Origin of the sequence: Rhizobium sp. AN68 (assembly GCF_030758035.1) — a bacterium.
Classification (GTDB): Bacteria; Pseudomonadota; Alphaproteobacteria; order Rhizobiales; family Rhizobiaceae; genus Agrobacterium; species Agrobacterium tumefaciens.
This window is the reverse complement of the sequence record NZ_JARWMI010000003.1, coordinates 404,085-461,236: the sequence shown is the minus strand read 5'-3', so window position 1 is coordinate 461,236 and position 57,152 is coordinate 404,085. Positions and strand designations below refer to the sequence as shown.

The window sequence follows — 57,152 nt, the reverse complement described above, 5'->3', positions numbered from 1 at the left end:
CGCTGATGCCGGATATCTGCTTCTCGATCTCTTCGCGCAGCTCTTTAGCCTCTTCCTTCTGCGCAGCAGTACCTTGCTGCTGCTGCTCCGGCTGAGGCTGCGTAAGTGCTGCCTGCTCGGCGGCACCCGGCCGCTGCTGCGGCACCACGGCGGCGATTTCCATGGCCTTGCCGTGATCTGCACCATCGACTGGCTGCTGAGACGATTTAGCCGCAACCGCTTCATTATCCTTGGCAGCGTCCTGCTGCTTGTTCTCGGCAGATTGTTGCTGTTCGACCGGATTTTGCTGCTGGTCCGCACGTGTGATCTTCACCTGCTGGGTCCAGAAATCGGGATCGAAGGGATCGCGGTAAGCCTCACCGCCGCTCGCACCCGTCGCCGGGCCGGAATCGGCAGCACCACCTTCGCCCTTGGCGCTGACATTGGCCTGCTGCCCGACCTGCTGGGCAATTTCCGCCAGAACGGAATAGGGATTCTCGAAAAAGTCCGCTTCGGAGAAGTTCGACTGCTCCCCGGTCTGCGAGGTCAGGTCTTCACCTGTCGCAGCGGCCGAGCCCTGGGTGACCTTTTCCGCCTTTATGTTGGACTGGTCTTTCTTCTCGACGCCCTCTTCCTTGTCCACGGGTTTTTCCAGCCCCTTGGACGAAGGTTTTTCATCGGACAGCTTTATCGGATTGAAATAGCTGGCGACCGAGGCCTTGGTTTCCTCGTTTGCGGCATTGACCAGCCACATGACGAGGAAGAACGCCATCATGGCCGTCATGAAGTCGGCATAAGCGATCTTCCACGCGCCGCCATGGGCGCCATCGTGCCCGCCCTTGTGGCGTTTGACGATGATGATCTCGTTCTTGCCGTGGTGGTGATTTTCGCCTTCACTCATTTCATCACCTTGCGAAGACTGGACGCCCAGGCGGACATGCGCGTGACGAACACGCTTTCACCCAACTCAACGGAGAGGTCGATATCTGCCGTCTCGATAAATTTCATCGTCTCTTCTTCAAAGCCCGGCTGCGTCTTCAGCTGCTCAAACAAATCTTTCGGGCCTTTCACGACAAGGGTCACGGCCTCGCCATCCGGCATGGAAGCGCGAACGACATCCGCAAGCGCCGAAACCGCCTTCAGCGACAGCTCTTCGGTCAGAACCGGGGCAAGGATATTGGCGGTCTGTTCGCTGAGATTGGTCGCGATCGCATCGATGCCTTCACGCAGCCTTAGCGACAGGAAAACGGCAATTTCTTCCAGATAGACGGAACGTAAGCCTTCGAGTTCTGCGGCATGAGCAGCAAGAAGCTCCTCGCGCTCGGCCTGCATTTTCTCCGTGATCTCGCGGGTCGCATCCTCGTGACCACGGGCATAGGCGGCCTGTTTTTCGCTTTCGACGTCGAGCGGCTCGAATTCATCGAAACCGGACGCAATATCGCCAAAACCGGAAATGCCGTCGACATCCGCCAACGGTTCGCCGAACGTCAGTCCCGCGGGCTGCACGTCACCGAAATCCTTGAGATATCTTGCAATGGACGCGCTCATGCCCGCCCCCGGCAAAACAGGCCAAAGGGGCGAGACATGTTTCGTTGCCTGCGATCAAAGCCGTTTGGCGGCACCACCGTCATCCTTGCTACCCTGCCCGTCTCTTCAATTGTTTCCGGCCGGATCACGCCATGCGATCCACCCGATATTGCCCCGACGTTAGGTGTTCAAACTTGTGCGAGGATGAAGGCGGGCCCCGTTTTCAGAAACCTTGCAACCAACTCCCCCGAACCCGCCGGACCGACGCCGGTTTACTTGAAGAGCTGAAGGATGTTTTGCGCGTTGGCATTGGCGATCGACAGCGCCTGGATGCCGAGCTGCTGCTGTGTCTGCAGAGCCTTCAGCCTGGTCGATTCCTCGTTCATATCCGCATCCACGAGACGGCCGATACCCTTGTCGATCACGTCCATCAGGGTCGAGACGAAGTTTTCCTGCATGTTGATGCGGCTCTGTAGTGAGCCGAGGCTGGAGGCCGTACTGGTCATGGCTTCGAGCTGCTTGTCGACAAAACTCATCATCACATCGATGGCGTCGGAAGCGGTGTAGTTCGTGGTGCCACCGGAAAAACCGCTCATCGCTGCCGCCACGACATCGAGATTGTCGAGATCGAGCGTGGAGACGGAAAGACCGAGGGATCTGGCAACGGAGGTCGGCGCACCGGTCGTGTCATAGAACCAATCGTTGCTGCCTGTGTCCCGATAGGCCGCCGCGACAGTGGTGGTGCCGCTCGAAGGGTTGGTCGCCGTCACCTTGACCCAGGTATTCTCGGACAAACGAAGATAATTCACCGTTCCGTTGCTGTAGACGCTCGGGTCGGCATTCGTATCCGGCGTCGCCGCATTCAGCGTGCCGATTTCCGCGTCCGTCAATTTCTTGACGACGTAACCCGCATTGGTGGTCACGCCGGCTGTCGTCGATGTTTGGGTGATCTGTTGTTCCGTCTTCGCGACAAAAACGGCGCTCTTGTCGAGAATACCGAGTTTTCCGCCGCTGAGGTCGAAAAGCACGGCACTGCCGTCCAGCACATAGTCAACCGTGGTGACGCCGACATTGCCCGAACCGGTGCGCGTGAAGGACGCGACGACCTTTTTGGTGATGGGTTCTACAACCGGCGGCGTGCCACCATTGCTGATGCTGGCCTGCAGCCAGTTCTCGCCGGAGAAGGAGGCAGATTCCGACGTGCTCTTCAGCTGTTCCTGAAGCTGCTTGATTTCGTCCTGGATCTTGCCGCGGTCAGCCCCGACGCCATAGGCGGCGACAAGCTTTTCCTTGATTTTCTTGACGACCTCGATCGAGTTCGCAAGAGCGTCATAGGCCGTATCAACCTTGGCGGCGCCCAGTCCCAATGCATCCTGCACGGCCGAGAGCGCTGCATTGTCGGAGCGCATGGTTGTGGAGATAGACCAGTAGGCGGCATTGTCCGCCGCCGTTTCGACACGGTAGCCGGACGACACACGCGCCTGCGTCGTCTCGAGATTCTTGTCGATCATGCGCAAGGTTTGCAGCGCGGCCATCGCCGCCGCATTGGTCAAAATGCTGGTCATTGGGTCCACCCAATTGGTACTGTCGGGAAAAATCCGGCGCTGCGCCGAAAACGAGCAGAGGCATCATGCGCATCAGCGATGGTAAAAAGAGCCACCGCGACCTGCCGTTCGTTAACAAATCGTTAATTCGATAGGTACCAAACAACAACGCTGATTTGCAAGGCGTTCCTTGCCTTCACACGCCGGTTTTGCATAAACCGACACGCTTCAGGCAAGGTCGGGTGAAAAAACGCCCGAATGAAGCCAGCGCGCCCGCGAATTCGGAAGGCGCAATGGATAATATACGAAAATGTCCGCTGGACTGGCTCAGGCCGCTTCGCCCTGGCGGGCCGACACGAATCGGGCAGCCGTCAGGCTCTGACGGAGAAATTCGGTGTTCTCGTCCGGATTTTCCGAAGGGTTCTGAAACGAAACATGATTGATCTCGACCGCAGCGTGCTCGTTGGCCAGAATCAATTGCGCATAAACCGTCGCGCCGTGCGGTTTCAGTTCGAGATCGAGGACGATCTCCGGCGCCCCTTCCCATTCGAGCCTGTATTCGCCACCGGCACCGAAATTGATCGTGCCCGGATGATAATAAAGCTCCGCGGCCGACGAGACGAGGTCGGCAATGCTGCCGTAGCACTCGAATCTGAGCAATGAAATCAGGTCGGCCGGATCGAGCAGGCGCAGTTCGGTGGCGATCGGGTTGATCGCCTCTGCGACGATCATTTCCCGCTTTTCAGAATAGGCGGATTTTTTCATTGGTTTTATTGAACCCGTATTTTCGATGACTTCATGGCGTAAACCCGATGAACGAGCTCAGCTACAGCCTTGTAAAAAGCTGGTGGAATCACACTATCGATCGAGACTTGCGCAAACATGGAGCGTGCGAGCGGCGGATCTTCAAAAACGGGGATATTATTTTTCTCCGCAATCTCGCGGATTTTCAATGCGATAAGGTCCTGACCCTTGGCAACGACGACAGGCGCGTCGCCTTCTTCGCGAACGTAACGCAACGCCACTGCAAAGTGTGTCGGGTTGGCAATCACCAGTGTCGCGCGCGGCACATTGTCGATCATGCGGCGGCGGGCGCGGTCACGGGCGACCGAACGCTGACGGGCTTTGACCACTGGGTCGCCCTGCGATTGCTTGTACTCTTCCTTCACCTCATGCTTCGTCATTTTTAGCTGGCTGAACCAGTGGTGGCGCGTCCACAAAAGGTCGACGGCGGCAAGCAGCGCGGTCGAAAAGAGAATCACGACCATCATCTTTTTGGTGAGCTCGACAACCCTGACGAAAATGACCTGCGGGTCGGAGAACATCAGGTCGATGAGACTGTAGAAATCGCCGCGCAGAGACAGGAACATGATGATCGAAACGATCAAGATCTTGAACAGCGATTTGCCGAATTCCACAAATCCCTGCTTGCTGTAGATGCGGCCGAACCCCTTTGCGGGCGAGATGCGCGACCATTGCGGACGCACCCTCTCAAGCACGGGCGACGGCAGGTTCTGGAAAAACGAGGAGGCAAGGCCGAAGACGATGAACATGATCATGGCCGGCATGAGCAGATAGGCCATGGACGTGCCGAGGAAATAAAGCAGCGACAGGGCATCCGGCCTGGTGCTGAGGTTCCATTGTTCGGGCTGGCCGAACAGGTCCTTCAGCGTTACGCCGAGGCGACCGGCGCCGTCGGGCAAAAAGAAAACCAGATAGCAGTAAAAGGCGAGTGACGAAGCAAAGATCGGCACCTCGCGGGAAAAGGGAAGATTGCCCTTTTCCGCCGCATCACGGAGTTTTTTCTCCGTTGGGTCTTCTGTTTTACTGTCCTTGTCCTGATCGTCTGCCAAGGCACGTTCCCGGGATAAAAAAAGGCCCGCCGATCGCGGCAGGCAGTCATTCCGAAACTAGCGCCCGAGACCGGCCATCGCAATGGCCGGCATTGCCTGTAAGGCGGGTTATCAACCGGCTTCCGCTCAGGCTGCTGCGGATTGTTCCTCTGTGGAGGCTTCCTTCAGCTGAATCTGACCGGAATTGGCCAGCCGAATCGCTTCCTGCGCCACGGCGCGGCGTGCAATCGCCACTTCGCGGGTGTTGATGGAAGCCTGCGGCACGGCGAGGTCCGATTCGATCATACGGCGCTGGCGCGGGCTGATGCTGGACAGCACACATTCCTTGATTTCCATGGTTGCGCCACGCAGCGCCATGGTGAGAACGTCCGCCGAGACATCGTTGAGCAGCAGGACGCGGCTGCGCTGCGGCATGAACATGAGATCGTCGAAGAGGAAGATCTTCGGCTTGACCTTGTTGGCAGCTTCCTTGCTGAGCGTTTCGAGCGAGCTGAGCAGCGTATCGACCTGCGGCTTTTCCATTTCGTTCATCAGGTCGGCAACCTTCGTGGAGCCGCCCGCATTGCGCTCTGCTTCGATCTCGTTGATGAGGTTGACCACGCGCTTCTCGATGATCTGGGCAGCCGTGGGGCTGACTTCCTTCATGTTCACCGTGCGGTTCATGATATCGGCGCGCTGCTCTTCGGGAATGGTCAGAAGGACCTTGGCACCGAAGGACGAGGGCAGCATGGAGAGGATATAGGCGATGGTCTGGGGATGCTCGCGCAGCAGGAATTTGCCGACGAATTCCGGCTCCGCTTCCTGCAGGCGATCCCAGATCGACGCTTCATAGGCCTGGAAGGCTGCACGACGGCCGAGAAGGCTGTCCACCTCCTCCGGTGTCAGGCCCTCTTCGAGAATGCTTTCGATCGCCTTGGCATTGTCCATCAGACCCGTTCCTTCCGTGAACAGGTCTTCGAACTCCGCCACGATCTGGGCGAGTTCGTCAGGGGGAATGACACGCAGCGTCTGGGCCGAGGAAATGATCATCTGCAATTCGTGCTGCGTGAAAAATTTCAGCAGCTTGCCGGCGACGCCCTTGCCCATGGCAAGAAGCACCGCGGCCGCCTTGTCGGCCTGAGACAACGGTTTCCCTGCCAGCGGGTTACCGAAATCCTCGAAGTCCATCATGGTCTTTCCTCTCCGTCCCCACAGGGATCAGGCTTTTCTCGTACTCATTACTTCAATCAATTTTACGCCGAAGCGCGTATCGTCGTCTTCAAGTACCGTTATTTCACCGCGCGCAATACGGCGGCCATTCACCATGATCTCGACCGGTTCACCGATCTTGCGGTCAAGCGCGATCGTTGCACCCTCTTCAAGGCTCATCAGACCCGAGACGAGCATGCGGCTGGTGCCGAGAACGATCTGGACATCGATCGGGATATCCATGATCAGGTCCATATTGTCGGACAGGCCACTGCCGAGCGGCGCCTTGATGCCCGCGACCTGTGGGGTGGCCGCGAAATCGTTCATTGCAAAATCGCCCGCTCCACCACCGAAGGCGGAAAGGTCGCTGTCGGCGGAAGCGTCGTCAACGCTCCCGAAATCCCCGAAGTCGCCAAAGTCGGACAGCGAACCTTCCGCATCCGTCTTGAGGACGCCACGCAGATCGCCGATAGCCTGGTCGAGCTCACCGCCGTCTTCAAGCGACGGCAGCGCCATATCATCGGTCACAGGTGTTTTCTTCGTAGCCATGCGCTGATTATTCCCTTTGAAACTTGCGTCAGCCTGCCCAGAACCCAAAAAAGGTGGACAGGTTTTAACCCATCAGATGTCGCAAGATCTCGTCGTCCGTGCTGACATTGTTCTTTACCCGAACCATGTAGCGGTCGCCGGACTTGCCGAATTCACAATTATAGAGCTTGGAGCCGTTGGCGCTGACCTCAACGCCGATGTCGTCCTGCTTCAGATCCTGAAACGGAATGACGTCGCCGGCCACCAGCCTGGAGATCGTCCGCAGGGTCAAGGTTTCGAGCTTGATGCGCGCCTCGAGCGTTACCTGCGATCTCTTCACCTGCTCAGAGATCAAATCCACCCATTCCGCCTGCTTCTTCAGCGCCTGGGCTGAAGCCTTGGGAGCGGCGATGGAGGTCTTGAGAAGGGGCCGCTGCGGCACGATCAGCGCGAATTCCGAAGAAACCTTGCCGATGGCGATCTTCATGCGGACTGTCACGCCGTAGAGGCCGGCGATCATCTCCTCGAAGGCGCTTTTTCCATTGGCCGTAAAGGGCGGGTCGATCGTCGCCTCGAAACCGCCCGGCGCGTTGACGCCCGACCGCAGGACACCCCCGATGCGCCCGAGAACCATGGCCGCCAGGTCGAGTTCGATGTGGGACAGGCTGCGCTCGTCCGGCTCGCCGATGGTGTCGGCGGCGGCGCCCAGCATGCGCTCCATGAGCGCGATGACGAAGCCGTTGCCGACCGCCATCATGAAATTGGGGCACCAGTTGCGCAGAGAACAATCCGCAACCGAGAAATTGCCGCCGATATTGGCGATGAGATCGGTCATCAGCCCCGATCGGAGCCGATATATTCGACGTCTATCGCAATGCCGGTCTCGCTGTGAAAGATATCAGGCAGGAATTCGCTGTAGAGATGGCCGATATCGGAACCGACCTTCGCGATTGTCTTGCGGTCGGAAAGCCCGCCGGTAAGTTTCGCGAGCAGCGACGTGTCGATGACGGGTGCTCTTTGCTGTGCAGCTTTAGCCATGGTCATGCCGCCTTGTTTTCGCCGCCGGGGTTCATCATCTCCTGTTCGACGGCGTCGATGGACGGCCGCTCGTAGTTGGAGATGGTCTTGCGCCCGTATTCAAGCGCGACCTGCGGCACCGAGCCGTTCATGTAGGCGATCAGCGTCTGCTTGACGATGATGTAGAGGCGGTGCTGCTTGGTGCGGACGATCTTGACCTGCGAAGCGAGCGGGTTGCAGATCGAATAGGACAGGATGATGCCGAGCATGGTGCCCACCAGTGCGGCGCCGATGAGGCCGCCCAGCACTTCCGGTGATTCGTTGATCTTGCCCATGGCCTTGATGACGCCGAGAACCGCCGCGACGATACCGATGGCGGGGAAGGAATCGCCCATGGTGGTGATCGCGTGGTAAGGTTTCAGCTTGTCGTGCAGGATGGTCTCGATTTCCTCGTCCATCAGTGCTTCGATTTCGTGGCTGCGCGCGTTGCCGATGATGATGAGGCGGACGTAGTCGCAGATGAACGACGTCAGCTCCTTGTTCTTCAGCACCGAGGGTGCACTCTGGAAGATCGAGGATTCTTCCGGATTGTCGATATGCGCCTCGATCTCGTTGCGCGATTTCGTGCGCAGGTCGCGCATCAGCGAATAAAGTACGCCGAGTACGTCGAGATAGTTGCGCTCCTTCGGGACCGAGTGCTTGAAGGCCTCGCCGAGCGCCTTGCCCGAATCCTTCACGACCTTCATCGGGTTCGCCATGATGAAGCCGCCGAGGCCGGCACCGCCGATAATCAACAATTCGAACGGCTGAACCAGCACGTCCAGATGGCCGCCCATCGCCATGTAGCCGCCGATGATGCAGCCGAAGGTGATTATAAGTCCAATTACAATATTCATTGATCGACCACGCCCGAACAGTGTTCCATGCCGCCATCTCTAGAAAATGTGGCTTGCGTGAACCTGTCCGCGGAGCCTCTGTCCCTCGTCACTGCAGCCAGTTTCGCACAAGCAACATCCGGCATTATCCCGACAAAGGCGGACGTGCGCCTTGGTATCGGGATCAAACGAGAGCGGCGGTTCAGTGACTTCCACCTACACCAGCTACAGACTGATCAGTCAGGACATCGGCAAATCGCTTGAGCGTGTGTCGAAGCAACCCGACGTGGCGCGCGAAACCGAATATTACCGGTCGAAGATCGGCAGCGTGAAATCCGTCGACGACTTCATGGCCGATACCCGTCTTTACAATTATGCGCTGAAAGCTAACGGCCTCGAGGACATGGCCTATGCGAAAGCCTTCATCCGCAAGGTGCTGACCGAAGGCACGGCCGACAAGAACGCCTTCGCCAACAAGCTTTCCGACAGCCGCTATTCGGACCTTGCGAAATCGCTCGACTTTGCAAGTCTCGGTGCAGCTGCAACTGCGACCGAAGCGGCCCAGTCCGGCATCATCAGCAAATACACCCGCCAGACGCTGGAGCAGGAGGCGGGCGGCGACAATAACGGTGTCCGGCTTGCTCTTTACTTCGAGCGCAAGGCACCAACGATCAAATCGGGTCTCGATTTTCTAGCCGACGACGCGCTCGCGCAGGTGTTCCGCACCGCCTACAACCTGCCTGACGAAATTGCGGCAGGAAGCGTCGAAAAACAGGCCGCGCTCATCGAAAAATCCATCAATATCAAGGATCTGCAAAATCCTGAAAAGGTCGGCAAGCTGCTCGAGCGTTTCACCATCATGTGGGAGATGCAAAATCCCTCCACGACCTATGATCCTCTGGCCGTTTTCGGCTCCTCCAGCGGCTACGGCATTTCCCCGGACCTGCTGATCTCCATCAACTCCCTGAAACTCGGAGGCAAATGATATGCAATCCGGACTATACGTCGCCCTTTCCTCGCAGATTGCGCTGGAGCGTCGTCTCACCACCATTTCCGACAATATGGCGAATGCGAACACGGTGGGTTTCCGCGGTTCCGAAGTGAAATTCGACGAAATGGTCGCCAAGAACCACAATGACATGAATGCCAAGGTGGCGTTCGTATCGCAGGGTAACGACTATCTCTCCACCCGTCAGGGCGCCTTCGAACAGACTGGCAATAGTTTCGATTTCGCCATCAAGGGCGATGCCTGGTTCGCGATGGACACACCCGACGGCCAGATCCTGAGCCGCGACGGGCGTTTCACCATGCGCCCGGACGGCGCGCTCATCTCCTCAAGCGGTTATCCGGTTCTCGACGCCGGCGGCGGTCCCATCCAGCTCAATGCGAATGGTGGCCCGATCACCGTCAGTCTCGATGGCGCTATCAGGCAGAACGACAACATCGTCGCCACGCTCGGTATCTTCCAGGCGGATTTCTCGAAAGGCTTCCTGCGCCATCCCAATAGCGGCGTGAAGCCCGTGGCCCCGCCGACGCCGGTCGTCAACAATCACGAGGTCGGCGTCGTTCAGGGTTATCTCGAGCAGTCGAACGTCAACGGCATTTCCCAGATGACGCAGCTCATCCAGGTCAACCGGGCCTTCGAGAGCATTTCGTCGCTGATGCGCGATACCGAATCCACTTTCGGCGATGCCATCAAGACGCTTGGCGGCGCACGTTAAGGAACTGAGCGATGACAATGCCGGAATCCACGCTCACGGTCGAGGCGATTTCACCGAAGCTCGCCCAGCTGGCCAGCCTTGCCGGACACTATGCCGATCCGGAGTTTTCGGTGGCGCCGGGCGGCCATGTCCGCACCATCGCCGCCGGACACTACACGGTTTCCGGCCTGTCGCGGCATGTGAGGCTGGGCGAGTTCGTCGCCCATCGCAGCGCGACCGGTATCCATCTCGGCGAAGTCGTGCGCGTGGAACCCGATATCTGCTACGTCTGCCCCATCGAACCGGGCGAGCCGATTGGCATTCACGACACCGTCATCCGCAAGGGTGCCTTCCGCGTTGCGCCTGACGACAGCTGGTGCGGCCGCACCATCAATGCGCTTGGCGAACCCATCGATGGCAAGGGTCCGCTTGCATCAGGCACGGAGCGCCGTCCGATTTCCAGCAATGCACCGCCGTCGATGACGCGCAAGCGGGTGGAGACGCCTTTCAAGACGGGTGTCCGGGCAATCGATATTTTCTCGCCTCTCTGCCTTGGCCAGCGTCTCGGCATTTTTGCGGGGTCAGGCGTGGGCAAATCCACGCTCCTATCGATGCTTGCCAAGGCCGATGCCTTCGACAAGGTCGTCATCGGGCTTGTCGGCGAGCGCGGTCGCGAAGTGCGCGAGTTCATCGAGGATACGATGGGCGAGAATATGGGCAAGTCCGTCGCCGTTGTCGCGACCAGCGACGAAAGCCCGATGCTGCGCAAGATGGCGCCGCTTTCGGCCGTCACCATTGCCGAATATTTCCGTGACAGAGGCGACAACGTCCTTCTTATCATCGACAGCGTGACCCGTTTTGCCCATGCGATCCGCGAAGTGGCGGTCGCTTCGGGTGAACCGCCGGTGGCACGCGGCTATCCGGCCTCGGTCTTCACCGAATTGCCGCGCCTTCTGGAGCGGGCGGGACCCGGCGCCGAAGGCAGCGGTACCATCACCGCCATCGTCTCCATTCTGGTGGACGGCGACAACCACAACGATCCGATTGCCGATCTCGACCCGCGGTATTCTCGACGGCCACATCGTGCTGGATCGCAGCCTTGCAGAAGAAGGCCGCTATCCTCCGATCAATCCTCTGGCCTCGATCTCGCGTCTCGCCAAGAAGGCATGGACACCGGATCAGGAAAAGCTGGTGTCGCGTCTGAAAGCGCTGGTGCACCGCTTTGAGGAAACGCGGGATCTGCGCCTCATCGGCGGTTATCGACCCGGCACCGATCCCGATCTCGACATGGCGGTGAAACAGGTTCCAATCATCTATGAAACGCTGAAACAGCTTCCGAATGAACCGGCGGCGCAGGACGCCTACGCCGATCTGGCGACCGCGTTGCGCGGTGGAGTGCAAAATAATCAGCCACAGGTAAACCCGAGAATGAGAGGCTGACCCGTGAAAAAGAAACAGATCGACAAGATCGACGATAACGACCTCGAGAACGTACAGCCGCAGCCTCCCTTCTTCACGCCCGACCGTATTCTCGCGTGGACGGGAATAGGACTTGCCGCCGCCGCCGCATTTTTCCCCTGGTACGTGTTCTTCAACGAGGACAAGTTTGGAATGAGAGTGGCAGACGGCGACCGCACGCGCGACCTGCCCCATACCGGTCCGCGTGAAGTCTTCAGCGTTTCGCCCCTGGCCATGACCAATCGCAACAAGGAAGACGCGCCAGCGCCCGGCGAATTGCCGGACATGCTGACGACGGCGACGGTCAGCGAAAAGGGTAAGGAAAAGCAGAACAATCTCGCCGCAGGGCTTGAAGACCAGCCCTTCCCCGGCCAGACCTCCTTCCGCCTGCTTCATGTCTCCAACGGCCGCGCCCTCATCGAGGACGGATCGGGCATGTATATGGTGCGGGTGGGCTCCACATTACCCGACAATGCGCGCCTGACCAAAATCGAGCAGCGCGACGGCGAGTGGATGATAGAGACCTCTTCCGGTAAAACCTATCATCCCGAGAAGTAGTCAGACCGGCACTCTGCTGAAGTTTACGGCCGTCCCCGAATCCAGTCCGGCGGGACGGAGACGTCTTCGTAATTCACTAGTCGATCCTAGGGCGTGCCGCATTTGCCGGCGCGCCATTTTTGTTTTCGCAATCGCCTTCGGGATCAGATTCTCCAGTGCTTCCGCACCTCCGCCCCTCCCCGCAAGTCTGACGCAAGATTAGCACCTTAGGTTCGGGCCATACGAGATGGAGAAGTCTATGCAACCGATTCAACTGTTCGATCTGGCCTCCCGCCAAGCGGAATGGCTGAGCGTGCGGCAGGAAGTCGTGGCGACCAACATCGCCAACGCCAACACACCCAAGTTTCACGCCAAGGATGTCAGTCCTTTCGAAGCGGTCATGCAGGCCACCAGCCAGCAGGTCGGCATGGCGAAGACCCATCCCGCCCATTTCGGTGCAAGCGAGCTCAGCGAAAATATCGCGGTGCGCGACAACCCGATCAATAACGAGATCGGCATGCAGGAGTCCGGCAATTCGGTCGCGCTTGCCGAGGAAATGACCAAGACCGGCGAGATCAAGCGGCAATACGACCTGAACGCCAGTCTCGTCAAATCCTTCCATCGCATGATGCTGATGACGGTAAAGAGGTAAACCATGGATCCCTTGAGTGCGGCGAGCAAGATCGCGGGCAGCGGCCTGGAAGTGCAGTCCACCCGACTGCGTATCGTTTCGGAAAACATTGCCAACGCAAGATCGACCGGCGACACGCCTGGCGCCGACCCCTATCGCCGCAAGACCGTGACATTCGGCTCCGAGCTTGACCGCGTAAGCGGCGTGCAGCGCGTGACGGTAAAGAAGCTTGGCGTCGACCGCGGCGATTTCGTCCATGAATACGACCCCGGCAATCCGGCCGCCGACACCAGCGGCATGGTCAAGATGCCGAACGTCAACGTTCTGATCGAAATGGCGGATATGCGCGAAGCCAACCGCAGCTACGACGCCAACCTCCAGGTCATCCGCCAGACACGCGACCTCGTCGCCTCCACCATCGACCTTCTGAAAGCATCGCAATGATCGACGGCATCAAACAACTCGGTTCCCTCTCGCTCACGCGTGGCACGAGCAACGTCTCTTCGCTGACCGACAGCATTTTCGGCAGCCAGCAGACGACGCCCGCCCAGCAGACAGGCGCAAGCTTCGCAAGCGTTCTCGGCAATATGTCGACGGATGCGATGAACAACCTGAAGAAGGCGGAAGTGGCCTCCTTCGAAGGTATTCAGGGCAAGGCAAACACACGCGAAGTGGTCGATGCCGTGCTTTCGGCCGAGCAGTCGCTGCAAACGGCCATCGCGTTCCGCGACAAGATCGTGTCGGCCTATCTCGACATTACCAAGATGCAGATCTAGAGCGCGTCCGGTTTGACGCCAATCGTTGGCCGCGCTCTAGGCCTTTGTTTTTAAGCACTTTCCGGACGCAGAACCGCTCCGCGCCTTTACTGGAAATGCTCTAGCCCCGCAGGAAAAATGACATGAGAGCTCTTGCCATCGCTGCCACCGGTATGGACGCCCAGCAGACCAATCTGGAAGTCATTGCCAACAACATCGCCAACATCAACACCACCGGCTATAAGCGCGCGCGTGCAGAGTTTACCGATCTTCTGTACCAGACCGAACGCATGCAGGGTGTGCCGAACCGTGCCAACCAGGCGATCGTGCCTGAGGGAGCGAATATCGGCCTCGGCGTGCAGACTTCCGCGGTGCGCAACATCCACACCCAGGGCAACCTGATCGAAACCGGCAACAAGCTCGACGTGGCAATCATCGGCCAGGGCTGGTTTCAGATCGAGGCGGCCGACGGTTCGACGCTCTACAGCCGCGCCGGCGCCTTCAACAAGAATGCTGACGGCAACCTCGTGACGGTTGATGGCTACAATGTCATCCCGAACATCAATATCCCGACCGACGCGCAGGACATCACCATCACCCGCACGGGTCAGGTGACCGCCCGCATCGGCAACGCTGCGGATTTCACTGAACTCGGCCAGTTGACCATCGCCAACTTTGCCAACGAGGCGGGTCTGAAGCCGCTCGGCGACAACCTGTTTTCCCAGACGCCGGCCTCCGGCGCCGCCGTTATCGGCGTGCCTGACGATCCGAGCTACGGCTACATCAAGCAATCCTACCTCGAAGGCTCGAACGTCGATGCCGTCAAGGAAATCACCGACCTCATCACGGCGCAGCGCGCCTACGAGATGAATTCCAAGGTCATCACCACCGCTGACGAAATGGCTTCGATTGTCAGCAAGAACCTGAAGTAAGAACGGAAAGGCAGGCGGACATGAGGTTTGGCCGGAAACATAGCAGCTGCAGAACGGCACTCGTCCGTATGTGCCTTGCGTCTGCCTTTTCACTGGGTGCCATGGCTCCCGCTTTTGCACAGGCACCGACGGCGCTGGTTCCTACTCGCACGATCTATCCGGGCGAGACGATCACGCCCGAACAGGTGAAGCCGGTGGAAGTGACCAACCCCAACATTTCCGCTGGTTACGCGAGCGATATCAGCGAAGTGGAAGGCATGATCTCCAAGCAGACATTGCTTCCCGGCCGCACAATCCCCATTGCAGCGCTTCGTGAACCGTCACTTGTGGTACGCGGCACGAGCGTCAAACTCGTTTTCCACATCGGCAACATGACGCTGATGGCGTCCGGAACACCCATGAGCGACGGCTCGCTCGGCGAGGTCGTAAGGGTACGCAACATCGATTCCGGCGTGATGGTCAGCGGTACCGTCATGAAGGACGGAACCATTCAGGTTATGGCGAAATGAAAGTGCTTCGTATCCTCTGTGCGGCTCTGGTCATTTCGGCCCTGCCCTTCATCTCGACGCCGCCAGCCCAGGCAGACACGTCCCGTATCAAGGATATCGCATCCCTGCAGGCCGGACGCGACAACCAGCTGATCGGATATGGTCTCGTCGTGGGCCTACAGGGCACCGGCGACAGCCTGCGCTCTTCACCCTTCACCGAACAGTCCATGCGCGCCATGCTGCAGAACCTCGGCATCACCACGCAGGGCGGCCAGTCCAATGCCAAGAACATCGCCGCCGTGATGGTGACGGCCAACCTGCCGCCATTCGCCAGCCCCGGCAGCCGTGTAGACGTGACCGTCAGCTCGCTCGGCGACGCCTCCTCGCTTCGCGGCGGCAACCTCATCATGACATCGCTTTCCGGTGCAGACGGGCAGATATATGCGGTCGCTCAGGGAGCACTGATCGTCAACGGCTTTTCGGCCCAGGGCGACGCAGCGACATTGACGCAGGGCGTCACGACCTCGGCGCGCGTGCCGAACGGCGCGATCATCGAGCGGGAACTGCCGTCGAAATTCAAGGATTCGGTCAATCTGGTCCTTCAGCTGCGCAATCCCGATTTTTCGACCGCGGTGCGCGTCGCAGATGTCGTTAACGCCTTTGCCCGCGCCCGTTACGGCGATGGCATCGCCGAACCGCGCGATTCGCAGGAAATCTCGGTGCAGAAGCCCCGCACCGCCGACCTGACGCGGTTGATGGCGGAAATCGAAAACCTGACGGTCCAGACGGATACGCCGGCGAAAGTCGTGATCAACGAGCGCACGGGCACGATCGTCATCGGCGCGGATGTGCGTATTTCCCGCGTGGCGGTGAGCTATGGAACGCTGACCGTGCAGGTGACGGAATCGCCGCAGGTCATCCAGCCGGCGCCCTTCTCGCGCGGCGAGACGGCGGTGCAACCGCAGACGGATATCATGGCACTGCAGGAAGGCAGCAAGGTCGCCATCGTCGAAGGCCCTGACCTTCGCACGCTGGTTGCCGGTCTCAACAGCATCGGGCTCAAGGCGGACGGCATCATCGCCATTCTGCAAGGCATCAAATCCGCCGGCGCCCTTCAGGCGGAGCTCGTGCTGCAATGATGGAACTTCAGAAGAAAACTGCTTTCAGGAACGGCTTTACCCGGTTCGCGGCCATTGCCTCGCTGCTTTTCCTGCTGCCCGCCGCCGGCGCCGAAAGCCAGCAAAACGTGGTGTCCGAACTCAGCACGCAGGATGAAATCCAGAAATTCTGCACCAATATTGCCGATGCGGCCCGCGACCAGCGCTATCTCATGCAGAAGCAGGAGCTGGAAAAGCTTCAGGCTGACGTCAACGAGCGCATTTCCGCGTTGCAGGACCGCAAGGCGGAATATGAGGACTGGCTGGCACGCCGCAATCATTTCCTCGAGCAGGCGAAAAGCAATCTGGTCGATATCTACAAGACGATGAAGGCGGATGCCGCAGCACCGCAGCTCGAGAAGATGCATGTGGAAATCGCGGCTGCCATCATCATGCAGCTTCCGCCGCGCCAATCGGGCCTCATCCTCAGTGAAATGGATGCTCAGAAAGCCGCAATAGTCGCCGGCATCATGTCGCAGGCAATCGACAAAAACACTTCGAAGGATCCTTCATGACCCCGCGTCTTCCGGCCCTCCTCCTGCCGCTTGCCCTGCTTGCCGGCTGCCAGAACAACCAGACCCTGAAGGAAATCGGCAACGCTCCCGCGATGAGCCCGATCGGCAGCGGCCTGCAATTCAGCCAGACGCCGCAGATGGGCATGTATCCGAAGCAGCCAAAGCACATGGCGAGCGGCTATTCGTTGTGGAGCGACAGCCAGGGTGCGCTGTTCAAGGATCTACGTGCGCTTAACATCGGCGACATCCTGACCGTCAACATCCAGATCAACGACAAGGCCGATTTCGACAACGAAACCGAGCGCAACCGTACCAATTCCAGCGGCCTGAACTGGAAGGCAAAGGCGGAAATCTTAGGTTGGACGCCGGAGGCAGATTCCAACATCAAATACGGCTCCGACACAGACACCCAGGCCAAGGGCAAGACCAAGCGTTCCGAAAAGCTGACGCTGATGGTGGCGGCCGTGGTGACCGGCATTCTCGAAAACGGCAACCTCATCATAAGCGGTTCGCAGGAAGTGCGCGTGAATCACGAAATCCGCATCCTCAACGTCGGCGGTATCGTCAGGCCGCAGGATGTCGATGCGCAGAACATGATCTCCTACGAGCGCATCGCCGAGGCGCGCATCTCCTACGGTGGCCGCGGCCGCCTGACGGAAGTGCAGCAACCCCCGGTCGGTCAGCAGGTCGTCGACCTGTTCTCGCCGCTCTGACGCCGACATGCGAAAGCGGGACTGACCCATGGAAAACGAACAGACTGAGAGCAAGAAAAAATCCTCGCCGATGGTCATGACCATCGCTGGCGTTGCAATCCTCACCCTGCTGGGTGCGGGCGGCGGCTGGTTCGTGGGCGGCATGGTCGCCCCGAAGATCGCCGGCGCCGAGGCGCATGCCCCGGCTGCCGCCGGCGAACATGGCGAGAAGAAGGGCGAGGGCATCGATAAAATCCCGGCAGAGGCGAACGGTATCGTCCAGCTCGATCCCATCACCACCAACCTTGCATACCCCTCCACGAACTGGGTGCGGCTTGAAGTGGCGCTGATGTTCAAGGGTCCGGTCGAGGTCAATCTCGCGGAGGATATCCATCAGGATATCATGGCCTACGTCCGCACCGTTTCCCTTCAGCAGCTGGAAGGCCCGCGCGGCTTTCAATATCTTAAGGATGACATTCAGGAACGAGTTGACCTGCGCTCTCAAGGGCGCGTATCCAAGGTCATGTTCCGGACCTTTGTCATCGAATGATTCGATTTCTTGTTACCATCGCTGTTCTTCTGGCTTTGCCGGGCCTTGCCAACGCCCAGCAATTTCCGACCGATCTGTTCAATACACAGATAGACGGATCCGTCGCCGCATGGATCATTCGCACCTTCGGCCTTTTGACGGTCTTGTCAGTCGCGCCGGGCATCCTGATCATGGTCACGAGCTTTCCGCGCTTCGTGATCGCCTTTTCGATCCTGCGCTCCGGCATGGGGCTTGCCTCGACCCCGTCGAACATGATCCTCTTGTCCATGGCGATGTTCATGACCTTCTACGTCATGTCGCCGACCTTCGATAAAGCCTGGACAGACGGCGTGCAGCCGTTGTTGCAGAACCAGATCAACGAACAGCAGGCCATTGGGCGCATCGCCGAACCCTTCCGCACCTTCATGAACGCCAATACGCGCGACAAGGATCTGAAGCTGTTCGTCGATATCGCCCGCGAGCGCGGACAGGTCGTGATGACCGACAATGTTGTCGACTACCGCGTGCTCGTTCCGGCCTTCATGCTTTCGGAAATCCGGCGCGGTTTCGAGATCGGTTTCCTAATCATCCTGCCGTTTCTGGTCATCGATCTCATCGTCGCTACCATCACCATGGCCATGGGCATGATGATGCTGCCACCCACCTCGATTTCCCTGCCGTTCAAGATCCTTTTTTTCGTGCTGATCGACGGCTGGAACCTGCTGGTCGGCAGCCTTGTGAGATCGTTCAACTGACGGCAATTGTGCCGAAATAATCTTCGTTAATCCTGTTTGTTAACCCCGCAGCCCCACGGCTGCGGGGTTTTCGCGTTTTAACCCTTTGGTTACCGTTTTTGCTAGGGGTCGGATAACTATAATTTTAAATTAAAAACTTACCAATTAAATATACTTCGCAGTAACCATAAGTATTTTCTAGTATTTCTTAATGCTCAAATTAACAATTGGGCAATTCTTTGCTGCCAAATTCTCCCTACACACAGCGGGTTTGGTTTCCAAAGGCAAGTAATTCGGAACCGAGTGGCATGAAGCCGAAACGTTGTGACCGGTAATACAAAGTCCGGAATGTCCCCAACTCCAGTATCTCGTAAAAACAAGGGACAAAATACTATGGCAAGCATTCTCACCAACGCCTCCTCTATGGCTGCTCTCCAGACGCTGCGTTCGATCGGCAACAACATGGAGACCACGCAGGGTCGTATCTCGACCGGCCTGAAGGTAGGCTCCGCCTCCGACAACGCCGCTTACTGGTCCATCGCGACCACGATGCGTTCGGACGCTTCGGCGCTCTCCACCGTTTCTGACGCACTCGGCATCGGCGCAGCCAAGGTCGACACCGCGTACTCCGGCATGGAAGCGACGATCAAGGTCGTTCAGGAAATCAAGGACAAGCTGATCCTTGCCCAGGACCCGACTGCCGACAAGAAGAAGATCCAGAAGGAAATCGGCCAGCTCCAGAAGCAGCTGACGTCGATCGCCGACTCCGCGACCTTCAACGGTGAAAACTGGCTGAAGACGAAAGCATCCAACGACGGCGCAGCATTTGCTGCCGGTACTGACGATGCGGCTATTGCCAACCTGAAGAAGCAGGTTGTTGCTTCCTTCACCCGTGACTCCGCTGGCGCCGTCAAGGTTCAGCGCGTCGATCTGCAGCTCAGCGGCTCGAACGTTCTGTTCGATACCGGCGCTGTAACAGACGGCAAGGGTACGGGCATCCTCGACAAGGCAGCTGTCGCAGATGGCGTTAAGCAGTCGGTTTCGAACCTCGATATTTCCGACCTGAGCATCTACAAGGGCGCTGGTGCCACCATGCTCGGCACTGCCGCTGCAACGGACAACGACATCCTCGACAAGCTCATCACCCACGTTGACAAGCAGCTTGAAACCCTCAACAGCGCTGCTGCCGATCTGGGCGCGGTCTCCAACCGCATCTCGATGCAGGGCGACTTCGTTTCCAAGCTGACGGCAACGATGGAAAAGGGTATCGGCCGTCTGGTTGACGCTGACATGAACGAAGAGTCGACCCGCCTCAAGGCTCTGCAGACGCAGCAGCAGCTGGCAATCCAGGCTCTGTCGATCGCCAACAGCGACTCGCAGAACATCCTGTCGCTCTTCCGTTAATCGGACCGAAAATTACAAAAGTCGAGCCGCGCCCGAAAGGGCGCGGTTTTGCATTTGTGGAGTGCTCCGCAAACGGGAAGATTTCGTTTACCATCCTTGCTTTGAAAGCATTTACCACGATTTGAGCGAAGCGCCGGGAGCGCCCTGAAATTAGGGAATTGGAAAGCACCGGCTGTCAGATTTTGGGCATGGACAGGCGGATAGCCGCTGGCCTGAATGACACAACACGCAGGATCGCAAGCGGAGGCTGACTGTCTTGCAATTGCGTGAAACAGGCAAACGTGACGGAGGCTGACCCAAGCGTATTGCCCTTTTACCAAAGCCGCATCCGGAAACGGGTGCGGCTTTATTATTTTTTAAACATTTCAGGCTACGCGCGCATGCGCGCGAAGATTGCATAATAAAATCTCAGCGTGTGCATTTTTTTGCGACCCTTAGCTCTTCATTAACCATATGGAGGTTAGCTAGAGCCATCGAAACGGCGAGCTAACCATTAAAAATCAGCAGGTTAGCAGGCATGATGCTGTGCGCTGTTCCCGGTGAGACCGGAATGTCCCTTCTTTAATCAGCCATTCAAGGGGCAAATTTACTATGACGAGCATTCTCACTAACGTAGCAGCTATGTCTGCACTCCAGACCCTGCGCTCCATCGGCCAGAACATGGAAACGACGCAGGACCGCGTGTCTTCCGGCCAGCGCGTCGGCGAAGCTTCCGATAACGCCGCTTACTGGTCGATCGCGACCACGATGCGTTCCGACAACGGCGCTCTTTCCGCTGTTCAGGACGCCCTCGGCCTCGGCGCCGCAAAGGTCGACACTGCCTATTCGGGTATGGAATCCTCCATCGACGTCGTCAAGGAAATCAAGAACAAGCTGGTTGCCGCCCGCGAACCCGGTGTCGACAAGTCCAAGATCCAGGAAGAAATCACCCAGCTGCAGGATCAGCTGAAGTCGATCTCCAGCTCCTCGTCTTTCTCCGGTGAAAACTGGCTGCAGGCAACCGTCAGCAACGGTGCTGGCGAACTGAAGAACGTCACCAAGCAGATCGTTGGCTCCTTCATCCGCGACGCTGCCGGCAACGTGTCCGTAAAGACCGTCAACGTTGACCTGAGCCGTAACACGGTGCTTTTCGACACGTCTTCGGGCGCTGCAAAGGACAAGCAGGGCGTCCTCGACTCCTACGCCTATTTTTCTTCCACGGGCAGCTACAAGCTGTTCGAAATCACCAATGACTCGGACGGCGTAGGCGCCGCCCAGCCGGTGACCAAGGTTGCAGCAGCCAAGGTTTACACTGAAGCCCAGCTCAAGGGTCTGAAGGAAGCAACTGCCGGCACCGCCGTCACCTTCACCACCGCTGCTGCAACGGGTATCGTCACGATCGCTAACGCCGATGCGACAGCCCCCGACGTCAACGGCACCTACTTCAATCTTGGCAACGACCAGTATGTGAAAATCAACACGACTGCGCCGACCTCGCCGGCAACCAAGACCAACATTGCCGTTGGCCTCGACGGCACCACCAAGATCTACCTGGAAGAAGGCGCAACCGCCCAGCTCGCAACGCAGCTCACCTACTCCCTGACGTCTCTGGACATCACCAAGGACCTGACCGGCACGTTCAAGAACAGCGACGGCTCGGCAGTCTCGGAAAACCAGTACCTCGACGCCATGGTTTCCTTCGTTGACAAGCAGCTCCAGAGCATGACGTCCGCCGCTGCCGACCTCGGCTCGGTCAAGATGCGCATCGAACTGCAGGAAAACTTCGTCAACAAGCTGACCGACTCGCTCGACAAGGGCATCGGCCGTCTCGTCGACGCTGAAATGAACGAAGAATCCACGAAGCTGAAGGCTCTTCAGACCCAGCAGCAGCTGGCTGTTCAGGCCCTGTCGATCGCCAACAACGACTCGCAGAGCATCCTGTCGCTCTTCCGTTAATCGGAAAAGACATCGCCAAAAAATCGAGCCGCATCCGAAAGGGTGCGGCTTTTTCCGTCATGGTTAAGAGAAATTATTATTTCCTAATTTTTATTAACAACAGTTTAGGCTTTGTTAACCATTCGGGCCCTAAAACCTAGCCATCGAAACGATTGGTTAACCAAGACGAAAAAGAGGTTAACAGGCATCAAGCCGCGCGATCGTTACCGGCGGCAATCCGGAATGTCCCTTTTCATTTAAGCCAATCAAGGGGCAAATAATTATGACCAGCATTTTGACGAACGTCGCGGCAATGGCCGCCCTTCAGACCCTCCGCGCAATCGGCAGCGACATGGAAGAAACGCAGTCGCGTGTCTCCTCCGGCCTGCGCGTCAAAACCGCCTCCGACAACGCCGCCTACTGGTCTATCGCGACCACCATGCGTTCGGATAACGGTGCTCTTTCCGCTGTTCAGGACGCCCTCGGCCTCGGCGCCGCAAAGGTCGATACAGCCTATTCCGCCATGGAAACCACTGTCGATGTCGTCAAGGAAATCAGCAAGAAGCTGGTTGCCGCCCGCGAGGCCGGCGTCGACAAGGCAAAGATCCAGGAAGAAATCCGTCAGCTCCAGGACCAGCTGAAAAGCATCGGCGAATCCGCCTCCTTCTCCGGCGAAAACTGGCTTAAGGGCAAGATTAGCGACGCATCCGGCAACCTCACCCCGATAACGAAGCAGATCGTCGGCTCCTTCATCCGTGACGGCGCGGGCAATGTTGCAGTCAAGACGATCAACGTTCAGGTCGACAACAAGACTGCCCTTTTCGATACCTCGACCGGTGCGGCGAAAAACGGTATCCTCGATAGCGCCGCCTATTATTCCGATACAGGCTCCCTGCGCAATTTCGAGATTACCACGACCACACCCGCAGGTGCTGCCACAAACACGCCCTCTACCGCAAAGGTGTTCACGCAATCCCAGCTTCTGGGTTTCCCCTCGGGGACGACGACCACAGTTTCTGCTCCAGACGCAGTAACCGGCCTCGTAACCGTTGCTGCGGCGACAACCGCACGAAACAACGGCACCTACTTCAAGATCGGCGAAAACGCAGCGGGTGAAGCCCTCTACGTAAAAGCCAACAATACCGCGCCGACGCCTGCAGGCACCACTGTAACGGCAATCGGAACCGGCGGTTCGTCCAATAACAATATTTACCTCGAAACCGCCGCCGCAGATTCCCAGATGGCACAGAAGCTCGGCTACTCGCTGATCGATCTCGACATCACCAAGGATCTCAGCGGTTTGCTGGACGCCAAGGGCCAGCCGCTGACGGACAATGACGGCCTCGACAACATGATCCAGTTCGTCAACACCAAGCTGGAATCGCTGATCAGCGCGAGCGCCGATCTCGGCTCCATCAAGATGCGCCTCGATCTTCAGGAAGATTTCGTCAACAAGCTCACAGACTCCATCGACAAGGGCGTCGGACGTCTCGTTGATGCCGACATGAACGAAGAGTCCACCAAGCTGAAGGCTCTGCAGACCCAGCAGCAGCTGGCAATCCAGTCGCTCTCCATCGCCAATACCAGCTCCGAGAATATCCTGTCGCTATTCCGCCAGTAAGCGGCGCCCGTTGGCTACGGGCGGTTTCGTCCCGCTCTGGCAGCAACAGAATATTCGGAAATGGAAACCGCGCTTCGCAAGAGGCGCGGTTTTCACATTTACCGAGACCAGTGCAGAATGCGCGAAAAAGCAAGCCGACATCGTGGACAAGACCCACCGGCACGTTGCGTAAATTTCTGATTTTATTGGGGAAAATGGTGCTGCTAGAGAGATTTGAACTCTCGGCCTCTCCCTTACCAAGGGAGTGCTCTACCCCTGAGCTATAGCAGCATCCGGTGCCGAAGCGTTTGCTTCAGCATCAAGCGTGGCGGCCTATTGCCATAGGTTTTTGACGAGCGCAAGTCGCAAAACGATATTCTTCAACAAGCGGGGCAAAAAAGCGTTCCCCCTGTTGAAAAACGTATTTTTCGGATATTGCTGAATTTATGAACGAACATCATGACAAACAGGCAAAGGCGGCGTTTTCCGTGAACGCTTCAGAAGACCCCGTTGCCGTTGCGGCAAGCGGCAACGCGCAGGCAGGTCCCGGCGAGAAGGCGCGGCAACGCGAGGCGGAGCGCAAGGCGCGGGCAGCGAAGAAGCTGCGTGAAAACCTGCAGAAGCGCAAACAGCAGGTTCGCGCGCGCCGGGCCGGCGATGCGGATGAGACGATTGGCCTGCCTGCCGCAAAAACGGACGAATCATCCTCATAGAGAATTCACCAGCATCATTTGAAACGCCGCGGAAACTCGTCTAAGGACGCGCATTTCCGCAAGGCATGATTAAGAAAGGCGGGCAAAGGCCCGTAGGGACGCATGGATCGCATCAGAATTACGGGTGGTAACAAGCTCAACGGCGTCATTCCCATCTCCGGCGCGAAAAACGCCGCCTTGCCGTTGATGATCGCTTCGCTTCTGACCAGCGATACGCTGACGCTCGAAAACGTGCCGCATCTGGCGGACGTCGAGCAGCTCATCCGTATTCTCGGCAATCATGGCGTCGATATTTCGGTCAATGGCCGTCGTGAAAGCCAGGGCGAAGCCTATTCCCGCACGGTCCACTTCACCTGCCGTACCATTGTCGATACCACCGCACCTTACGAGCTGGTTTCCAAGATGCGCGCCAGCTTCTGGGTCATCGGCCCGCTTCTGGCCCGTGAAGGCCGTGCGCGCGTTTCACTGCCCGGCGGCTGTGCCATTGGCACACGTCCGGTGGACCTGTTCATCGAGGGCCTGCAGGCGCTTGGCGCAACGATGGAGATCGATGGCGGCTATATCAACGCCAGCGCTCCAAAGGGCGGCCTGATCGGCGCTGTTTATACCTTCCCGAAAGTCTCCGTCGGCGCGACGCATGTGATGCTGATGGCCGCGAGCCTTGCGAGAGGCACCACCGTCATTCACAACGCCGCCCGCGAACCGGAAGTCGTCGATCTAGCGCACTGCCTGATTGCGATGGGCGCGAAGATCGAGGGCGCTGGCACCTCCACCATCACCATCGAGGGCGTTACCTCGCTCTCCGGCGCACGCCACCGGGTGCTGCCTGACCGTATCGAGACCGGCACCTATGCCATGGCCGTGGCCATGGCTGGCGGTGATGTGGTGCTGGAAGGCACGCGTGCATCGCTGCTCGACAATGCGCTGGACACGCTGCGGCTTGCCGGAGTGTCGATCAGCGACACGGAGACCGGTCTGCGCGTCGTGCGCAACGGCAACGGCATTCAGCCGGTCGATATCGTCACCGAACCCTTCCCCGGCTTCCCGACCGACCTCCAGGCGCAGTTCATGGCGCTGATGACCCGGTCGCAGGGTGTATCCCACATTACCGAAACCATCTTCGAAAACCGCTTCATGCATGTGCAGGAACTGGCCCGTCTCGGCGCGAAGATTTCGCTCTCCGGGCAGATGGCCCGTATCGAAGGCGTTACCCGCCTGAAGGGTGCGCCTGTCATGGCAACCGATCTGCGCGCCTCGGTGTCGTTGGTCATTGCGGGACTGGTGGCGGAAGGCGAGACCATGGTTTCGCGCGTCTACCACCTCGATCGCGGTTTCGAACGGCTTGAAGAAAAGCTCACCCGCTGCGGTGCGCTGGTCGAACGCGTCAGCGATTGATCCTTTCATCGCCGCTCATTCGTTTTCTCCCCGTTGCAGAGCGGGCCGCGACTGCCTATTTCCTGTACAAGGAATAGACATTGCGGGCGCGGCCCCGCGGAAAAGGAAGAAAACGATGAGCGGCCTGAAATTGCTCGCGCTGGATACTGAAGATCTCTCCGTCATTTCGACGCACATGCAGGACAGCGTCTTCAAACTGAAGGACGTTGCATTCGAGGCAAAGCAGGGCCAATTTACACTTTCCGCCAATCGTTTCGTCTGGGAAAGCGCGAATAAGAAGAACCTGCCGCCGGAGCGATGCCGCAGCGTGGTTTTCCTGAAGCGGGTCTCCGCCGTCCGCTCGCACGGCATCAATCGCAGTGATAAGGAACAGGTGCTTTCGCTCCTTGCAATCCGCTTCGTGCAGAACGGCGAAGGTCCTGATGGCGCCGTCGAACTGACGCTTTCGGGCGGCGGGGCTATCGCACTCGATGTCGAATGCATCGAGGCGCAGCTGACGGATGTGAGCGGCGCCTGGGAAACTGCCGCCAAACCGCATCATCCCGATAGCGAATAAGCTCTCCACGCCATTGCAACGGTTGCCTTTCGTCACTGTTTCGATTTATGCCACATACCAGAGCCGCATTTTTCTGCGGTGAGTTCGTGCACCTCGCGGGATCGCCGCGAGGAAAATGAGAGGGTAATGGCGTGGCAATCTGGCTGGAGCGGGCATCGGCTGATTTCGAACAGAAATTTGCTGCCTTCCTGACAACCAAGAGGGAAGTTTCGGAAGACGTCAACGCGACCGTTCGCGACATCATCGATGACGTCCGCAATCGCGGCGATGCGGCCCTTGCCCACTACTCCATTAAATTCGACGGCATCGATTTCTCGAAGGTCTCGATGCGGGTGACAGCGGAAGAGATCGATGCGGCCGTCGCAGCCGTTGACAGAAGTGTCATCGAAGCTCTCGAACTCGCAGCCCGGCGCATTGAAAAACACCATGCGCGGCAGATGCCGAAGGACGATATCTACGAAGACGAGATCGGTGTGGGCCTCGGTTCACGCTGGACGGCGATCGAGGCTGTCGGCCTTTATGTGCCCGGCGGCACCGCGAGCTATCCAAGCTCCGTCCTTATGAATGCTGTCCCCGCCAAGGTTGCCGGTGTCGAGCGTATCGTCATGGTCGTGCCGGCGAATGGCGGCGTGATAAACCCCGCCGTTCTTGCCGCCGCGCGCATCGCAGGTGTTGAGGAAATCTACCGCATTGGCGGCGCACAGGCCGTGGCTGCACTCGCCTACGGCACGGAAACAATCACGCCTGTCGCCAAGATTGTCGGCCCCGGCAACGCCTATGTGGCGGCCGCGAAACGGCATGTCTTCGGAACTGTCGGCATCGACATGATCGCCGGGCCTTCCGAAGTGCTTGTCATTGCCGACAAGGACAACGATCCGGACTGGCTGGCCGCCGATCTTCTGGCGCAGGCGGAGCATGACCGTGGCGCGCAGTCCATTCTCATCACCGACAATGCCGAACTCGGCAAGGCGGTGGAGGCGGCGGTGGAACGGCAGCTGAAACGGCTGTCGCGCGCCGAGACGGCAGCGGCGAGCTGGGCAGATTTCGGTGCGATCATTCTCGTCGAAAAGCTCACCGATGCCATTCCCTTGGCCAACCGCATTGCGGCCGAGCATCTGGAGCTTGCCGTTGACGATCCGGATGCGCTGATGGCGCACATCCGCAATGCCGGCGCGATCTTCGTCGGGCGCCATACGCCTGAGGTGATCGGCGATTATGTCGGCGGCTCCAACCACGTTCTGCCGACTGCGCGCTCAGCGCGCTTCTCTTCCGGCCTTTCAGTGCTGGATTTCGTCAAGCGTACCTCGATCCTGCGTCTCGGGCCTGAGCAGCTGCGGCAGCTTGCGCCGGCGGCGATCACCCTTGCCCGTTCGGAGGGGCTGGACGCGCATGCGCGCTCCGTCTCCATTCGCCTCAACCCGGAAAGTTAAGAGATGGCTTCAGGCGATTTCCGGCTCTGCGATGTGGTTCTGGACGATAGCATCGGCCGGTCCACGCCGGACGTGGAGCATGAACGTGCCGTCGCCATTTTTGATCTGATAGAGGAAAACACGTTCGAACCATTCGGCCATGAGGGCGGTCCATACCGGCTGCACATATCGCTGGTCGATGCCAAGCTGGTTTTCTCGATCAAGACCGAAGACGAGAAGGATGTCTCGACCCATATCCTGTCGCTGACGCCGTTCCGCCGCATCATCAAGGATTATTTCCTGATCTGCGAAAGCTATTACGAGGCGATACGCTCCTCCACTCCAAGCCAGATCGAGGCGATCGACATGGGCAGGCGGGGCATTCACAATGACGGCTCGCAGACTTTGATGGACCGGCTTTCCGGCAAGATCAAAATCGATTTCGATACTGCGCGCCGTCTTTTCACCCTTGTCTGTGTGCTTTATTGGCGGGGTTAGAGATGAGAGATCCCGCCACGGCTCCAAATGGGGGACAGGCTCCCAAATCGGTCCTCTTCATGTGCGGCATGAACTCCATCCGTTCTCCCATGGCCGAGGTCATCGCCAAACGACTGGTGGCGCCCGGCATCTACATCCAGTCGGCCGGCGTGCGGGCGGGCGAGCGTGACCCCTTTGTGGATGCAGTGCTGGAAGAACAGGGATTTTCGCTCGGCAAACACAAACCGCGCACATTGGACGAGATCGAGGATGATTTTTTCGATCTGATCATTACATTGACACCCGAAGCTCATCACGCAGCACTTGAACTGACACGCTCGAACTCGCTCGACGTTGTCTATTGGCCAACCATGGACCCAACCGTCATCACCGGCACGCGGGACCAGATTCTGGATGCCTATCGCGAGGTGCGGGACCATCTTGCCAGGCTGATTGCCGAACGCCTGCCAGGTAGGCCGCAGCCGGCGGCGGATACGCTTTCAAAAGACTGAGGTTGAGTGTCCGTTTCGATCGTACCAGACACTTCAAACGCCGCACAGGACAGGCATTTATTCGATCCGCACCTCTGACCTGGCGAAAATCGGTTCCGATTTTCGCCGTGATGCTTTAGAGGTTCACAAATGTGCCGGGATTGTGTAGTTTCCGCGCAATTTTCCCGGACACGACAGGTCCGGCACTATCAACAGGAAGAAAACCCTTACATGACAAAAGAAGAAGTCCTCGAATTCCCGGGCATCGTAACCGAATTGCTGCCGAACGCAACATTTCGCGTGAAGCTTGAGAACGAACACGAAATCATCGCCCACACGGCGGGCCGCATGCGCAAGAACCGTATCCGCGTTCTGGCGGGCGACAAGGTGCTGGTCGAAATGACGCCTTACGACCTGAGCAAGGGCCGCATCACCTATCGCTTCAAGTAATCCGTTTTCGGCATTCGGAAGCCCGGGCAGCGCAATGACCAACTCAAAACAAAAGCTCGTTCTGGCATCCGGTTCGCCGCGGCGTCTGGAACTGTTGCACCAGATCGGCATCGAGCCGGCACGTCTGATGCCGATGGATATCGACGAAACGCCCGTAAAGCTTGAGCATCCGCGCACGCTGTGCCGTCGCCTGTCGCTACAGAAGGCCGAGGCTGCGCATGCGGCGCTGAAGAGCGAGCAGACGTGGAAAGACGCCTATGTTCTCGGCTCCGACACCGTGGTGGCCGTGGGTCGCCGCATTGTCGGCAAGGCGGAATATACCGAGGAGGCTTCCGCAGCGCTGCATCTTCTCTCGGGGCGCAGCCATTGGGTCTATACCGGCATCTGCCTTGTGACGCCCGGCGGCAAGATCCGTCAGAAGGTTGTGGAAACCAAGGTGCGTTTCAAACGCCTTACCACGCGCGAGATCGACGCCTATATCGCCTCCGGGCAATGGCGCGGCAAAGCCGGGGCCTATGGTATCCAGGGCATTGCCGGCTCATTCGTGCAGAAACTGACCGGCTCCTACACCAATGTCGTCGGCCTGCCGCTGTATGAGACCATGTCGCTTCTTTCCGGTGAAGGATTCGAGGTGACGTCGGGCTGGCTCGAAGGATAGACCATGACAAAATCATCTCCTGAAGGTTCGGGAAATGTCACGCCGCTTCGGAAAACGAAGCCATGTCCGGAGTGCGGGCGGCCCTCGACACGGGAAGACTATCCGTTCTGTTCGGATCGCTGCCGCTCGCTCGATCTCGCCCGCTGGCTGAACGGTTCCTACGCCATTCCTGTCGCCGACGACGAAAGCAGCGCGGACGAGCAGGACTCGTTCAAAAATTCCTCCGAATAACGTTGCGCCGCCGGAAAATCCGGCGGTGGAATACAGAATATTTTTAATGACCTTCAGCTCGCAGTATATTCACCGGGTTACCGACAGCCCGAAAGCCATATCAAAAACCGGTTGACGCCCCTCCCCCGGCAGCCATTAGGGTTCCCCGATGGACGCAAGCCTGCAAAAAAGAGTAAGGCCTGGCGCGCTGCTGTTTGCGGTGCTGGCAGTTTGTCTTGCCATATTGTCAACGGTGCTGCTTGCCAATGACAAGAAACATCTCAAAAGCCTGCTGAGCTATCTCAACCTTGCGCCTGCCACACGCTCCGCCGAGCAGCCAGCCCGGATGAAGCCCGTCAAGCGGCAAAAGGTTACCGCCCAAAAGCTCAATCTACCGCCGCATCTGCTGAAATTCGAGCAAGGCGGCGACAGGGCATCCTTTGCCCGCGACTTCGTTCTGTCCGGCAAGGACCTCTGCGACCGCTTTACCGCGGCGGGCTTTTCCAACCCGCAAGGCTGGCACGCAAGCCCGGTGAAGATCCGCAATTTCGAATGCATGGCCGATCTTGTGGTCGGGGACACGGCGAACGCGTCGGAACGTGCATCGCTTTTTCTCGACATCAGAGGCGAGGCGTCCGACGAGGTTCGCTCTATCAGGATGAAAGTGGTTGCGCCGCAAACACCTGATGGTGCCGTTATTCTGACGAAGCTTGAGGACGCGTTGGCGATGATCATCGAGCAGACCCGCTGGGCCGACCTTGCCAGCATGCTTGAGCCGGCACGCAGGCTGCAACCCTATCAGGCAGAGCATTTCGGTATTTCGGTCTCCCTAAAGCCGGAGCCGTCTGCGCCGCATCGGCTGAACCTGATTTTGCTGGCAACGGAACAATTGCCGGGACTGAAGCTCACGCGCAGCTTTTTCGACAGCGAGAAATGGCTTCCCGCTGCCACTCTTTCGGATCGTCCGGTCCTCTATTTTTCCGTCAGGTAGAACCGCATCCCGAAAACCAACGGCTGCTCAGCCTATCGCTGCCAGTTTATGCCGCCCAGGCAGAATCCTGTCGCTTCGCTGGGCTTGACGTTTGGCCTCCCACTGAAGGGCCGTGCGAACGATGGTTGTGAGATCATTGAAACGCGGCGACCATCCGAGTTCCGACTGGATGCGGCTCGAATCCGCAACCATCGTGGCAATGTCGCCGGCGCGGCGGGGACAGTGGATAACCGGGAAATCGTTTCCAGATTCCCGCTGCACGGCATGCAGCACGTCCAGTACCGAATAGCCGACACCATAACCGCAATTGAGCGTTCGTGTGCCGCCACCAGCACGCAGATGCGCCATGGCGAGCATATGCGCGTCGATCAGATCGCTGACATGGATATAGTCGCGAACGCCGGTGCCGTCAGCGGTCGGATAATCTGTTCCGTAAACCTCAACCTTGTCGCGCCGGCCGGTTGCCGCTTCGCACGCTACCTTGATGAGGTTCGCCACACCCGTGGGGGACGGCCCGGCACGGCCCTTCGGGTCGGCGCCGGCAACATTGAAATAACGCAGCGCCACATAGTTGAAATCATGCGCCTGCACGACATCGCGCAACATGATTTCTGAGGCGAGTTTCGACAGGCCGTAGGGATTTTCCGGGCTGAGAACTGCCGTTTCCGGCACCGGGCCATCAAAGGGTTGGTTCCCATAGACCGCGGCAGTTGAAGAGAAGATGAAATTGCGGATACCATGACCGACTGCCGCCGCAACAAGGGCGCGGGTTGTGCCGGTATTGTTTTCGTAATATTCCAGCGGCTGGCTGATCGATTCAGGGACGCTGACGGATCCAGCGAAGTGGAAAATGGTCTCGATCTGGTTGTGTTCGAAAATCTGGCCGAGCAAGTCGCGATCGGCGACGTCGCCGAGATAGAAACGCGCCGCTGGCGCGACCGCCCAACGTGATCCCGTCGAAAGACGGTCGACAACAACGACGTCTTCACCGGCGTCGAGCAAAGCCCACACCATGTGGCTTCCTATATAACCGGCCCCACCGGTGACCAGAACAGCCATGACATTACTTCCCTGTTTGCTTTTGTTGCGTCCATCAAAGCCAATAATTCTTCATCATTGATTACTTGCACAGCAAATACCCCACCTATCCCTCGCCCCTATGAAAAGGTGGCTTACGATTGGTTAGCGCAATGAAGTGTGTTTTATTTATTAGATGAAAATGTTCTCATAAATGGAACACAAGGCGCATAGCACAGAAAAGCCCGCACGTCGATTGGTACGCCGTTAGGTTGTAGTTTTAGCGGCTCGCCATGATTCTTTTGGTAGAAAATCTGCCTGCCGCGGCCAAATTCGGCGCGGCAGGGCGGGCTATCGCAGGATTGCGGTTATGTGCCGAGAATATAGGACGCAAGCCGATCGGCTGCGTCTTCGATCTGCTTTGGGTTGCGCAGGAAGCAGGCACGGAGAAACAGCTCTCCGCCTTGGCCGAAGGCGGTGCCCGGCGCGAGGCCGACGCCGGTCTTGTCAACGATATCCAGAGCCGTGGCGCGGCTGTCAGTGACGCCGTCTACCTTGAGGAAGGCATAAAGAGCGCCATCCGGCTTCAATGTTTCCACGCGGTTCGTCGCGATCAGCGCATCGCAGAGAATGTCGCGGGATGTCAGAGCGCGTTCGTAGTTCTCGCGGACGAAACCGTCGCCATGGTCGAGAGCCGCGACTGCGCCGCGCTGCATGAACTGCGCCACGCCGGAGGTGGAATATTGAATAAGGTTCTCGATCACCTGCCCGATGACGGGTGGCGCCACAAGCCAGCCAACACGCCAGCCCGTCATGGACCAGTTCTTCGAAAAAGAATTGGCGAAGACGATTTTGTCATCCGGTTCCATCACGTCGAGGAACGACGGCGCACGGGTGCCGGTATAGTGATAAAGTGCGTAAATCTCATCCGCCACGATCCAGAGGTCGTGCTTGCGGGCGAGTGCCAGAACATCGCGAAGATTGTCTCGCGTTGCGGTCCAGCCGGTCGGGTTGGACGGCGTGTTGATAAAGAGCGCCTTCGTCTTACCGGTGATCGCACTTTCCAGCTTGCCGATATCGAGATCCCAGCGACCATCGTGGAAATCGATGCCGGCTGCGACCGCCTTTGCGCCCGCCACGCCGATGGCGGCAACAATATTGGGCCAGGTGGGCGTGAGATAGATCATCTCGTCGCCCGGCGAGGTCAGCGCCTGCACCGCAAGCGCAATCGCCTGCATGCCGGAACCCGTTACGTAAAAATGATCTGCGGATAGAGAGGCTGAAAAGTGACGCTCGTAGTAGCTGCTGAGCGCCTGGCGCAATTCGGGAATGCCGCGTTGCCAGGTATAGAAGGTCTCGCCATTGTTGAGTCCGTCGATGGCCGCCTTGTTGATGAAGTCCGGGCTTGGCAGATCGCCTTCGCCGACCCAAAGCGGCAGAAGATTGTCCCGTCCCCGGGCATAATTCACGACCTCGACAATGCCGCTCTCGGGAGCCGCCAGAGAGCGCGCACTCAGACTGTTCAAAATGGACATTAAAGACACTCCGTTTGGTGTCTTCTTATCGCATCGAACGGGCGATATGCATGATATTCCGTGCAACAGTCATGGATTTTCTTTATGGATGGATGCCCGGCGAGAGGAAGCTGACCCATGGTCAGCAATATCGCGCCGGGACAATCTAAGCTTCAGCGCGTCTTAAGCAGATCGCGGATTTCGGTGAGAAGCTTGACGTCTTCCGGCGGCGGAGCCGGTTCCGACTTTTCCTCGATCTTTTTCCGGTCGACAGAAGCGCGAAGCTTGTTGACCCCTTTGACCATCAGGAAAATGATCCAGGCGAGAATGAGGAAGTTTATGAGGACCGTGAGAAAGTTACCATAAGCGAAGACAGCGCCCTGATCGCGCGCGGCGGCAAGCGAGCTGGCGGTGACGCTGGAACTGAGTGGCAGGAAGTAGTTCGAAAAATCGAACCCGCCGAAAATCGCACCGACGATCGGCATGATAAGGTCGTTGACGACGGAATCGACGATCTTGCTGAACGCCGCCCCGATAATAACACCCACGGCCAGATCCATGACATTGCCACGGGCAATGAAGGTTTTAAATTCGTTAAGCATCAGATGGTCCCTCTCCTGCTTCGCGAGCTGAAGCTATGTGACTGTCCCTACGGGTTCAACCATATAGATTTCCTGTCCCATTTGGAATTCGTCAAGATTGCATTTATTAGGCTTTTTGCACGGTAGTCTTGAACTTTATGATCAGACCGCGCTCATTCTCAACGGCCCGGAATTCGCCTATGCTCGTTTTCAGGGATTGTTGCATGGGGAGGATGCGTGCTTCCTGGGTGGATCATATTCGGTTCGGCCTTCGCTTATGTCCTGCTGCTGTTTGCGGTTGCAAGTTATGGGGACAGGAACAGCCGGAAAAGAAACGCTCCCAAAAAGGGGCGGCCGTTCGTCTATGCGCTTAGTCTGGCGATCTATTGCACCTCCTGGACCTATTTCGGCGGCGTCGGGCTTGCGGCGGACAAGGGGCTGGAATTCCTCGGCATCTATACCGGGCCGATCCTTGCCTTCACCATTGGCATGCCGATCATTCGCCGGATCGTGGAGCTTGCCAAAACCGAAAAGCTGACGTCGGTTGCCGATTTCATTGCCGCCCGCTACGGCAAGAACTCCACCGTGGCGATGATTGTCGCCATCATCGCGCTTGTCGGCGCCATTCCCTATATCGCGCTGCAATTGAAGGCCGTTTCCAGTTCGGTGGCGACGATGGTCGATCCCGGCGATTACGGCATTGGCAGCGGCAACCTCTATTTCCTCGATCTGCCGCTGCTCGTCACCATCGTCATGGCGGGCTTCGCCGTCATGTTCGGCACCCGGCATACCGACGCCACCGAACACCAGGACGGGCTTATCCTGGCGATTTCAATGGAATCGCTCGTCAAGCTCGTGGCCATGTGCACCGTCGGCTTTTACGTTCTGTTCGTCCTCTTCGACGGCCCCTCGCATTTGTGGGAACTTGCGTCGGGCAATGAACGGGCCATGCGGGCCATATCCTATCACACGCCCATCAGCCGCTGGATCGTGATGACCCTGCTTTCCGGTTTCGCGATCATCCTGTTGCCGCGCCAGTTCCATGTCACCGTGGTTGAAAATCGCACGCCGGAAGAGCTGCGCATGGCGGGGTTCCTGCTGCCGCTTTATCTGATTGCGATCAACATCTTCGTGCTGCCGATAGCGCTTGCCGGAATTTTGACGCTCGGCGCCAATGGCAACGCCGATCTTTACGTCCTGCAATTGCCGCTTGCGCATCAGATGCCGGTCGTTTCGCTGATTACCTTCATTGGCGGATTTTCAGCGGCGACCGCCATGGTGATCGTTGCCTCGGTCGCGCTGTCGATCATGATTTCCAACGACATCGTCATGCCGATCTTTTTGCGGCAGAAGCTCTTGAACCGCTCGCCGCACCGGGACAACTTTGCCAAAACGCTTCTCAACATCCGCAGAACAGCGATCTTTGCGGTGATGCTTCTGGGCTACGGCTATTACCGTGCGGCCGATAGCGCCACCGGGCTTGCCTCCATCGGCCTCCTGGCATTTGCCGCCATCGCCCAGATGGCACCTGCCCTTTTCGGCGGGTTGTTCTGGCGGCGCGCCAATGCGCGCGGTGCGATTGCCGGTTTGAGTTCAGGCTTTTTTGTCTGGGCCTACCTGCTGTTTCTGCCAAGCTTCGGCGGGCCTGATAATTCGGAGGTCGCGGCCACCGTTCTCGGCTTCCTGTTTTCTGGCAGTACGGTCTTCAACGGTCCCGAGGCCGACCCATTTGTGAACGCGGTCATCCTCAGCCTGCTCGTCAACAGCATGGCTTTCGTGCTTGGCTCGCTTTCACGCAACCCGCGACCCGTGGAGCGCATCCAGTCCGGCATCTTCGTGAAGCGCCATTCGAAATCACAATTCGCCACGCGCGGCTGGAAAACCCGCGTCAGCGTCGGCGATCTCAAAAGCGCGATTGCCCGTTATCTCGGTGAAGAGCGCATGCTGCGCTCACTGGCGACCTATGAAAAGACGGCGGGCAGGAAGCTCAATGACGATCAGCCCGCCGACATGGCGCTGATCCATTTCTCCGAACAATTGCTGGGCAGCGCCATCGGCTCCTCCTCAGCCCGTCTCGTGCTTTCGATCATTCTCCAGAAGGCGGAGGACACCAGCGCCGACACGGCCTGGCTGCTGGATCAGGCAAGCGAGGCGCTGCAATATAATCAGGACATGCTGCAAACGGCGCTGGCGCAGATGGACCAGGGCATCGCCGTTTTCGACAGCTCGCAGCAGCTGACGATCTGGAACCGGCGCTTCCGCACCCTTCTCGATCTACCTGAGCAATTCGGGCAGGTGGGGCTGCCGCTGACGGACATCGTTTCCATGCTGCAGGAGCGCGGCGACATGCCGCCGGGCGACACGGAACAGCTGATCACCAGTTTCCTGACCATGGACCTGCCTTTCTCGCTGGTGCTTGGCGGCGGCGAGCGCATCATCGAAGTGCGCTCCAACACCATGCCGGACAAGGGTATCGTCGCCACCTTCACCGATATCACGCAGAGAGTGGCGAGCGATCAGGCACTGAAACAGGCCAATGAAACGCTGGAGCAGCGGGTGGCGGAGCGCACCGTGGAGCTTACCCGCGTCAACCGCGAACTTGCGGAGGCAAGGGCATCCGCCGACGAGGCGAACATCGGCAAGACACGGTTTTCGCTGCCGCTGGCCACGATATCCTCCAGCCGCTGAATGCCGCGCGGCTTTATTCCTCCTCGCTGGTCGAGCGGCTTGGCGCCTCGGGGGAAAGCGATCTCGTCCAGAACATCGATTCGGCGCTCGAGTCGGTGGAGACCATTCTCGGCGCGGTGCTCGATATTTCCCGCCTCGACACCGGTTCGATGAAAGCGCGCATGACATCGGTGCCGCTGAACGAGCTGCTGAAACGCATCGAAACCGATTTCGCGCCTATGGCGCAGGAAAAGAACCTCGATCTCGTGGTCATGCCCACCTCGCTCACCGTCCGCTCCGACCCGAACCTGTTGCGGCGGCTGATACAAAACCTCGTCTCCAACGCCATCAAATACACGCTGAGTGGCAAGGTTATCGTTGGCGCGCGCCGCCGGGGAGGCGATGTCGTCATTCAGGTGACGGATTCCGGCATCGGCATTCCCGCATCCAAATTCCGCACGGTTTTCAAGGAATTCGCTCGGCTGGATGAGGGTGCAAAAACGGCCTCCGGCCTCGGACTTGGTCTTTCAATTGTCGACCGGCTGTCGCGCATGCTGCATCATCCGGTACAGCTGATTTCCACACCCGGAAAAGGTACGACATTCCGTATCCACCTGCCGCGCGAGGCAGACCGCCTGACGCCAGCCAAGGCCGCTGGCGGGATCGCCAATCCGGTGGCGAGCGACCGGCTTGCCGGCGTCAGGGTACTCTGCATCGACAACGAGCCGAAAATCCTCGAGGGCATGACGTTATTGCTGACGGGATGGGGCTGTGAGGTGTTGCCCGCAGGTTCGGTGGCCACACTCGAAGAACCGTTCCTGACAATGTCAGCGGCGCCGGACGTCATCATTGCCGATTATCATCTCGACGACGGCGACGGTATCAGCGCCATCCGCCTGATCAGGACATTCTACGGCAAAACGATCCCTGCCCTGCTTGTGACGGCGGACCGCAGCCCTGAAGTGCGCAGCGATGCGGAAAAATACGGGATTTCCGTCCAGCATAAACCGGTCAAACCGGCCGCGCTGCGGGCCTATATCAACCAGATATCCAGCACGGCCCGCGCGGCGGCGGAATAAAAAAACTCCCGGACCTTGCGATCCGGGAGCTCTTCGACTTTCAAAAATTCCAATGTCAGGCTGCGCGGCTCAGTCGATCCTGGCCGGTCGCCGAGCCCTGCTCCATCTGAAAACGCTGAACCAGATCGAGCAACGCTTCCACTTCGCCCGACAGCACCCGGCTGGCTGCGCTCGACTGTTGGGCAAGAGCCGCGTTCTGCTGGGTCATCTGGTCCATCTGGTTGACGGACCCGTTGACGTTGTGGAGCGCGGAGGACTGATCCTGCGTCGCCGTCGCGATGGTTTCGACATGCTGGCTGACGGCGACGATCTGATGGCTGATGGCTGAAAGAACCGTGCCCGCTTCCTGCACCAGCTTCGATCCGGAGCTCACCTCATGCGTTGACTGGTTGATGAGCTGCTTGATTTCACGTGCCGCATCCGCGGAGCGTTGTGCAAGTTCACGCACTTCCTGCGCCACGACCGCAAAACCTTTGCCCGCCTCGCCCGCACGCGCAGCCTCGATGCCGGCATTGAGGGCGAGAAGGTTGGTCTGGAACGCGATGTCATCGATGACCTCGATGATCTGCTCGATCTTGCGCGAGGCGTCTTCGATACGGCCCATGGCGTCCACGGCATTGCTGACGACCGAACCGGAACTGTCGGCGCTCTGTTTGGTGATGCGGACGGCTTCGTTGGCTTCACGCGCCCGCTCGGCCGACGATCTGACCGTTGCGGTGATTTCCTCGACAGCCGCTGCCGTCTCTTCCAGCGAGGCCGCCTGATTCTCCGTGCGCTTCGACAGATCGACCGACGATTGCTCGATTTCAAAACCGCTATGCTGGATGACCAGGGTGCGCTCGCGGATTTGCCCCAGCGCATCGCGCAGGTTGAGAAGGGATTCGTTGAAGTCCGTGCGCAGACGATCCAGACGGCCGTTAAAGGGTGTCTCGATCGTGCGGCTCAGATCACCGCGCGAAAGCCTGCCGAGGCCGGACGCGATCTCGCTAACTGCGAATTCGATCTGGCCGTCCAGCTCCTGCTTCTCGGCATCGTTGCGGTGACGCTCCGATTCCGCCACGGACCGTTCCTCGGCGCTTTTGCCCTCGATCGCGAGTTTCTCAAGCGCATTCTCGCGAAATATCACGAGAGCGCGGGCGATGTTGCCGAATTCATTGGTATTGGTGGCATAGGGGATCGGCGTATCGAGATTGCCGTGCGAAAGGGACTTAACCGCATCGGTAAGCTTGCCTAGAGGCTGCAGGGTGCGCCGGATGACGAAATAGGCGAGCAATCCCACGCCGACCATGGCGAGCGCGCCACAGATCAGCATCAGGTCGCGCAGGCCGAAAATCTGGGCTTCGTAGACGGCCATGGGAACGCCCACGAAAAGAATACCGACGGTCGCTCCGGACTTGTTGAGAACCGGCATGTATCCGGTCATGTAATTGGTGCCGAAAAGCGTGGCGGCGCCGAAATAACCCTCACCCTTGGAGACCTTTTCGAAAGCGGGATGGTCGGTGGCGAGCTTCGTGCCCGCTGCTCTCTCGCCCTTTTCGTTCTTCAGATTGGTGGTCATGCGAATATAATCGCCTGCCTTGGCTTCAAAAACCGTCGCGATGCCGCCATTACCGGCAGCCGTGCGGTCGACGAGATCATTGTCGCGCAGTGTCCCGATGCTGGCGCGGCCGATACTCTTGAGCTCTCCATCCACCATTTCGAGGGCTACACCGCCGACCTTCATCTCGTAAAGGATCGCCATGCCGCGCATCGCGCTGTGCGTGTCACGCAGCGCAGTGGTGATGATATTGTCCTTCAGGCGAATGTATGTCGAAAAACCAACTGCCGCGACGCTGAGCGCAATCAGGCCGATCGTCAGCACGACGACCTTACCCGCAACGGACTTAAAGAGCCGGTTGTGCATGAAACAGTTCCCCAAAACCAAACTTATAAAAGTTCTAGTTGGCAACTGTTAAAAAAACGCGAAGTACCGATAGCAGCTTTTAGAGTGGATTACACAAGCCGCGCCGGCGCCTGCCGGCTTACAGGGACGGGAAAGCCCGCCCCCCTCAATCAATGGATATAGCCGAGCCGGATGGCCTTTGCGATCGCCTGGATACGGTTGACGGAATCGAGCTTGATCGTCGCTGAACCCAGATAGGCGTTGACGGTGTGTACCGAAAGCCCGAGCTTCACCGCGATTTCTTCGCTGATACGACCATCACCCGCCAGTTGCAGACAGGCGATTTCCCTTTCGCTCAACGCTTCAGACGGTGCCACCTTGCGCTCATCCAGCGCCAGCATATCGACCATGATCTCGCAGCATTTAATGTGCTGTTCGATGACGACCTCGTTGTCGAGAACGAGGTTGCTGCCACAGAAAACGATGTAGCCGTTGCCGATCGTGCCGAGCCGCACCGGCAAAGCGAGTCCCGCATAGGGCAATGTATCGTTCTCGATCCGGCGCATCAAAGCCGGCACGTCAGGAAGATCGGCAAAACCGCCGGCATTCTTGTTACGCCAGATGACCGGCAGTAGCGATGTCTCGATATGATCCAAAAGAATATCGCCGACCGCGCGGATGAACTGCGCGCTCTGTTCGGCGGCATTCATGCCCCAGTTCTCCAGCTCGCAGGTCAGCTTCTTCTTGTTGGGGAAGCCGGAGGCGGCAGCCTTCGTCACCACGAAATTACGTGCGCCGACCAGTTTCTGCATGGCGACCAGCTTCGGAAACAGATCCGACCGGCTTGTCACAACAGGGCTGCGGTAAAACATACCGCTGCTTTGACTCGTACCCTCATTATCTTTCGTCTGTACCATGGGTCCCGACCATCTATACGAGGTTGTTGCGCACGGCGTAGGCGATTGCCTCCGAGCGGGTTTTCGTCGCGGTTTTCCGCATCACGCTTGTAATGTAATTATTGATCGTATTGCGCGAAATGCCAAGTATCATCGCAATTTCGTCGCTTGTCTTGCCTTCCGCGATCCAGAACAGGCACTCAAGCTCACGTTCTGTGAGGTCGATGTCACGCACGGCCTTTGCTTCGCTGGCAATGCCGAAGCTGACGCAATAGCCGGTCAGAAGCGCGATTTCGCGCAGACGATCCGGCGAAGGAACCGAGTGTTCAGGAAACAGCAGCAGAAGCGAAAGACGAATGCGACCCACACAGAAGGAAAGCGCCGAATATTGCCGGTCGATGCCGAAAGGGACAGAAACGTCGTCCGGAAGAACAAGCAATCGCGGCTGCAGAAGCGAAAGGCACTTTTCCATTTCGCTCGATCTGTTCTGGCTGTTGGCGAGTTCGGCACCAAGCCTGCGCACCAGATCGAAAGGCCAGTCGGATGTGATGATGAATTTCAGTCCGGTTTCTTCGAGAAGATCCTCCCGCGCCAGCAGATAATGCGAGGCGCCGGCGTAGGTTACGAGCAGATCCAGCGCGCCTGAAACGTTGCCGGCAGCGGCCGAGGCTGCGACGTTCTTGGCAAGCTGGTCGCGTGGCAAGGGCTTACCCATGCCCTCCATAGGCTTGGCAGACAGCCTGCGGATATCAACATCGACTTTCAATCGCCTACGCCCTCTTGCTCCCAATGGGGAGATTATACCTCGGGATGGAATCATTCCATTCGAGAAGCTTACCAAAATGGGATGGTGAGCCCCCGGAGACCGAATCACTTCATTTTATGGAACGGACTGGGATTTGCCATTACCTGACACCAGCCTTTCCACGTATTTCCTTGTTCGTCTATTCCTAAAAAACATACTGAAAAGCTGACCAATCCATAAACGGCATTCTCAGCCTATTCCCAGCAAACTGTATCGTTGCTGAATTTTTTGTAAACAGTGTCCCAAAGCGGGAATGCGACGGCGCGCGGCGCTAAGATACCAAAGAACCCGGAAATGCGCAAAAGGCCGGGATAACCCCGGCCTTTTTCAAATCATGCAGCTTTTTCCACTGCCCATTTGCGAAGTATCTTGGCTGCGCGTTCTTCGCTGATTTCCACCATGCGGGAGAGCCTGCGCTCGGGTCCTTCGCGAACCCGGCGGTTGAAGGTGCCTTCGCTGTCGCCGCCCGCCAGAAGATCGTCGGTGCTGTCGAAGCCGAAATCCGCCCCAAACCCTTCCATGAGACCACCAGCACCCGCATCCATGCCGGGAGAGAAATCCGGCAATTCGAGGCCTGCGGTCTCCTGGCTGATCTGGCCTGCTGCCGCGCCGTTGCCAGTGACCGTACGAACCAGAGGACGTACACCGAGCCAGACGACGAGGAAAGCAACAGCGACGAAGGCGAGCGAGTTGATGATGCCTGCCGAATTGCGGCTGAGCACTTCCATGATGCCCGGCCCGCTTGCGGCTTCGTCGAGCAGCTGCGTTTCGAGGAAGTCCATCGCCGTCAGCGTGACGATATCGCCGCGATCGGAGGAAACCCCCGCAGCCGAGGTGACGATCTTCTGCATTTCGGCAAGATAGGCGTCGATCTTGGCCTGGTCGACGGGTTCGCCGACCATCTTGGCGATGCGACCCTTGTTGACGACCACGGCGACCGAAATCTTTTCGACGGTATAGCCATTCTTGACGGTGGCGACCGTTTTGGAATTGATTTCGTAGTTGGTCTGCTCTTCCTTCTTGGCAGACTGGTCGGAAGACTGCGGGCCACCTGCGCCGCCCTGGGGCGCTGCCTGCGGTACGTTCTGTTCCACGGTCGCGGCCGTATCGGGCTGCGTTTCCTGGGACTTCTGGTCTTCCTTAACGGTGCGGACGGAGCGCTCGACGCGCGATTCCGGATCGTAGACGGTTTCCTGAATCTGCCGGCTGTCGGTATTGAGCTGCGCCGTCACGCTGGAGCGGAAATTGTCCATGCCGAGGAAAGGCGCCAGCGCCTTGTCGATATTGGTGGTGATTTCCTGCTGAACGTTCTGCGCCAGCGTCAGCGAGCGGTTCATGGCTGCGTTGGTGACGTCGTCACCGGAAGCGAGGAGCTGGCCGGTGGAATCGAGCAGCGTCACGTCATCGACTTCAAGGCCGGGAACGGCCGAGGCGACGAGATGACGGATGGAAGCGGACGCCTTGCGCCCGGCGGTGGCATTGGCTCGAATCATGACCGATGCGGTGGGCTTCTGCTCACCGCGGCGGAAATTACCGACATCCGGCATGACGATATGGACGCGTGCGGCCGCAATTCCGTCGATCTGCTGAATGGAGCGGCTGATCTCACCCTCAAGCGCGCGAACCCGGGTCACTTCCTGCATGAAGGAAGTCAGGCCGAGAGAACCGACATTGTCGAAAAGCTCATAACCGGCATTGGCACTGTCAGGCAGGCCGCGCTCGGCCAGAAGCAGCCTTGCCTTGCTGGTGAGGCCGACCGGAACCTGGAGGCTGGCGCCATCCGTTCCAACCTGAAAGTCCAGCCCCGCTTCGGCGAGTGCAATGCTGATCTTGTTGAGGTCGCTTTTTTCAAGTCCCACATAAAGGGTCTCGTAAGCGGGACGGTTCACGTAAAGTGCTGCTGCAAGGATAATGGCCATGGACAAAATGCCCACGCCGCCCAGCATCAACAACCGTGTCTGACCCAGCGCCGCGAAATTCTTCAAGACCTGAGGGATTTGATTTAACAGATTCATTCTGTTCCGCACCGTCATTCATAGAGTCCGAGACCTTTTGGCCCCGTAATGACAATAGGGTGCGAAGCTTGCGCGAGCGTTGCCTTTATCCGCAATCCGCGAAAGGAAGGGAACCGCCAGATGAATGCTGTCTAGAACAGATCGAAGTCTCCGGCGACCTTGTCCAGCGGCTGCGAATGGCCGTGGCGGATGGCTGCGCCCAGCGCCTTTTGCATTTCGGCCAGCTTGACGAGGCTGAGCGCGGTCGAGACATCCACGATCCAATCACCGGGAATAGAGCCGGTGACGGTATCGATGAACTCGGCAAGGCCGCGGGTTTTCTGGACGGCAAGGTCGATGCCTTGCAAGAGCTTGACGCCATCGCTGGACAATTCGCCGCTTGTCGCTTCCAGCAGTTGCGGCTCGATGCGCTCGATCAGATAGGCGACATCGTGCAGTTCCGATACCACGCGCATCAGAACGTCGGGCAAGGCTTCTTCGAACGGAGTGGTGCCGGTGTTGTTTGCAATCTGCATTGGAAACTCCGTGACTAGAAAAATTCGATGTCGTTGGCGACGGGCTTGGGGGCCGGCACCGGACGCGTTTCCATGGCGACCGTCTTCTGGGTTTCCGCGCCGCTCAGCGGATGCTGTCGTGCACGGCCCGAAACCGGCCAGAACTCGATCTTGCGGCCATGATCCCCGCCCGTGGAGGAGCTGATGACCGGTATGCCTTCATCCTTCAGAAACTGCATGGCAAAGATGGCGTTCTGCTCACCGACATTGGAGAAGCTGGCAATCGTTTTTGCGCCGCCGAAAACTTTCGCCTCCAGCCGGTCGCGGCGTGCGCCCTTCTTCAGAAGACCGTTGATCAGCAGTTCCATAAGATGCACGCCATAACGCGTCGCATCCCCACCGGTCACGTTGCCCGTTCCCGGCAGCAGGAAGTGGTTCATTCCTCCAATGCCGGCAACGGGGTCTCTCAGACAGGCGGCCACGCACGAACCGAGTATCGTCGTCATGACCACGTCGGGATCGCTGACAACCTTGTACTCGCCCTGAATGATATGTACGCGCTTGGCCGCAGCTTCAATCATTTCAGCGATCCGAAAACCGCTTCGATGGCTGCGCGCATCTTGTCGATGGTGAAGGGCTTGGCCAGCACGTTGTTTGCGCCGAGCTGCGCTGCCTTCTGCACCAGCGCACGGTCGCCCTGTGCGGTGAGGATGATGAAGGCCGCCTTTTTGAGGGTCGGGTTGGCCCGCACGGCGTGCAGGAAACCGAGGCCGTCCATCTTGGGCATGTTGAAGTCGGAGATAACGAGATGATGGGGCTGCTGCTCCATGATCTTCAATCCCTGCTCGCCGTCGCCAGCGGCAGTGATCTGCTTGAAGCCGAGCTGTGTCAGCGCATCGCTGAGCAGCAGCCGGCTGGTCACCTGATCGTCGACGATCAGAACTTTGATCTTTTCTGCGAGAGACATTAGTCAGCACCTTCTTTGCGGGCAGTGGTTAGTTTCAGGATTTCTTCGCCGATTGAGGCCAGCGGCAATTGCAGTTCAACGGCGCCAAGTTCAAAGGCCACTCTGGGCATGCCGTAAACGACACATGTTTTTTCGTTCTGGCCGACGGTTCGCGCACCGGCATGCCGCATTTTCAGCAGCCCGGCCGCGCCATCGCGGCCCATGCCGGTGAGAATGACGCCGACGGCGTTGCGTCCGGCAAGCTCGGCGACCGAATCGAACAGCACATCAACTGAAGGGCGATGGCCGTTGACGGGATCGCGCTCGATAAGCCGGCAGCAGGGCGCGTTACGATTGGAAATCTGCAAATGGCGTTCACCGCCCGGCGCAAGGTAGATCTTGCCGGTCTGCAGGCGCGCCCCATCCGTCGCCTCTTCCACGACGGGTGCGCAGATGCGGTTCAGCCGTTCCGCGAAACTCTTGGTGAAAGTCGGCGGCATGTGCTGGGTGATGACCGTCGGCGGACAATTGGCCGGAAACTTCTGGAGCACGGCAATCAGTGCCTCGACACCGCCGGTGGAGGAGCCGATGGCGACGACTTTGCGGCCGGCACGATAATCGCTGACCGGGGTCGGCTGGGCTGCGACAACGAGTTCCGGGCGCGCCGCGCGGTAAGCTGCGTGTTGCGACCGTGCGGCGGCCTTGACCTTGTCGGCCAAGTCGCCGAAGGGGCGCGCATCGCCTGGAGCCGGCTTGCCGACACAGTCGAAAGCACCGATTTCAAGCGCGGCGAGCGAGGCATCCGCGCCGCGGTGCGTCAGGGACGAGACCATGATGACCGGCATCGGCCGCAGTCGCATGATCTTTTCGAGAAACTCGAGGCCGTTCATTTCCGGCATCTCGATGTCGAGCGTCACGACATCGGGATTGAGCTGCTTGATGGCGGCGCGCGCTTCCATGGCATTGCCGGCCTGCCCAACCACCTCGACCTCCGGATCGGCCTTGAGGACGGCGGAAATCAGGCCACGCATGGTAGGGGAATCATCGACGACGAGGACCCGTGCGAGTGCGCTCATGCCTTCCTCCCGGACGTGTGACCAATGTAGCGGTAGGTGGTGATGCCGGTATTGTCGAACAGGTTCTTGGCGTCGCCGGACACTCTTTCGGAATGGCCGATGTAAAGATGACCGCCTTCCGGCAGCAGGCCTGCAAAACGCGTCCAGATACGCATCTGGGTCGGCTCGTCGAAATAGATGACGACGTTGCGGCAGAAGATGACGTCGAAATTGCCCTTGAAGGGCCATTGTGTCATCAGGTTCAGTTCATTGAAGGTGATGAGGCGCTTGACCTTGTCATCGATGCGGAACTTGCGGCGACCGCCGACATCAACTTCCGTGAACCATTGCTTGCGCATCGCGGGAGACACGGTTTCGAGAGCGTTGTCATCGTAAACGCCTGCACGGGCCTGCGCCAGGATCTTCGGATCGATGTCCGTCGCCAGGATCTTGAAATCGTAGTCCGCCGCATTGGGAAACATGGCGAGCACGGTGAGCGCAATCGAATAGGGCTCCTGCCCGTCGGAACAGGCGGCCGACCAGATGCGGACGCGTCCGCCGGTCTTTGCCCTTGCAATGAGGCCCGGCAGGACCTCGTCGCGCAGGTGTTCGAAATGGTGGTTCTCGCGGAAGAAGCGCGTGAAATTCGTCGTCAGGTGCGACAGCATTTCGCGGCGCGCAGCCGCTCCATCGGGCGATGACACCAGTGCGCAATATTCCCGAAACCCGGCCAGTCCGAGATTGCGGATATGCTTGGACAAGCGCGAATAGACCAGCGACGCCTTGGTGTCGTTGAGATAGATGCCCGCATCCGCGTAGATCATCGCAGCGATCTCCGACAAATCGCGTCTCGTCAGCGGATATTCGCCGCTGGCAAGAACGTCATCGGGAGACTGTCGCTGATCGCTGAGATTAAGTGCTGCCATTGGATATCCGCCTTCAACCCGTCGCCGCGAGTGACATTTCCTGTTTCAGTGGCTGCCCGCGCGAAGCGCTGACGATGGCGTCGACATCCAGAATGAGCGCAACGCGTCCGTCACCCAGAATGGTGGCGGCGGCAATGCCTGGAACATGGGTATAGTTGGCTTCCAAAGACTTGATGACGACCTGGCGCTGGCCCTGGATCGCATCGACCATCAGGGCGCGCTGGCCGCCGCCTTCCGATTCCACCAGAAGCGCCACGCCTTCCACAGGATCGGCCTGGGTCGGACGGAAGTTCAGAACGCGTCCCACGTCGACCAGCGGGCAGAAAGAGTTGCGGATGGAAATCAGCCGCTGGTTGGCGCCGAAGGAGTGAATGTTCTTCGCTTCCGGCTGCAGGGTTTCCACGATTGCCGTCAACGGAACGACAAGCGTCTGGCCGGCCACGGTTACCACCATGCCGTCGAGAACGGCAAGCGTCAGCGGCAGGCTCATGGTGAAGGTCGAGCCAAGACCGGGGCGCGAGGAGATGTTGATGCGGCCGCCGAGCGCCTGAATGGAACGCTTGACCACATCCATGCCGACGCCACGGCCGGAAATGTCGGAAATCTTGTCCGCGGTGGAGAAGCCCGGCGCGAAGATCAGATTGTCGATCTCCTCATCCGTGAGGTTCGCATCGGCAGCGATGAGATCGTTGTCGATCGCCTTCTGGCGAACGCGCTCGCGGTTGATGCCCGCGCCGTCGTCCTGAAGCTCGATCAGGATGCGGCCCGACCGGTGCTTGGCCGAAAGCTTGATGGTGCCTTCCGGGTTCTTGCCAGCGGCTTCGCGTTTTTCCGGCGTTTCGATGCCGTGGTCCACCGCATTGCGGATCATGTGCGTCAGGGGTTCGGCCAGCTTGTCGATGACCGTCTTGTCGACTTCCGTGTTCTCGCCTTCGGTAACGAGGCGGATCTGCTTGCCGATCATGTCGGCAACTTCGCGAACGATACGCGACATGCGCTGGAAGACAGGCTTCACCGGCTGCGCACGGATCGCCATGACGCTGTCCTGGATTTCGCGCGTCAATTGCTGGAGTTCGTCGAGACCCATGTTGACGGCAGACGTGCCGCTCGCATCGTTTTCGATGACGCTCTGCGACAGCATCGCCTGATTGATGACAAGCTCGCCGACGAGGTTGATCAGGCGGTCAACACGGTCGAGATCGACACGGATGGTCTGGCCGGCACTTGCATTGGCCGCGGCATTGGCATTCGCCTGCGCTGCGGCCGGCGCTGCCGCAGCCTCACGCTTTTCGATGGCGGCGTTGACGCTCTGGGCGATCTGCGTCGTTGCGACGGCAGCCTCGACGACTGCGGCAACGTAAGGCTCTTCGGCCCCGGCGGTCACAACGGCCGGTTCCCCTTCCGCATCGCCGTCGAGAGCCGACAGGTCGAACGGAACCGGGATCATCGGCAGCTCTTCCGCATCCGCGGCAGTTTCCGAAAGAATCGGGATGATTTCGAGATCGCAATCCCATTCGGCGAATTCGAAGACGCTGCGGATTCCCTCTTCACCCTTGTCGGTCGAGATCAAAACCGTCCAGGAGAAATAGGACGCTTCTGGATCGAGCTTGTCGAGCGAGGGCAGTTCCGACAGGTCGCAATTGACGCTCATCTCACCGATGCGCGAGAGATCGCGCAGGAGAAGGGCTGCTTCATTGCCTTTCGAATAAAGCGATGCGTGCGGCTTGAAGGTTATCTGGAAAGACGGCGTCTCCATCAACGGCGTCGTTTCATCGGCAAAGTCCGAGAAGGAGAACGGGATCGGCTCGAAACCGCTATCGTCTGTCGGCTTGGGCGCAACGGGTTCCGGCATCTTTGCGACAACCGGCGCTGCCACCGGCGCGGATGCGTGGACGGTTTCGCCGTTGGCCAGGGCTTCCAGTTCCTTGACGAGGCCACGGGTGCGGCTTTCGTCGACGCTGCCGCCGTCTCTCGCCGCATTGGTCAGGTCCGCCAGCACGTCGGCGGAACGCAGCATGACTTTCAGGACGTCCTGTGTCGGTTCCAGCTTGTTGGAGCGAACGCAGTCGAGGGTCGTTTCAAAAACGTGGGCGAAGGCCACGAGATCATCCAGACCGAAGGCACCCGCCCCGCCCTTGATGGAATGAACGGCACGGAAAACGGCGTTGACGGTTTCCGGATCACGGTCACCGTCATTCAATTTAAGAAGCCCCGATTCCAGTTCCGCGAGTTGTTCCTCGCATTCCTGGAAAAAGATTTCCTTGATTTCGTTCATATCCATCGTGAAATGTCCCGTATCAGGCAGTTACGCGTTCAATGGCATCGATGAGCTTCGCAGGATCGAACGGCTTGACGATCCAGCCGGTCGCACCGGCCTGACGGGCGCGGTTCTTCTTCTCTGCGTCGCTTTCGGTCGTCAGAACGAGGATCGGTATGGCCCGGTACTTCTCGTTGCGACGCACACCCTCGATGAAGCCGAAACCGTCAAGACGGGGCATGTTGATATCGGTCACGATGACGTCGGGGTTGCTCTGCTCCAGCACTTCGAGACCCTCAATGCCGTCTTCGGCCTGAATTGTCTCGAAACCGGCATTGTTGAGCGTGACCAGGAGCATGTTCCTGATCGTTCTGGAATCATCCACAGTAAGAACTTTTTTCTTCACTTCTTGATCTCCTTCAGGAGCAAATGATCGATTTCGACGCCTATCAGTTTCATGGTCTTGTCGAATGCATCGGACACTCTGGCAAAACCGAACGGCTTGCCGTCCTCTTCCCAGGACTTCGCACCGGCCATCAGGACCTGGGCGCAAAGCGCACCGATACGTTCCACCTCGGACGCATCCACCGACAAAGGTGCTCCTCTCAGCGTCATCAGCTTGCCGTGCAGCGCCGATGCCTCGTTGAGATCCAGCACCGGTGACAGTCTCAGCGTCGCCTCAGCTGCTTTTCTGGCTGCCATTACATGACTCCTTGGCGTCTGAATTGTTGGTAATCCTGGCCGTAATCCGTGCGGTTATCCGCACGGGCCACAAATGATGTGTCCTGCCGAGCCGTAGCGGCGACAGCTGCCGCCTGTCCCTGACGGGCAATGCGGAATTCGCGAATGGTGCGGCCGAGTTCCAGAATGACAGTGTGAAGCGTATCGGCCTCCGAGGAGCCATTGCCCATATCGGCAAGGTTCCGGTCTGCCTGTCTTTGCTGTTCACCGATGTCGGCAGCGACTGATTGCAATTCGCCGGCGTGCTCTGCCGCGTGCCGGGAGACCTCGGTGATCATGTCGTTGATGCCGGATACCTGCCGGACAACACCGCCGATTGCGTCCTGCGTGCGGTTGACCATGTGCACGCCGCCTTCGACCTGCTTTTTCGTGGAGCCAACGAGGCTTTTGATCTCTCTTGCAGCGTCTGCGGAACGCTGGGCCAATGCCCGGACCTCCTGCGCGACAACGGCAAAACCGCGTCCGCTGTCACCGGCGCGTGCTGCCTCGATGCCGGCGTTGAGGGCGAGAAGGTTCGTCTGGAAAGCGATCTCGTCAATCGTGCCGATGATCCGTCCGATCTGCTCGGCGGATTGCTCGATATCCGACATGGCGTTTATCGCCTCGCCGATTGCCTTGCCGCTTTCGACCGCCGCCTCACGGGCATGGGAAACCGCCGTCTCCGCCGCCGAAATGCGGGCGCCGTTTTCGGCCACATCCCCGATCATCGTCTGGATCGCACGGGAGGTCTCGGCAAGGGCCGCGGCCTGCTGGCGGGAGCGCTCCGCCATTGAACGGCCAATGTCGGCAAACCGTGCGCTCAGCGCCTCGGCTTCGCCGATGCTGTTTTGCGCCGATGTCAGTGACGCGCCAATCGTCTCGAGTGCCGCATTGAAAGTGGCAGCAACGTCGCGGTAGGCGTCGGGCACGTCGCCGCCGATGCGGGCCTGCAAATCGCCTGCGGCAAATGCCGTCAACGCTTCGCCCAGCAACCTTGCAGCTTCAGAGCGGTCATTGTCACGCTGTTCTGCCAGTTCCCGGCCATGGCGCAGGCGCAATTCATTGAAGCGCAACGATACGGCAATCTCGGTATCGACCATCACCAGACGGACGACGTTCTTGACGGCTTCCGCCAGTTCGCGGCTCTTTTTGCGGTTGCCGGGCAGGATGGAGCGCGGCGCGTGCTCAGTCACCAGACCACCAAGAAGATTTTCCAAAACGACGGCATGGCTGGCGATCTGCCAGCGAGGATCGAGACCCATGCGACCGGCATTGTCGGAAAGCACTTTCACCCGTTCGGCATAAAGCCCATCGAAACGCGCATCGGTCAGCACGCTCCAGTGCGAGGATTGCAAATCGTGCAGGCGGTCGAGCTGGTTTTCGCTTTCGAAAGACGGCGAACAGTCCGGCATAGACTGGAAACGGTTCATCACATCGCGCAGGCCAGCCTTAACGTAAGGCTCCAGCATACTGCGATAATTGCGCAGGAAATCGGATTGCGTCTCGTCGAGGCCGGCAAAGCGCAACCGCCCCGCCAGGCTTGCGCCTGCCGATCTCCGCGCTTGTTCTGATGGCAAGTCCTGCCCCAACCGACGACCCCAATAATATGACGGCCGGTAAAACCCGGCCAAATGGCAAGGTTCAGAACGCCAGCACCCTTAAGGGGGATTTTTGAACGAACATACCCATCGCGGACGATGCGGCATCGACGCTTGCCTGACCTTCTTGAACCAAGAAACGAAATACCGGATCGGGCCCGGTACGGCAGTGCGGCGTCATGCCTGGAAGGGGAGATAACCCCATTCCGCCGTGGAAATACCATCAATCTTTATGGTTAATTCCTTGCTTGAAAGTTAAGAAACATCAGCACCGGCGTCAAACGGTAAAATTTGTAAAAGCTTTTAGCCGTTGTCGCCCCTACTTTGCCGCAAACGGGCAAAAACGAAAAGGAATCGGACGCGACGGGCGGTTTTTCCAGCCTGTGCGCTGGACAAGCGTGTCCGCCTTCCCCTAAAACAAATCAACGGGATATTCGCTCAGCGGTGATGCTTTAGAGAGACCTTTACGATCAAGGAGACGCCAACTTGTTACGGATGGAGAAATGCCGCTGTTCAAGGCGCCATCCGCAAGTGTTGATCGGTCTTGTGGTTGCGAGCCTGCTCGTCATCATCGGCTTTCAGGCGCCATCCGGCATCAAGGCAATCTCAAAGACCAGCCGTCTGGAACGATTGCAGACGGCTGACCTAAGCCACTCCCCCTCGCTTCGCGATAAGGACTGCACCACCGGCGACGATCACGGCTGCAAGGCTCACAACGGTGCTTCGGGGCTTCGCCCCGTCGGTTTTCCCTCGACCATCCTGCGGATCGTGGCTGACGCCAAACCGGCCGTCACGCCTGTTGCCATCGCGCCACAAACTTTCCGAGACTTTGCGAACGTGGTTCCAAGAGCACCTCCGCATATTATCTCTTAGTCATTCCGGCGGTCCTCATCATTCGGTTCCTTGCGAACCTTGAGGGATCGGAGTCGTCGGAAACCCGCCGTAGGCTCCAATTCCAGAGAGAAAACCGCCGCCGCATATGACACTTGCAACCGTTCTACCATTTATTATCGCATTGCCGTTCGTCGGCGCTCTCATAACGGCCTTCATGCCGCGCGAAGGCGCGGCCGCAAGCGCGGCCTACGTAGCTAGCGCCGTAGCCCTCTTCGGCCTGGTCGGCAGCATCCTTCTTTATCCAAATGTCAGTGGCGGTGGCGTGCTGAAATACGATGTGGAATGGCTGCCGCAGCTGGGGCTTAATTTTACCCTGCGGCTGGATGGCTTCGCCTGGATTTTCGCGATCCTCATTACCGGCATCGGCCTGCTCGTGGTTCTCTACGCCCGATATTACATGTCGGCCCAGGACCCTATTCCACGGTTTTTCGCCTTTCTGCTCGCCTTCATGGGCTCGATGCTCGGCATAGTGCTGTCCGGCAACGTCATTTTGCTGTCGATCTTCTGGGAAATGACCAGCATCTTCTCGTTCCTGCTGATCGGCTACTGGCACCAGAACGCCGGCGCGCGCGATGGCGCCCGCATGGCGCTGACTGTGACCGGCATCGGCGGCTTCAGCCTGCTAGCCGGGCTTCTGATCCTCGGCCACATGGCGGGAAGCTACGATCTGGACAAGATCATCGCGGCCGGTCCCGATATCCGCGCCCATTCCCTTTATCTGCCCGCACTTATTCTCATCCTTGGCGGCGCGCTGACGAAAAGCGCACAGTTTCCGTTTCATTTCTGGCTGCCCAATGCCATGGCGGCGCCCACGCCCGTTTCCGCCTATCTGCACTCGGCCACCATGGTGAAGGCCGGGGTTTTCCTGCTGGCGCGGTTCTGGCCGGTGCTGGCAGGCACGCCGGAATGGTTCTGGCTGGTGGGTGCTGCAGGCGTCATCACCCTGCTGCTCGGCGCCTATTTCGCCATGTTCCAGCAGGACCTGAAAGGCTTGCTCGCCTATTCCACCATCAGCCATCTGGGGCTCATCACCACGCTTTTGAGCCTCGGCAGCCCGCTTGCGGCGGTTGCGGCGATCTTCCACATGGTCAACCACGCCACCTTCAAGGCATCGCTGTTCATGGCGGCCGGCATCATCGACCATGAAACCGGCACGCGCGACATGCGGCGACTGAGCGGACTTTACACCTATATGCCGGCAACCGCGACGCTCGCCATGGCGGCGAGCGCTGCAATGGCCGGCGTACCCCTGTTCAACGGCTTCCTCTCCAAGGAAATGTTCTTTGCCGAGGCCGTCGAAACCCACGCAGACTCGCTGCTCGACCGGGCTTTGCCATACGTCGCGACGTTGTCAGGCGCCTTCGCCGTCGCCTACTCGCTACGCTTCATCCACACGGTCTTCTTCGGCCCCAAGCCGGTTGACCTGCCGAACCCCAATCCGCATGAGCCGCCGCGCTGGATGCGTTTCCCGATCGAGTTCCTGGTTTTCGCCTGCCTGATCGTCGGCATCGTTCCGAGCCTGTCGATCGGCCCGTTCCTGCATTCGGCCGTGCTTTCCGTTCTCGGTCCGCAAACGCCCGTCTACAGCCTGTCGATTTGGCACGGTTTCAACCTGCCGCTCATCATGAGTATTGCGGCACTCGGCGGCGGCGTTGCCATCTATGCCCTGCTCGGCGGCTATTTCTCCCGCTGCGACGACGGCCCGCCGATCTTCCGGCATCTTCGGGGACAGCGCATCTTCGAGCGCATTCTCGTCACCGTGTCCTGGAAGTGGGCGCGGTGGCTGGAAAGCACGCTCGGCACCCGGCGCCTGCAGCCGCAGCTGAGGCTTCTGATCCTCGTGGCGATTCTTGCCGGTTTCTCGCCGCTTTTCCTCTCGGAATTTTCATTATCGCTGCCGCGCGTGACGTCCTTCGATCCGATCTTTGCCATTCTGTGGCTGATCGGCATGATCGCCGCGCTGGGTGCCGCCTGGCAGGCGAAATATCATCGTCTCGCCGCACTCATCATGCTCGGCGTTTCCGGCCTTGTCACCTGCCTGACATTCGTCTGGCTTTCTGCACCCGATCTCGCGATCACCCAGTTGCTGGTCGAAATCGTCACCACCGTTCTGATCCTGCTCGGTCTCAGATGGCTGCCGAAACGCTTCGAGAAGGTGGACAGCAGCGATGAATTGCCGGCGCAGCTTCGCCGCGCCCGTGACTTCCTGCTGGCCGCAGCAAGCGGCATTGGCATGTCCGTCATCGCCTATGCGGTCATGACCCTGCCCGTGCCGAACGCCATCGCGACCTATTTCCTCGAGCGCGCTTATTCGGAAGGCGGCGGCACCAATGTCGTCAACGTCATCCTCGTCGATTTCCGCGGCTTCGACACGTTCGGCGAAATCGCGGTGCTGGCGATCGTGGCGCTAACGGTCTTTGCGCTGCTTCGCCGTTTCCGCCCTGCGCATGAAAGCATCGGGGTGCCGGAACAGCAGCAGATGCAAAACGCCTTCGATGCGGAGCGGCCCGACCGCAGCAAGGGCGATACGGTGCGCGACTATCTCTATGTACCGTCCATCGTCATGCAATGGATGTTCCCGGTTATCGTCACCTTTTCGATCTTCCTGTTCATACGCGGCCACGATCTGCCCGGCGGCGGCTTTGCGGCCGGCATCACCATGGCAATCGCGTTCCTGCTGCAATATCTCGCCGGCGGCGCGCGCTGGGCGGAGGATCGCATCCGCATCCTGCCGCTGCGCTGGATGGGCTTCGGCCTTCTGATGGCGGCGGCAACCGGCATGGGGTCCTGGTACTTCGGCTATCCGTTCCTGACCTCTTATTTCCAGTACACGGAGATACCCTATATCGGCAAAATGCCGACAGCATCCGCCTTGCTGTTCGACCTCGGCGTCTTCTCGCTGGTCGTCGGCTCCACCGTTCTTATTCTTATAGCACTGGCACACCAATCGTTGCGTAACTACCGCGTTCGCACGCCTGAAGCCGCAAAAGCGGAGGACGTGTAATGGAACTCATTCTTTCAATCGGCATCGGCATCATGACCGGCTCCGGCGTCTGGCTGATCCTGCGCCCGCGCACTTATCAGGTCATCGTCGGGCTTTCGCTGCTGTCCTATGCCGTCAACCTGTTCATCTTCGGCGTCGGCGGCATCAAGACCAATGCGCCGCCGGTGCTGGTGAACGGCGTCGACAGTTCCACGCTTGCCGACCCGGTGCCGCAGGCGCTGGTGTTGACGGCAATCGTCATCGGCTTTGCGACGACTGCGCTGTTCCTCGTCGTGCTTTTGGCCGCCCGGGGGCTTACCGGCACCGACCATGTGGACGGGAGGGAATCGAAATGATGTCGTTCCCCTTCCACATCGTCATCGCGCCCATTCTGGTGCCGCTGATCACCGCAGCCCTCCTGTTGTTCTTCGACGAGCGCCAGCGCGTGGCGAAGGCCGCCATCAGCCTTGCCTCGACCGTGATATTGCTTGTTGTCGCCATCCTGCTGTTTCGCGAGGTGAACTCGACGGTCAATACCGAGATCGCGGCGGTGGTTTCGAGCGGGGTCTATCTGCTCGGCAACTGGCCAGCGCCCTTCGGCATCGTGCTCGTTGCCGATCGCCTCTCCGGGCTGATGGTGCTTTTGACGGCACTGCTTGCCATTCCCTCGCTGATCTATTCGCTGGCGAAATGGCATAAGGCAGGCGCGCATTTCCATTCGCTGTTCCAGATGATGCTGATGGGCGTCAACGGTGCTTTCCTGACCGGTGACCTCTTCAACCTCTTCGTTTTCTTCGAGGTTATGCTCGCGGCATCCTATGGTTTGCTGTTGCATGGCTCCGGTCAGCAGCGCGTCAAGGCCGGGCTGCATTACATCGCCATCAACCTCGTCGCCGCATTGTTCTTCCTGATCGGCGTCAGCCTCATCTATGGCGTCACCGGCACGCTGAACATGGGTGACCTTGCCCACCGCATCGACGGCCTCAACCCGGACCAGCGCATGCTGCTTGAAACCGGCGCTGCGGTTCTCGGCATCGCGTTCCTGGTCAAGGCTGGCATGTGGCCGCTGAATTTCTGGCTGCCTTCCGCCTATGGCTCGGCTTCAGCACCTGTCGGCGGGCTGTTTGCTATCATGAGCAAGGTCGGCATCTATGTCATTGCCCGCCTGTCCTTCCTGCTTTTCGGGCAGACGGCCGGGGAATCGGCCGGTTTTGGCCATGATGCCCTGCTTGTCGGCGGCATCGCCACCATCATCTTCGGCGCAATCGGCGTACTCGCCTCGCAGGCGCTTGGGCGGCTGGCCGGGTTTTCGGTTCTGGTGTCCTCGGGAACGCTTCTCGCGGCCATGGGCACCGGCAATCCCACGGTTGCAGCCGGCGCGCTCTATTATCTCGTCAGTTCCACACTGACCATCAGCGCTTTCTTCATGCTGATCGAACTGGTGGAACGCGGGCAGGATGCCGGCGCGAACGTTCTTGCCGTAACCATGGAAGCCTATGGCGAGGGCGAAGAGGAGGAAGAGGAAGAAGAAGTCGGCGTAACCATGCCCGGCACCATGGCGGTGCTCGGGGCGTGTTTTGCAGCCTGCGGCATTCTCCTCGCCGGTCTGCCGCCGCTCTCGGGCTTCATCGCCAAATTCTCCATGCTGACCGCCATTCTCAACCCTTCAGGGCTGGGTGCCAATGACAGCGTCTCCACCCTTTCCTGGTGGCTGGTCTTCCTGATTGTCTTTGCAGGTTTCGCCTCGCTGATCTCGATGACCCGCGCGGGCATCCGCACCTTCTGGGCCTCCCTCGAAGGCACAGTACCGCGTGTTCTCGTCATCGAAATAGCGCCCATCATGCTGCTGCTGGGACTGACACTCGCCATGACCGTGCAGGCGGGGCCGGTGATGCGCTACATGCAGGAGACGGCGC

At 58.8% G+C, this 57,152-nt stretch carries 54 protein-coding genes, 1 tRNA gene and 3 pseudogenes (2 of these 58 cut by a window edge); 32 read left to right on the top strand and 26 right to left on the bottom strand.

Annotated features, from left to right (window positions below):
* From RBH71_RS15270 to motA, 9 genes and pseudogenes are all read right to left on the bottom strand, one after another.
* A protein-coding gene (locus tag RBH71_RS15270; protein WP_003515100.1) for a MotB family protein crosses the window boundary here: on the bottom strand, positions 1-880 show its 5' portion. 407 nt of this gene lie to the left of the window's left edge; only the first 880 of its 1,287 coding nucleotides appear in the window; the start codon lies at positions 878-880; its stop codon lies off the left edge, out of view.
* Complete coding sequence (locus RBH71_RS15265; RefSeq protein WP_003515099.1) at positions 877-1,527, bottom strand: hypothetical protein; 651 nt, start codon at positions 1,525-1,527, stop codon at positions 877-879. Before RBH71_RS15265 ends, RBH71_RS15270 begins: the two co-directional genes overlap by 4 nt.
* 251 nt (positions 1,528-1,778) lie before the next feature.
* Positions 1,779-3,071 carry a flagellin gene (locus RBH71_RS15260; RefSeq protein WP_003515098.1) on the bottom strand — a complete coding sequence of 431 codons (1,293 nt, stop codon included), beginning with the start codon at positions 3,069-3,071 and terminating at the stop codon, positions 1,779-1,781.
* A gap of 306 nt (positions 3,072-3,377) precedes the next feature.
* Positions 3,378-3,815 (bottom strand): hypothetical protein, encoded by a 438-nt coding sequence (locus RBH71_RS15255; RefSeq protein WP_003515097.1) that lies wholly within the window; start codon positions 3,813-3,815, stop codon positions 3,378-3,380.
* A 5-nt stretch (positions 3,816-3,820) separates the two neighbouring features.
* Positions 3,821-4,903, bottom strand: coding sequence for a flagellar biosynthesis protein FlhB (flhB, locus tag RBH71_RS15250; RefSeq protein WP_003515096.1), 1,083 nt, complete (start codon positions 4,901-4,903; stop codon positions 3,821-3,823).
* A gap of 126 nt (positions 4,904-5,029) precedes the next feature.
* On the bottom strand, positions 5,030-6,073 hold the full coding sequence (fliG, locus tag RBH71_RS15245; RefSeq protein ID WP_003515095.1) for a flagellar motor switch protein FliG: 1,044 nt from the start codon (positions 6,071-6,073) through the stop codon (positions 5,030-5,032).
* 27 nt (positions 6,074-6,100) lie between these two features.
* Positions 6,101-6,640, bottom strand: a complete 540-nt coding sequence (fliN, locus tag RBH71_RS15240) for a flagellar motor switch protein FliN (RefSeq protein ID WP_003515093.1) — start codon at positions 6,638-6,640, stop codon at positions 6,101-6,103.
* A 64-nt stretch (positions 6,641-6,704) separates the two neighbouring features.
* Positions 6,705-7,663 (bottom strand): annotated as a pseudogene (locus RBH71_RS15235) (FliM/FliN family flagellar motor switch protein).
* Positions 7,660-8,532: a flagellar motor stator protein MotA gene (motA, locus tag RBH71_RS15230; RefSeq protein WP_003515090.1), complete on the bottom strand. Its 873-nt coding sequence runs from the start codon at positions 8,530-8,532 to the stop codon at positions 7,660-7,662. The pseudogene RBH71_RS15235 and the gene motA overlap by 4 nt, the downstream one beginning before the upstream one ends.
* Before the next feature lie 184 nt (positions 8,533-8,716).
* Between motA and RBH71_RS15225 the strand changes: the two genes are divergently transcribed.
* The 17 genes and pseudogenes from RBH71_RS15225 (at position 8,717) to RBH71_RS15145 (ending at position 23,578) form a co-directional block, all read left to right on the top strand.
* Positions 8,717-9,496 carry a DUF1217 domain-containing protein gene (locus RBH71_RS15225; RefSeq protein ID WP_003515087.1) on the top strand — a complete coding sequence of 260 codons (780 nt, stop codon included), beginning with the start codon at positions 8,717-8,719 and terminating at the stop codon, positions 9,494-9,496.
* Position 9,497: 1 nt separating this feature from the next.
* Complete coding sequence (gene flgF, locus RBH71_RS15220) at positions 9,498-10,232, top strand: flagellar basal-body rod protein FlgF (protein ID WP_003515085.1); 735 nt, start codon at positions 9,498-9,500, stop codon at positions 10,230-10,232.
* A gap of 11 nt (positions 10,233-10,243) precedes the next feature.
* A pseudogene (fliI, locus tag RBH71_RS15215) lies at positions 10,244-11,651 on the top strand (flagellar protein export ATPase FliI).
* Positions 11,652-11,654: 3 nt separating this feature from the next.
* The gene (locus RBH71_RS15210; protein ID WP_003515083.1) at positions 11,655-12,227 is read left to right on the top strand and encodes a hypothetical protein; all 573 of its coding nucleotides are present in this window, start codon (positions 11,655-11,657) and stop codon (positions 12,225-12,227) included.
* Between the two features lie 238 nt (positions 12,228-12,465).
* A complete protein-coding gene (flgB, locus tag RBH71_RS15205; RefSeq protein WP_003515082.1) occupies positions 12,466-12,858 on the top strand; it encodes a flagellar basal body rod protein FlgB in 393 nt (130 codons plus the stop codon).
* Between the two features lie 3 nt (positions 12,859-12,861).
* Positions 12,862-13,281 carry a flagellar basal body rod protein FlgC gene (gene flgC, locus RBH71_RS15200; protein WP_003515081.1) on the top strand — a complete coding sequence of 140 codons (420 nt, stop codon included), beginning with the start codon at positions 12,862-12,864 and terminating at the stop codon, positions 13,279-13,281.
* Positions 13,278-13,613 carry a flagellar hook-basal body complex protein FliE gene (locus tag RBH71_RS15195; RefSeq protein WP_003515080.1) on the top strand — a complete coding sequence of 112 codons (336 nt, stop codon included), beginning with the start codon at positions 13,278-13,280 and terminating at the stop codon, positions 13,611-13,613. The genes flgC and RBH71_RS15195 overlap by 4 nt, the downstream gene beginning before the upstream one ends.
* A gap of 122 nt (positions 13,614-13,735) precedes the next feature.
* Positions 13,736-14,524 (top strand): flagellar basal-body rod protein FlgG, encoded by a 789-nt coding sequence (flgG, locus tag RBH71_RS15190; protein ID WP_003515079.1) that lies wholly within the window; start codon positions 13,736-13,738, stop codon positions 14,522-14,524.
* Between the two features lie 20 nt (positions 14,525-14,544).
* Positions 14,545-15,033, top strand: a complete 489-nt coding sequence (flgA, locus tag RBH71_RS15185; RefSeq protein ID WP_013635474.1) for a flagellar basal body P-ring formation chaperone FlgA — start codon at positions 14,545-14,547, stop codon at positions 15,031-15,033.
* Positions 15,030-16,151 carry a flagellar basal body P-ring protein FlgI gene (locus RBH71_RS15180; protein ID WP_003515077.1) on the top strand — a complete coding sequence of 374 codons (1,122 nt, stop codon included), beginning with the start codon at positions 15,030-15,032 and terminating at the stop codon, positions 16,149-16,151. Before flgA ends, RBH71_RS15180 begins: the two co-directional genes overlap by 4 nt.
* Positions 16,148-16,684, top strand: coding sequence for a MotE family protein (locus tag RBH71_RS15175; protein ID WP_003515063.1), 537 nt, complete (start codon positions 16,148-16,150; stop codon positions 16,682-16,684). Before RBH71_RS15180 ends, RBH71_RS15175 begins: the two co-directional genes overlap by 4 nt.
* Positions 16,681-17,397, top strand: coding sequence for a flagellar basal body L-ring protein FlgH (gene flgH / locus RBH71_RS15170; RefSeq protein WP_003515062.1), 717 nt, complete (start codon positions 16,681-16,683; stop codon positions 17,395-17,397). Before RBH71_RS15175 ends, flgH begins: the two co-directional genes overlap by 4 nt.
* A gap of 28 nt (positions 17,398-17,425) precedes the next feature.
* The gene (locus tag RBH71_RS15165) at positions 17,426-17,926 is read left to right on the top strand and encodes a flagellar basal body-associated FliL family protein (protein ID WP_003515061.1); all 501 of its coding nucleotides are present in this window, start codon (positions 17,426-17,428) and stop codon (positions 17,924-17,926) included.
* Positions 17,923-18,660, top strand: a complete 738-nt coding sequence (fliP, locus tag RBH71_RS15160) for a flagellar type III secretion system pore protein FliP (protein ID WP_003515060.1) — start codon at positions 17,923-17,925, stop codon at positions 18,658-18,660. Before RBH71_RS15165 ends, fliP begins: the two co-directional genes overlap by 4 nt.
* Before the next feature lie 372 nt (positions 18,661-19,032).
* Positions 19,033-20,043 carry a flagellin gene (locus tag RBH71_RS15155; protein ID WP_003515059.1) on the top strand — a complete coding sequence of 337 codons (1,011 nt, stop codon included), beginning with the start codon at positions 19,033-19,035 and terminating at the stop codon, positions 20,041-20,043.
* A 591-nt stretch (positions 20,044-20,634) separates the two neighbouring features.
* Positions 20,635-21,978 carry a flagellin gene (locus tag RBH71_RS15150; protein WP_035252026.1) on the top strand — a complete coding sequence of 448 codons (1,344 nt, stop codon included), beginning with the start codon at positions 20,635-20,637 and terminating at the stop codon, positions 21,976-21,978.
* Between the two features lie 262 nt (positions 21,979-22,240).
* Positions 22,241-23,578 (top strand): flagellin, encoded by a 1,338-nt coding sequence (locus RBH71_RS15145; RefSeq protein WP_003515057.1) that lies wholly within the window; start codon positions 22,241-22,243, stop codon positions 23,576-23,578.
* Positions 23,579-23,773: 195 nt separating this feature from the next.
* On the opposite strand, the gene RBH71_RS15140 is transcribed toward RBH71_RS15145, so the two are convergent.
* Positions 23,774-23,848, bottom strand: a tRNA-Thr gene (locus RBH71_RS15140).
* A gap of 155 nt (positions 23,849-24,003) precedes the next feature.
* On the opposite strand from RBH71_RS15140, the gene RBH71_RS15135 reads away from it, so the two are divergent.
* The 10 genes from RBH71_RS15135 to RBH71_RS15090 all read left to right on the top strand — a co-directional run bounded on the left by RBH71_RS15135 (position 24,004) and on the right by RBH71_RS15090 (position 30,907).
* Positions 24,004-24,270: a hypothetical protein gene (locus RBH71_RS15135; protein ID WP_003515056.1), complete on the top strand. Its 267-nt coding sequence runs from the start codon at positions 24,004-24,006 to the stop codon at positions 24,268-24,270.
* A gap of 102 nt (positions 24,271-24,372) precedes the next feature.
* Positions 24,373-25,665: a UDP-N-acetylglucosamine 1-carboxyvinyltransferase gene (murA, locus tag RBH71_RS15130; RefSeq protein WP_003515055.1), complete on the top strand. Its 1,293-nt coding sequence runs from the start codon at positions 24,373-24,375 to the stop codon at positions 25,663-25,665.
* Between the two features lie 115 nt (positions 25,666-25,780).
* Positions 25,781-26,221: a DUF2948 family protein gene (locus tag RBH71_RS15125; RefSeq protein WP_003515054.1), complete on the top strand. Its 441-nt coding sequence runs from the start codon at positions 25,781-25,783 to the stop codon at positions 26,219-26,221.
* A 131-nt stretch (positions 26,222-26,352) separates the two neighbouring features.
* Positions 26,353-27,651 carry a histidinol dehydrogenase gene (gene hisD / locus RBH71_RS15120; protein WP_003515053.1) on the top strand — a complete coding sequence of 433 codons (1,299 nt, stop codon included), beginning with the start codon at positions 26,353-26,355 and terminating at the stop codon, positions 27,649-27,651.
* A 3-nt stretch (positions 27,652-27,654) separates the two neighbouring features.
* Positions 27,655-28,128, top strand: coding sequence for a UPF0262 family protein (locus RBH71_RS15115; protein ID WP_003515052.1), 474 nt, complete (start codon positions 27,655-27,657; stop codon positions 28,126-28,128).
* A 2-nt stretch (positions 28,129-28,130) separates the two neighbouring features.
* On the top strand, positions 28,131-28,619 hold the full coding sequence (locus tag RBH71_RS15110; RefSeq protein ID WP_013635463.1) for a low molecular weight phosphatase family protein: 489 nt from the start codon (positions 28,131-28,133) through the stop codon (positions 28,617-28,619).
* A gap of 210 nt (positions 28,620-28,829) precedes the next feature.
* Positions 28,830-29,048, top strand: coding sequence for a translation initiation factor IF-1 (infA, locus tag RBH71_RS15105; RefSeq protein ID WP_003493814.1), 219 nt, complete (start codon positions 28,830-28,832; stop codon positions 29,046-29,048).
* A gap of 34 nt (positions 29,049-29,082) precedes the next feature.
* Positions 29,083-29,706 (top strand): Maf-like protein, encoded by a 624-nt coding sequence (locus RBH71_RS15100; protein ID WP_003515050.1) that lies wholly within the window; start codon positions 29,083-29,085, stop codon positions 29,704-29,706.
* Between the two features lie 3 nt (positions 29,707-29,709).
* The gene (gene yacG, locus RBH71_RS15095; RefSeq protein ID WP_003515047.1) at positions 29,710-29,937 is read left to right on the top strand and encodes a DNA gyrase inhibitor YacG; all 228 of its coding nucleotides are present in this window, start codon (positions 29,710-29,712) and stop codon (positions 29,935-29,937) included.
* A gap of 148 nt (positions 29,938-30,085) precedes the next feature.
* Positions 30,086-30,907 carry a DUF6030 family protein gene (locus RBH71_RS15090; protein ID WP_003515037.1) on the top strand — a complete coding sequence of 274 codons (822 nt, stop codon included), beginning with the start codon at positions 30,086-30,088 and terminating at the stop codon, positions 30,905-30,907.
* Positions 30,908-30,934: 27 nt separating this feature from the next.
* Here RBH71_RS15090 and galE read toward each other — a convergent pair whose 3' ends face one another.
* The 3 genes from galE to mscL all read right to left on the bottom strand — a co-directional run bounded on the left by galE (position 30,935) and on the right by mscL (position 34,040).
* Entirely contained in the window at positions 30,935-31,966 is a 1,032-nt protein-coding gene (galE, locus tag RBH71_RS15085; protein WP_003515036.1) for a UDP-glucose 4-epimerase GalE, read from the bottom strand.
* A 326-nt stretch (positions 31,967-32,292) separates the two neighbouring features.
* Complete coding sequence (locus RBH71_RS15080) at positions 32,293-33,459, bottom strand: pyridoxal phosphate-dependent aminotransferase (RefSeq protein WP_111800672.1); 1,167 nt, start codon at positions 33,457-33,459, stop codon at positions 32,293-32,295.
* Positions 33,460-33,611: 152 nt separating this feature from the next.
* Positions 33,612-34,040, bottom strand: coding sequence for a large conductance mechanosensitive channel protein MscL (mscL, locus tag RBH71_RS15075; protein ID WP_003515034.1), 429 nt, complete (start codon positions 34,038-34,040; stop codon positions 33,612-33,614).
* Positions 34,041-34,256: 216 nt separating this feature from the next.
* Here mscL and RBH71_RS15070 point away from each other — a divergent pair.
* Positions 34,257-37,765, top strand: a pseudogene (locus RBH71_RS15070) (PAS-domain containing protein).
* Positions 37,766-37,820: 55 nt separating this feature from the next.
* Here RBH71_RS15070 and RBH71_RS15065 read toward each other — a convergent pair.
* The 13 genes from RBH71_RS15065 to RBH71_RS15005 form a co-directional block, all read right to left on the bottom strand.
* Entirely contained in the window at positions 37,821-39,668 is a 1,848-nt protein-coding gene (locus tag RBH71_RS15065; RefSeq protein ID WP_003515028.1) for a methyl-accepting chemotaxis protein, read from the bottom strand.
* Between the two features lie 149 nt (positions 39,669-39,817).
* Positions 39,818-40,519: a transcriptional regulator VisR gene (gene visR / locus RBH71_RS15060; RefSeq protein ID WP_003515015.1), complete on the bottom strand. Its 702-nt coding sequence runs from the start codon at positions 40,517-40,519 to the stop codon at positions 39,818-39,820.
* Positions 40,520-40,577: 58 nt separating this feature from the next.
* A complete protein-coding gene (gene visN, locus RBH71_RS15055) occupies positions 40,578-41,309 on the bottom strand; it encodes a transcriptional regulator VisN (protein ID WP_003515014.1) in 732 nt (243 codons plus the stop codon).
* A gap of 371 nt (positions 41,310-41,680) precedes the next feature.
* Positions 41,681-43,363 (bottom strand): flagellar basal-body MS-ring/collar protein FliF, encoded by a 1,683-nt coding sequence (gene fliF / locus RBH71_RS15050; protein ID WP_003515013.1) that lies wholly within the window; start codon positions 43,361-43,363, stop codon positions 41,681-41,683.
* Positions 43,364-43,494: 131 nt separating this feature from the next.
* Positions 43,495-43,878, bottom strand: coding sequence for a chemotaxis protein CheT (gene cheT, locus RBH71_RS15045; RefSeq protein WP_003515012.1), 384 nt, complete (start codon positions 43,876-43,878; stop codon positions 43,495-43,497).
* Between the two features lie 14 nt (positions 43,879-43,892).
* Positions 43,893-44,438 carry a chemoreceptor glutamine deamidase CheD gene (cheD, locus tag RBH71_RS15040; RefSeq protein ID WP_003515010.1) on the bottom strand — a complete coding sequence of 182 codons (546 nt, stop codon included), beginning with the start codon at positions 44,436-44,438 and terminating at the stop codon, positions 43,893-43,895.
* The gene (gene cheY2 / locus RBH71_RS15035; protein ID WP_003515008.1) at positions 44,435-44,824 is read right to left on the bottom strand and encodes a chemotaxis response regulator CheY2; all 390 of its coding nucleotides are present in this window, start codon (positions 44,822-44,824) and stop codon (positions 44,435-44,437) included. The genes cheD and cheY2 overlap by 4 nt, the downstream gene beginning before the upstream one ends.
* A complete protein-coding gene (gene cheB, locus RBH71_RS15030; RefSeq protein WP_003515006.1) occupies positions 44,824-45,879 on the bottom strand; it encodes a protein-glutamate O-methylesterase CheB in 1,056 nt (351 codons plus the stop codon). Before cheB ends, cheY2 begins: the two co-directional genes overlap by 1 nt.
* Entirely contained in the window at positions 45,876-46,784 is a 909-nt protein-coding gene (cheR, locus tag RBH71_RS15025) for a protein-glutamate O-methyltransferase CheR (protein ID WP_003515000.1), read from the bottom strand. The genes cheB and cheR overlap by 4 nt, the downstream gene beginning before the upstream one ends.
* Positions 46,785-46,797: 13 nt before the next feature.
* The gene (locus tag RBH71_RS15020) at positions 46,798-49,065 is read right to left on the bottom strand and encodes a chemotaxis protein CheA (protein WP_003514998.1); all 2,268 of its coding nucleotides are present in this window, start codon (positions 49,063-49,065) and stop codon (positions 46,798-46,800) included.
* Between the two features lie 16 nt (positions 49,066-49,081).
* Positions 49,082-49,447, bottom strand: a complete 366-nt coding sequence (gene cheY1 / locus RBH71_RS15015) for a chemotaxis response regulator CheY1 (protein ID WP_003493773.1) — start codon at positions 49,445-49,447, stop codon at positions 49,082-49,084.
* Positions 49,444-49,743, bottom strand: coding sequence for an STAS domain-containing protein (locus tag RBH71_RS15010; protein ID WP_003514997.1), 300 nt, complete (start codon positions 49,741-49,743; stop codon positions 49,444-49,446). Before RBH71_RS15010 ends, cheY1 begins: the two co-directional genes overlap by 4 nt.
* The gene (locus RBH71_RS15005; protein ID WP_244420493.1) at positions 49,743-51,338 is read right to left on the bottom strand and encodes a methyl-accepting chemotaxis protein; all 1,596 of its coding nucleotides are present in this window, start codon (positions 51,336-51,338) and stop codon (positions 49,743-49,745) included. Before RBH71_RS15005 ends, RBH71_RS15010 begins: the two co-directional genes overlap by 1 nt.
* Before the next feature lie 516 nt (positions 51,339-51,854).
* Between RBH71_RS15005 and RBH71_RS15000 the strand changes: the two genes are divergently transcribed.
* The 4 genes from RBH71_RS15000 to RBH71_RS14985 all read left to right on the top strand — a co-directional run.
* A complete protein-coding gene (locus RBH71_RS15000; protein ID WP_003514995.1) occupies positions 51,855-52,232 on the top strand; it encodes a hypothetical protein in 378 nt (125 codons plus the stop codon).
* Between the two features lie 106 nt (positions 52,233-52,338).
* On the top strand, positions 52,339-55,257 hold the full coding sequence (locus tag RBH71_RS14995) for a monovalent cation/H+ antiporter subunit A (protein ID WP_003514994.1): 2,919 nt from the start codon (positions 52,339-52,341) through the stop codon (positions 55,255-55,257).
* Entirely contained in the window at positions 55,257-55,592 is a 336-nt protein-coding gene (locus RBH71_RS14990) for a Na+/H+ antiporter subunit C (protein WP_003514993.1), read from the top strand. The genes RBH71_RS14995 and RBH71_RS14990 overlap by 1 nt, the downstream gene beginning before the upstream one ends.
* Positions 55,589-57,152, top strand: the 5' portion of a protein-coding gene (locus tag RBH71_RS14985; protein ID WP_003514992.1) for a monovalent cation/H+ antiporter subunit D. 83 nt of this gene lie beyond the right edge of the window; 1,564 of the gene's 1,647 nt are visible here — the first part of the coding sequence; the start codon lies at positions 55,589-55,591; the stop codon falls past the right edge of the window. Before RBH71_RS14990 ends, RBH71_RS14985 begins: the two co-directional genes overlap by 4 nt.

What these genes read in the sequence shown, in the direction of transcription:
- RBH71_RS15265 (WP_003515099.1), bottom strand. Translation starts at nt 1,527, where the DNA reads ATGAGCGCGTCCATTGCAAGATATCTCAAGGATTTCGGTGACGTGCAG.
- RBH71_RS15260 (WP_003515098.1), bottom strand. Translation starts at nt 3,071, where the DNA reads ATGACCAGCATTTTGACCAATGCGGCGGCGATGGCCGCGCTGCAAACC.
- RBH71_RS15255 (WP_003515097.1), bottom strand. Translation starts at nt 3,815, where the DNA reads ATGAAAAAATCCGCCTATTCTGAAAAGCGGGAAATGATCGTCGCAGAG.
- fliG (WP_003515095.1), bottom strand. Translation starts at nt 6,073, where the DNA reads ATGATGGACTTCGAGGATTTCGGTAACCCGCTGGCAGGGAAACCGTTG.
- fliN (WP_003515093.1), bottom strand. Translation starts at nt 6,640, where the DNA reads ATGGCTACGAAGAAAACACCTGTGACCGATGATATGGCGCTGCCGTCG.
- motA (WP_003515090.1), bottom strand. Translation starts at nt 8,532, where the DNA reads ATGAATATTGTAATTGGACTTATAATCACCTTCGGCTGCATCATCGGC.
- flgF (WP_003515085.1), top strand. Translation starts at nt 9,498, where the DNA reads ATGCAATCCGGACTATACGTCGCCCTTTCCTCGCAGATTGCGCTGGAG.
- flgB (WP_003515082.1), top strand. Translation starts at nt 12,466, where the DNA reads ATGCAACCGATTCAACTGTTCGATCTGGCCTCCCGCCAAGCGGAATGG.
- flgC (WP_003515081.1), top strand. Translation starts at nt 12,862, where the DNA reads ATGGATCCCTTGAGTGCGGCGAGCAAGATCGCGGGCAGCGGCCTGGAA.
- RBH71_RS15195 (WP_003515080.1), top strand. Translation starts at nt 13,278, where the DNA reads ATGATCGACGGCATCAAACAACTCGGTTCCCTCTCGCTCACGCGTGGC.
- flgG (WP_003515079.1), top strand. Translation starts at nt 13,736, where the DNA reads ATGAGAGCTCTTGCCATCGCTGCCACCGGTATGGACGCCCAGCAGACC.
- flgA (WP_013635474.1), top strand. Translation starts at nt 14,545, where the DNA reads ATGAGGTTTGGCCGGAAACATAGCAGCTGCAGAACGGCACTCGTCCGT.
- RBH71_RS15180 (WP_003515077.1), top strand. Translation starts at nt 15,030, where the DNA reads ATGAAAGTGCTTCGTATCCTCTGTGCGGCTCTGGTCATTTCGGCCCTG.
- RBH71_RS15175 (WP_003515063.1), top strand. Translation starts at nt 16,148, where the DNA reads ATGATGGAACTTCAGAAGAAAACTGCTTTCAGGAACGGCTTTACCCGG.
- flgH (WP_003515062.1), top strand. Translation starts at nt 16,681, where the DNA reads ATGACCCCGCGTCTTCCGGCCCTCCTCCTGCCGCTTGCCCTGCTTGCC.
- RBH71_RS15165 (WP_003515061.1), top strand. Translation starts at nt 17,426, where the DNA reads ATGGAAAACGAACAGACTGAGAGCAAGAAAAAATCCTCGCCGATGGTC.
- fliP (WP_003515060.1), top strand. Translation starts at nt 17,923, where the DNA reads ATGATTCGATTTCTTGTTACCATCGCTGTTCTTCTGGCTTTGCCGGGC.
- RBH71_RS15155 (WP_003515059.1), top strand. Translation starts at nt 19,033, where the DNA reads ATGGCAAGCATTCTCACCAACGCCTCCTCTATGGCTGCTCTCCAGACG.
- RBH71_RS15150 (WP_035252026.1), top strand. Translation starts at nt 20,635, where the DNA reads ATGACGAGCATTCTCACTAACGTAGCAGCTATGTCTGCACTCCAGACC.
- RBH71_RS15145 (WP_003515057.1), top strand. Translation starts at nt 22,241, where the DNA reads ATGACCAGCATTTTGACGAACGTCGCGGCAATGGCCGCCCTTCAGACC.
- RBH71_RS15135 (WP_003515056.1), top strand. Translation starts at nt 24,004, where the DNA reads ATGAACGAACATCATGACAAACAGGCAAAGGCGGCGTTTTCCGTGAAC.
- murA (WP_003515055.1), top strand. Translation starts at nt 24,373, where the DNA reads ATGGATCGCATCAGAATTACGGGTGGTAACAAGCTCAACGGCGTCATT.
- RBH71_RS15125 (WP_003515054.1), top strand. Translation starts at nt 25,781, where the DNA reads ATGAGCGGCCTGAAATTGCTCGCGCTGGATACTGAAGATCTCTCCGTC.
- RBH71_RS15115 (WP_003515052.1), top strand. Translation starts at nt 27,655, where the DNA reads ATGGCTTCAGGCGATTTCCGGCTCTGCGATGTGGTTCTGGACGATAGC.
- RBH71_RS15110 (WP_013635463.1), top strand. Translation starts at nt 28,131, where the DNA reads ATGAGAGATCCCGCCACGGCTCCAAATGGGGGACAGGCTCCCAAATCG.
- infA (WP_003493814.1), top strand. Translation starts at nt 28,830, where the DNA reads ATGACAAAAGAAGAAGTCCTCGAATTCCCGGGCATCGTAACCGAATTG.
- RBH71_RS15100 (WP_003515050.1), top strand. Translation starts at nt 29,083, where the DNA reads ATGACCAACTCAAAACAAAAGCTCGTTCTGGCATCCGGTTCGCCGCGG.
- yacG (WP_003515047.1), top strand. Translation starts at nt 29,710, where the DNA reads ATGACAAAATCATCTCCTGAAGGTTCGGGAAATGTCACGCCGCTTCGG.
- RBH71_RS15090 (WP_003515037.1), top strand. Translation starts at nt 30,086, where the DNA reads ATGGACGCAAGCCTGCAAAAAAGAGTAAGGCCTGGCGCGCTGCTGTTT.
- galE (WP_003515036.1), bottom strand. Translation starts at nt 31,966, where the DNA reads ATGGCTGTTCTGGTCACCGGTGGGGCCGGTTATATAGGAAGCCACATG.
- RBH71_RS15080 (WP_111800672.1), bottom strand. Translation starts at nt 33,459, where the DNA reads ATGTCCATTTTGAACAGTCTGAGTGCGCGCTCTCTGGCGGCTCCCGAG.
- mscL (WP_003515034.1), bottom strand. Translation starts at nt 34,040, where the DNA reads ATGCTTAACGAATTTAAAACCTTCATTGCCCGTGGCAATGTCATGGAT.
- RBH71_RS15065 (WP_003515028.1), bottom strand. Translation starts at nt 39,668, where the DNA reads ATGCACAACCGGCTCTTTAAGTCCGTTGCGGGTAAGGTCGTCGTGCTG.
- visR (WP_003515015.1), bottom strand. Translation starts at nt 40,519, where the DNA reads ATGTTTTACCGCAGCCCTGTTGTGACAAGCCGGTCGGATCTGTTTCCG.
- fliF (WP_003515013.1), bottom strand. Translation starts at nt 43,363, where the DNA reads ATGAATCTGTTAAATCAAATCCCTCAGGTCTTGAAGAATTTCGCGGCG.
- cheT (WP_003515012.1), bottom strand. Translation starts at nt 43,878, where the DNA reads ATGCAGATTGCAAACAACACCGGCACCACTCCGTTCGAAGAAGCCTTG.
- cheD (WP_003515010.1), bottom strand. Translation starts at nt 44,438, where the DNA reads ATGATTGAAGCTGCGGCCAAGCGCGTACATATCATTCAGGGCGAGTAC.
- cheY2 (WP_003515008.1), bottom strand. Translation starts at nt 44,824, where the DNA reads ATGTCTCTCGCAGAAAAGATCAAAGTTCTGATCGTCGACGATCAGGTG.
- cheB (WP_003515006.1), bottom strand. Translation starts at nt 45,879, where the DNA reads ATGAGCGCACTCGCACGGGTCCTCGTCGTCGATGATTCCCCTACCATG.
- cheR (WP_003515000.1), bottom strand. Translation starts at nt 46,784, where the DNA reads ATGGCAGCACTTAATCTCAGCGATCAGCGACAGTCTCCCGATGACGTT.
- RBH71_RS15020 (WP_003514998.1), bottom strand. Translation starts at nt 49,065, where the DNA reads ATGGATATGAACGAAATCAAGGAAATCTTTTTCCAGGAATGCGAGGAA.
- RBH71_RS15010 (WP_003514997.1), bottom strand. Translation starts at nt 49,743, where the DNA reads ATGGCAGCCAGAAAAGCAGCTGAGGCGACGCTGAGACTGTCACCGGTG.
- RBH71_RS15000 (WP_003514995.1), top strand. Translation starts at nt 51,855, where the DNA reads ATGGAGAAATGCCGCTGTTCAAGGCGCCATCCGCAAGTGTTGATCGGT.
- RBH71_RS14995 (WP_003514994.1), top strand. Translation starts at nt 52,339, where the DNA reads ATGACACTTGCAACCGTTCTACCATTTATTATCGCATTGCCGTTCGTC.
- RBH71_RS14990 (WP_003514993.1), top strand. Translation starts at nt 55,257, where the DNA reads ATGGAACTCATTCTTTCAATCGGCATCGGCATCATGACCGGCTCCGGC.